51 protein-coding genes and 2 pseudogenes are annotated in these 57671 nt (G+C 62.1%); 27 read left to right on the forward strand and 26 right to left on the reverse strand.

The window, feature by feature from the left end:
- Positions 1-779: sulfotransferase domain-containing protein (locus NANH_RS24945; protein ID WP_036049070.1), on the forward strand; the 779-nt coding region annotated here is incomplete at its 5' end.
- An 83-nt stretch (positions 780-862) separates the two neighbouring features.
- Here NANH_RS24945 and NANH_RS0100435 read toward each other — a convergent pair.
- Genes NANH_RS0100435 through NANH_RS0100450 form a run of 4 tightly spaced genes read right to left on the reverse strand, consistent with a single transcriptional unit; the run spans position 863 to position 5116 of the window.
- A complete protein-coding gene (locus NANH_RS0100435) occupies positions 863-1552 on the reverse strand; it encodes a hypothetical protein (protein WP_027260284.1) in 690 nt (229 codons plus the stop codon).
- A gap of 21 nt (positions 1553-1573) precedes the next feature.
- Positions 1574-2821, reverse strand: a complete 1248-nt coding sequence (locus NANH_RS0100440) for a glycosyltransferase (RefSeq protein WP_027260285.1) — start codon at positions 2819-2821, stop codon at positions 1574-1576.
- Positions 2818-3768, reverse strand: a complete 951-nt coding sequence (locus NANH_RS24950) for a glycosyltransferase (protein WP_051372165.1) — start codon at positions 3766-3768, stop codon at positions 2818-2820. Before NANH_RS24950 ends, NANH_RS0100440 begins: the two co-directional genes overlap by 4 nt.
- The gene (locus tag NANH_RS0100450) at positions 3758-5116 is read right to left on the reverse strand and encodes a hypothetical protein (protein ID WP_139236579.1); all 1359 of its coding nucleotides are present in this window, start codon (positions 5114-5116) and stop codon (positions 3758-3760) included. Before NANH_RS0100450 ends, NANH_RS24950 begins: the two co-directional genes overlap by 11 nt.
- A 331-nt stretch (positions 5117-5447) precedes the next feature.
- Between NANH_RS0100450 and NANH_RS0100455 the strand changes: the two genes are divergently transcribed.
- A complete protein-coding gene (locus NANH_RS0100455; RefSeq protein ID WP_139236581.1) occupies positions 5448-6539 on the forward strand; it encodes a hypothetical protein in 1092 nt (363 codons plus the stop codon).
- Complete coding sequence (locus NANH_RS0100460; RefSeq protein WP_027260288.1) at positions 6539-7591, forward strand: hypothetical protein; 1053 nt, start codon at positions 6539-6541, stop codon at positions 7589-7591. The genes NANH_RS0100455 and NANH_RS0100460 overlap by 1 nt, the downstream gene beginning before the upstream one ends.
- 37 nt (positions 7592-7628) lie before the next feature.
- Here the strand turns inward: NANH_RS0100460 and NANH_RS0100465 are convergent, their stop codons facing one another.
- Positions 7629-8153, reverse strand: a complete 525-nt coding sequence (locus tag NANH_RS0100465; protein WP_027260289.1) for a hypothetical protein — start codon at positions 8151-8153, stop codon at positions 7629-7631.
- A gap of 139 nt (positions 8154-8292) precedes the next feature.
- Between NANH_RS0100465 and fcl the strand changes: the two genes are divergently transcribed.
- On the forward strand, positions 8293-9255 hold the full coding sequence (gene fcl / locus NANH_RS0100470; protein WP_027260290.1) for a GDP-L-fucose synthase: 963 nt from the start codon (positions 8293-8295) through the stop codon (positions 9253-9255).
- 306 nt (positions 9256-9561) lie between these two features.
- Here fcl and NANH_RS29030 read toward each other — a convergent pair whose 3' ends face one another.
- The 6 genes from NANH_RS29030 to NANH_RS24960 all read right to left on the reverse strand — a co-directional run bounded on the left by NANH_RS29030 (position 9562) and on the right by NANH_RS24960 (position 16449).
- A complete protein-coding gene (locus NANH_RS29030; protein ID WP_211237067.1) occupies positions 9562-9702 on the reverse strand; it encodes a hypothetical protein in 141 nt (46 codons plus the stop codon).
- Positions 9703-10321: 619 nt separating this feature from the next.
- Positions 10322-12943, reverse strand: a complete 2622-nt coding sequence (locus NANH_RS27295) for a polysaccharide pyruvyl transferase family protein (RefSeq protein WP_074920748.1) — start codon at positions 12941-12943, stop codon at positions 10322-10324.
- A gap of 178 nt (positions 12944-13121) precedes the next feature.
- Positions 13122-13337: a hypothetical protein gene (locus NANH_RS0100480; protein ID WP_027260291.1), complete on the reverse strand. Its 216-nt coding sequence runs from the start codon at positions 13335-13337 to the stop codon at positions 13122-13124.
- A 68-nt stretch (positions 13338-13405) separates the two neighbouring features.
- Positions 13406-14158 (reverse strand): hypothetical protein, encoded by a 753-nt coding sequence (locus tag NANH_RS0100485; protein WP_027260292.1) that lies wholly within the window; start codon positions 14156-14158, stop codon positions 13406-13408.
- Between the two features lie 204 nt (positions 14159-14362).
- Positions 14363-15016, reverse strand: a complete 654-nt coding sequence (locus tag NANH_RS0100490) for an ABC transporter ATP-binding protein (RefSeq protein ID WP_027260293.1) — start codon at positions 15014-15016, stop codon at positions 14363-14365.
- 101 nt (positions 15017-15117) lie between these two features.
- Positions 15118-16449, reverse strand: coding sequence for a sugar transporter (locus tag NANH_RS24960; RefSeq protein ID WP_074920750.1), 1332 nt, complete (start codon positions 16447-16449; stop codon positions 15118-15120).
- A gap of 88 nt (positions 16450-16537) precedes the next feature.
- On the opposite strand from NANH_RS24960, the gene NANH_RS0100500 reads away from it, so the two are divergent.
- Positions 16538-17389, forward strand: a complete 852-nt coding sequence (locus NANH_RS0100500; protein WP_081710388.1) for an ABC transporter permease — start codon at positions 16538-16540, stop codon at positions 17387-17389.
- Here the strand turns inward: NANH_RS0100500 and NANH_RS24965 are convergent.
- The 3 genes from NANH_RS24965 to NANH_RS0100520 form a co-directional block, all read right to left on the reverse strand.
- Positions 17319-18368, reverse strand: a complete 1050-nt coding sequence (locus NANH_RS24965; protein WP_074920752.1) for a glycosyltransferase — start codon at positions 18366-18368, stop codon at positions 17319-17321. The two genes, NANH_RS0100500 and NANH_RS24965, sit on opposite strands and share 71 nt — an antisense overlap.
- A 324-nt stretch (positions 18369-18692) precedes the next feature.
- Complete coding sequence (locus NANH_RS0100515; protein WP_027260295.1) at positions 18693-19781, reverse strand: ParB/RepB/Spo0J family partition protein; 1089 nt, start codon at positions 19779-19781, stop codon at positions 18693-18695.
- Positions 19782-19794: 13 nt separating this feature from the next.
- Entirely contained in the window at positions 19795-21186 is a 1392-nt protein-coding gene (locus NANH_RS0100520; RefSeq protein WP_027260296.1) for an AAA family ATPase, read from the reverse strand.
- 386 nt (positions 21187-21572) lie between these two features.
- On the opposite strand from NANH_RS0100520, the gene NANH_RS0100525 reads away from it, so the two are divergent.
- From NANH_RS0100525 to rfbA, 5 genes are all read left to right on the forward strand, one after another.
- Complete coding sequence (locus tag NANH_RS0100525; protein ID WP_051372167.1) at positions 21573-22610, forward strand: replication initiator protein A; 1038 nt, start codon at positions 21573-21575, stop codon at positions 22608-22610.
- A gap of 358 nt (positions 22611-22968) precedes the next feature.
- On the forward strand, positions 22969-23523 hold the full coding sequence (gene rfbC / locus NANH_RS0100530; RefSeq protein WP_027260298.1) for a dTDP-4-dehydrorhamnose 3,5-epimerase: 555 nt from the start codon (positions 22969-22971) through the stop codon (positions 23521-23523).
- Between the two features lie 4 nt (positions 23524-23527).
- The gene (gene rfbB / locus NANH_RS0100535) at positions 23528-24565 is read left to right on the forward strand and encodes a dTDP-glucose 4,6-dehydratase (protein WP_027260299.1); all 1038 of its coding nucleotides are present in this window, start codon (positions 23528-23530) and stop codon (positions 24563-24565) included.
- On the forward strand, positions 24562-25407 hold the full coding sequence (gene rfbD, locus NANH_RS0100540; protein ID WP_027260300.1) for a dTDP-4-dehydrorhamnose reductase: 846 nt from the start codon (positions 24562-24564) through the stop codon (positions 25405-25407). Before rfbB ends, rfbD begins: the two co-directional genes overlap by 4 nt.
- A 4-nt stretch (positions 25408-25411) precedes the next feature.
- On the forward strand, positions 25412-26284 hold the full coding sequence (rfbA, locus tag NANH_RS0100545) for a glucose-1-phosphate thymidylyltransferase RfbA (protein ID WP_027260301.1): 873 nt from the start codon (positions 25412-25414) through the stop codon (positions 26282-26284).
- Positions 26285-26319: 35 nt separating this feature from the next.
- Here rfbA and NANH_RS0100550 read toward each other — a convergent pair whose 3' ends face one another.
- A complete protein-coding gene (locus tag NANH_RS0100550; RefSeq protein ID WP_027260302.1) occupies positions 26320-27264 on the reverse strand; it encodes an endonuclease/exonuclease/phosphatase family protein in 945 nt (314 codons plus the stop codon).
- Positions 27265-27312: 48 nt separating this feature from the next.
- Complete coding sequence (locus tag NANH_RS0100555) at positions 27313-28428, reverse strand: polysaccharide biosynthesis/export family protein (RefSeq protein WP_027260303.1); 1116 nt, start codon at positions 28426-28428, stop codon at positions 27313-27315.
- Between the two features lie 94 nt (positions 28429-28522).
- Here NANH_RS0100555 and NANH_RS24970 point away from each other — a divergent pair, with 94 nt between their 5' ends.
- The 6 genes from NANH_RS24970 (at position 28523) to NANH_RS0100585 (ending at position 35578) form a co-directional block, all read left to right on the forward strand.
- On the forward strand, positions 28523-29356 hold the full coding sequence (locus NANH_RS24970) for an NAD-dependent epimerase/dehydratase family protein (protein WP_051372168.1): 834 nt from the start codon (positions 28523-28525) through the stop codon (positions 29354-29356).
- Positions 29353-29967 (forward strand): sugar transferase, encoded by a 615-nt coding sequence (locus NANH_RS0100565; RefSeq protein WP_027260304.1) that lies wholly within the window; start codon positions 29353-29355, stop codon positions 29965-29967. The genes NANH_RS24970 and NANH_RS0100565 overlap by 4 nt, the downstream gene beginning before the upstream one ends.
- Positions 29968-30268: 301 nt before the next feature.
- Positions 30269-32143, forward strand: a complete 1875-nt coding sequence (locus tag NANH_RS0100570) for a polysaccharide biosynthesis protein (RefSeq protein WP_027260305.1) — start codon at positions 30269-30271, stop codon at positions 32141-32143.
- A gap of 90 nt (positions 32144-32233) precedes the next feature.
- Positions 32234-34483 carry a YjbH domain-containing protein gene (locus tag NANH_RS0100575; RefSeq protein WP_245601338.1) on the forward strand — a complete coding sequence of 750 codons (2250 nt, stop codon included), beginning with the start codon at positions 32234-32236 and terminating at the stop codon, positions 34481-34483.
- The gene (locus tag NANH_RS0100580; RefSeq protein ID WP_027260307.1) at positions 34480-35160 is read left to right on the forward strand and encodes a YjbF family lipoprotein; all 681 of its coding nucleotides are present in this window, start codon (positions 34480-34482) and stop codon (positions 35158-35160) included. Before NANH_RS0100575 ends, NANH_RS0100580 begins: the two co-directional genes overlap by 4 nt.
- Positions 35161-35374: 214 nt before the next feature.
- Positions 35375-35578 carry a hypothetical protein gene (locus tag NANH_RS0100585; protein ID WP_027260308.1) on the forward strand — a complete coding sequence of 68 codons (204 nt, stop codon included), beginning with the start codon at positions 35375-35377 and terminating at the stop codon, positions 35576-35578.
- A gap of 366 nt (positions 35579-35944) precedes the next feature.
- On the opposite strand, the gene NANH_RS27680 is transcribed toward NANH_RS0100585, so the two are convergent.
- The 5 genes from NANH_RS27680 to NANH_RS24985 form a co-directional block, all read right to left on the reverse strand.
- A protein-coding gene (locus tag NANH_RS27680) for an IS630 family transposase (RefSeq protein WP_211237068.1) occupies positions 35945-36905 on the reverse strand; the annotation gives its coding sequence in 2 pieces (ribosomal slippage) (positions 35945-36559 and positions 36561-36905; 960 coding nt in all).
- A 236-nt stretch (positions 36906-37141) separates the two neighbouring features.
- Positions 37142-37582, reverse strand: coding sequence for a recombinase family protein (locus NANH_RS24975; RefSeq protein ID WP_245601339.1), 441 nt, complete (start codon positions 37580-37582; stop codon positions 37142-37144).
- Positions 37575-37769 carry a recombinase family protein gene (locus NANH_RS29170; protein ID WP_245601340.1) on the reverse strand — a complete coding sequence of 65 codons (195 nt, stop codon included), beginning with the start codon at positions 37767-37769 and terminating at the stop codon, positions 37575-37577. Before NANH_RS29170 ends, NANH_RS24975 begins: the two co-directional genes overlap by 8 nt.
- A 567-nt stretch (positions 37770-38336) precedes the next feature.
- Entirely contained in the window at positions 38337-39038 is a 702-nt protein-coding gene (locus NANH_RS24980) for an IS110 family RNA-guided transposase (protein WP_051372169.1), read from the reverse strand.
- Positions 39023-39208, reverse strand: a complete 186-nt coding sequence (locus NANH_RS24985) for a hypothetical protein (protein WP_139236694.1) — start codon at positions 39206-39208, stop codon at positions 39023-39025. The genes NANH_RS24980 and NANH_RS24985 overlap by 16 nt, the downstream gene beginning before the upstream one ends.
- A 94-nt stretch (positions 39209-39302) precedes the next feature.
- Here NANH_RS24985 and NANH_RS0100610 point away from each other — a divergent pair.
- Positions 39303-39548: pseudogene (locus NANH_RS0100610) on the forward strand (integrase core domain-containing protein); the annotation flags it as partial.
- Between the two features lie 294 nt (positions 39549-39842).
- On the opposite strand, the gene NANH_RS0100615 reads toward NANH_RS0100610, so the two are convergent.
- A complete protein-coding gene (locus tag NANH_RS0100615; protein WP_036049083.1) occupies positions 39843-40799 on the reverse strand; it encodes an IS5 family transposase in 957 nt (318 codons plus the stop codon).
- A gap of 615 nt (positions 40800-41414) precedes the next feature.
- On the opposite strand from NANH_RS0100615, the gene NANH_RS27300 reads away from it, so the two are divergent.
- The gene (locus NANH_RS27300; RefSeq protein WP_051372171.1) at positions 41415-42752 is read left to right on the forward strand and encodes a DUF2793 domain-containing protein; all 1338 of its coding nucleotides are present in this window, start codon (positions 41415-41417) and stop codon (positions 42750-42752) included.
- A 92-nt stretch (positions 42753-42844) separates the two neighbouring features.
- Here NANH_RS27300 and NANH_RS0100630 read toward each other — a convergent pair whose 3' ends face one another.
- Positions 42845-44266, reverse strand: a complete 1422-nt coding sequence (locus NANH_RS0100630; protein WP_027260314.1) for a mannose-1-phosphate guanylyltransferase/mannose-6-phosphate isomerase — start codon at positions 44264-44266, stop codon at positions 42845-42847.
- Positions 44267-44903: 637 nt separating this feature from the next.
- Between NANH_RS0100630 and NANH_RS27685 the strand changes: the two genes are divergently transcribed.
- The 5 genes from NANH_RS27685 to NANH_RS0100655 all read left to right on the forward strand — a co-directional run bounded on the left by NANH_RS27685 (position 44904) and on the right by NANH_RS0100655 (position 49444).
- On the forward strand, positions 44904-45086 hold the full coding sequence (locus NANH_RS27685; RefSeq protein WP_074920819.1) for an integrase core domain-containing protein: 183 nt from the start codon (positions 44904-44906) through the stop codon (positions 45084-45086).
- A 274-nt stretch (positions 45087-45360) separates the two neighbouring features.
- A complete protein-coding gene (locus NANH_RS24995; protein WP_051372172.1) occupies positions 45361-47190 on the forward strand; it encodes a glycosyltransferase family 2 protein in 1830 nt (609 codons plus the stop codon).
- Positions 47191-47465: 275 nt separating this feature from the next.
- A complete protein-coding gene (locus NANH_RS29740; RefSeq protein WP_367889539.1) occupies positions 47466-47795 on the forward strand; it encodes an IS1096 element passenger TnpR family protein in 330 nt (109 codons plus the stop codon).
- Between the two features lie 34 nt (positions 47796-47829).
- Positions 47830-48978, forward strand: a complete 1149-nt coding sequence (gene glf, locus NANH_RS0100650) for a UDP-galactopyranose mutase (RefSeq protein WP_027260317.1) — start codon at positions 47830-47832, stop codon at positions 48976-48978.
- 37 nt (positions 48979-49015) lie between these two features.
- On the forward strand, positions 49016-49444 hold the full coding sequence (locus NANH_RS0100655; protein ID WP_027260318.1) for a VOC family protein: 429 nt from the start codon (positions 49016-49018) through the stop codon (positions 49442-49444).
- 33 nt (positions 49445-49477) lie between these two features.
- Here NANH_RS0100655 and NANH_RS0100660 read toward each other — a convergent pair whose 3' ends face one another.
- Together NANH_RS0100660 and NANH_RS0100665 are read right to left on the reverse strand one after the other, a co-directional pair.
- Entirely contained in the window at positions 49478-50443 is a 966-nt protein-coding gene (locus NANH_RS0100660; protein ID WP_027260319.1) for a glycosyltransferase family 2 protein, read from the reverse strand.
- A complete protein-coding gene (locus NANH_RS0100665) occupies positions 50440-50940 on the reverse strand; it encodes a hypothetical protein (RefSeq protein WP_027260320.1) in 501 nt (166 codons plus the stop codon). The genes NANH_RS0100660 and NANH_RS0100665 overlap by 4 nt, the downstream gene beginning before the upstream one ends.
- A 300-nt stretch (positions 50941-51240) precedes the next feature.
- On the opposite strand from NANH_RS0100665, the gene NANH_RS27310 reads away from it, so the two are divergent.
- Positions 51241-53322 carry a calcium-binding protein gene (locus tag NANH_RS27310; protein WP_051372173.1) on the forward strand — a complete coding sequence of 694 codons (2082 nt, stop codon included), beginning with the start codon at positions 51241-51243 and terminating at the stop codon, positions 53320-53322.
- A gap of 486 nt (positions 53323-53808) precedes the next feature.
- Here NANH_RS27310 and NANH_RS0100675 read toward each other — a convergent pair whose 3' ends face one another.
- Positions 53809-54834 (reverse strand): IS110 family RNA-guided transposase, encoded by a 1026-nt coding sequence (locus tag NANH_RS0100675; protein WP_027260321.1) that lies wholly within the window; start codon positions 54832-54834, stop codon positions 53809-53811.
- Between the two features lie 89 nt (positions 54835-54923).
- On the opposite strand from NANH_RS0100675, the pseudogene NANH_RS29890 reads away from it, so the two are divergent.
- The 3 genes and pseudogenes from NANH_RS29890 to gmd form a co-directional block, all read left to right on the forward strand.
- A pseudogene (locus NANH_RS29890) lies at positions 54924-55022 on the forward strand (IS481 family transposase); the annotation flags it as partial.
- A 269-nt stretch (positions 55023-55291) separates the two neighbouring features.
- Positions 55292-56395 (forward strand): hypothetical protein, encoded by a 1104-nt coding sequence (locus NANH_RS25010; protein WP_139236577.1) that lies wholly within the window; start codon positions 55292-55294, stop codon positions 56393-56395.
- A 2-nt stretch (positions 56396-56397) separates the two neighbouring features.
- Positions 56398-57519 (forward strand): GDP-mannose 4,6-dehydratase, encoded by a 1122-nt coding sequence (gmd, locus tag NANH_RS0100690; protein WP_027260323.1) that lies wholly within the window; start codon positions 56398-56400, stop codon positions 57517-57519.
- The last annotated feature ends 152 nt before the right edge of the window (positions 57520-57671 follow it).

The raw sequence follows: 57671 nt of genomic DNA on the forward strand, positions 1-57671 counted from the left end.
GCGCGGGGGCGGCCCGCGCAGAAACGGAGAACGGGATGACCGCAGCCAAGAGCCTGCTGGCGCTGTCGATGCACAAGGCCGGCAGTTCCATCACCAACAAGATCCTGACGGATTTCTGTTGCGAAAAGGGCATCGAGATCGACGATATCTCGCAGGGGGTGCTCGCCTCGCCGTTGCCTGAACGCGAGGTGTTCCTGCGGGCGCAATCCGGGATGCATCGCGGCGGGGCCTATTTCGGCATGGCGCGCGGGCCCTACGTGCGCGACATGAAGATCATCCCCGCGCTGCGGATCGTCGTGCAGCTGCGCGATCCGCGCGATTGCATCACCTCGGCCTATTTTTCGTACACCAAGAGCCACCGTCCGCCGGCAGACCCGGAAAAGCTGAAGGAGTTCATGGCGCGGCGGGACGAGTTGAAGATGATGAGCATTGACGAATTTGCCTGCGACCGGGCGCAGAACTATGTCAACCGGATGACGATCCTGGCCGATATCCTGGCCGATCACCCAGAGGCGCTGGTGCTGAAATACGAAGAGATGGTGACCGACACCCCGGCCTGGCTGAACCGGATCGCCGCCTTTCTGGATCAACCGGTGACCGACAGCCTGCGCGACCGGCTGGGCCACAAGATCGACTTTTCCGTGGCCCGCGAAGACGTCAGCAAACACAAGCGCCAGGTCGCGCCGGGCGATCATGCCCGCAAGCTGACACCACAGACGATTGCGGTGCTGAACGCAAAACTGGCCGCGCCGATGGGCCGGCTGGGTTATGGGATCTGATCGGGAAAATCACAAGACAGGCGGTGCGTCCTGATCCTGACCACGGCTGACGGTTTTTCGCCATGCGCGCGCGTGCCTTGTGATCACGGTACAGCCGCAACGCCAGCCGCGGCCCGGGCCAGCACCTCGCGGTACAGGCGCACCGGTTCGGGATTGTCGGCCAGCGCCCGGGTGATCTCGGAGCGCAGGGCGGCCTTGAGTTTCTCACGCTCTGGCGTGGGGCTGGCGACGCGCAGGTTGATATCCGTTCCGTGGCGCTTTGCTTCAGACCGGGCTTTGATTCTGGCCTGTACCTCGGCCGTATCGGCGGCCAGATCCCGGGACCGGGGCAGCGGGGTTTTCAGAACCGTGTTGAGCCGGGTGACGACGGTGTTGAAATCGCCCACCACCTCGTCGAACCGGGCCAGCAGATAGGGGGCTTTGAGATCCAGCAATTCGGTGTGAAAGGCGATATGGCGCTGCAGGCAGACTTCGGTCGGGACGTTTTCCCAGATCTTGTAGGACAGGATCGCATCGGCGGGATCGCGGATCAGCACCAGCATCGGAATGCCGTATCCCGCTGCCAGGCGCAGGTTCAGAACCGAATGGGTGTGATGGCCGATGGCGGGCCGTTTTTGTCCGGCGACCTCGCACAGGACATTGATCATGCCCACGCAATAGGTGTTGGCGCTGCGCGGATAGCCCTCGATCGCCAGGTCGTAGTCCGGACCGCAGACCAGTTTCTGCTCGTGGACTTGCAACAGGTCGGCGCGGATTTCATCGAGGGTCTGCATGGGGGTGCGGTCCTTTTCTGGTCATGGTCCGGGAGCGATCGCGGCGGCGATCTGCAGGAAGTGGTGCGCCACATGTTCGTTGCGGTGGTCGGCGCGGATGCGGGCCCGGGCGTCGGGGTCGGTCCTGTCGTGCCGGGTGGCGGTCGCCAGCAGGGTGTCGGCAAAGGCTGTGGCCTCATAGCGCGGCGCCACGGCACCGATGCCATAGGTGGTGACGAATTCCTGACAGCCGTGGCCGGGGCCGACCACCGGCACGCAGCCATAGGAACAGGCCTCGACCAGGATGTTGGGCCAGTTGTCCTCATACGAACAGCTGAGCAGGATATCGTTTTCGGCAAAGATCTGCACCAGCCTGGCGTGATCGGTGATGCGGCCGTGCAGCACATAGTCCAGCCCGCCGGTTTCCAGCCGATCCTGCAGTGCCTGATCTGCGGTGCCGACCACGTCGATACGCATCCGTTGCGGGGTTGCACCGGCGTCGATGCGCCGTTGCAGCAGATCCAGGCTGTCCAATGCCAGCGGCAGGGCCTTGCGCCGCTCGACCAGGGAATCCGCGATCAGCAGGATCCGGACCTGCCCGTCCGCAGGGTGCGGTGCCGGATCCGGGAGCGGTTCATAGGGGTTGCGCAGCACATGGGCGCGGGCCTCGGGGATCAGGCCGCTGGCGACCGCCCGATCGCGCAGGTAACGGCTGGGGGCGGCGAGATGCACGTTGGGCCGCGCGAAGATGCCGCGTTTGACACGCAGGTTGATGGGGATGAACCGGCTGTCGCACCGCGCGCTGTCGACCTGCGGGCACCCGTGGCAGCCCAGGACCAGCTTGTTGCACTCTGCCGGATAATGGCACCCGCCGGTCATGTAGTGGAAATCGTGCAGCATGAACAGCATGGGCGTGCCGCGCCGTGCCAGCGCATCCAGTTCCGCAAGGCCGAGCAGGAACGAGGCCCAGTGCACGTTGACGATGTCATATCCGGCCAGCAGATCGATCAGCCAGTCGCGGCGATAACCGGGGTATTCCACGGTGAAATGGGTGTTGGTCATCTGCCGGTTGCTCATCGAGCGCGGCGGTGCGACTTCGGGTGGCAGGATGCCGCCCAGCTCGCGGCGGGAGAGGAAATCGGCCTGCACCCCCGGTTGCGTGTTCAGGGCCGTGGCCATGCGATGCGCGGCCAGACCGCCACCACCGCCATCGGCGCTGGACAGCACGGCGATGCGGATGGGGGCGGGGGCCGCAGAGAGGTCGGGGGCCGCAGAGGGATGGGTGATCATCCGACCGCCTTCTGATCCAGATCCAGCAGCATCGCCTTGTTCTTTTCCACCGAGGCGCGCAGGGCTTGCAGCTGTCCGTGCAGGACCGTCTCGTTGGGGGTGGGGCCAGCCTGCGGCGTGGCCGCCTCTTCGGCCCGGTTGAACAGCCCGACCAGGATGTCCAGCGTCTTGCGGGCCTGATCAAAGCCGCCGTGGCGGGCCTGGACCAGCGCCAGTTCGGTGATCGATTCCGCGCGTTTTTCGCGGGTCTTGCAGCCCGGATGATAGACCGAATAGGCGATGTCCAGCGGCAGGTGCCGAAAGGGGAACCGCGCCGCCATGCCCAGGAACAGGTCGGCATCCATCGCATAGTGATGATCCAGCCGCACCGGCCCGGCCGCCTGCCAGGCCGTGCGCGAAAAGAATACGCTGGGCTGGATCAGGTGGTGGCGGGCATAGTCCAGCAGATGATCGAAGGTCAGTTTTTCGGGGCCAAAGCGGAAATGGTTGATCGGGGTGAAATCCAGCTCGGTCATGTAGGCATCGCCCACCACCACCTCGGTGCCCGGATGGTCGCGGAACATGCGGCGCACCGCCACCAATGTGTTGGGCAGGATGATGTCGTCGCCATTGAGCCAGTACAGGATCGGCTGGCCGGCCCGCTCGAACCCCTTGTTGATCGCGTCGGACTGGCCCTTGTCCGGCTCCATCACCACGGTCGCGAACATGTCGCGGTAATGATCGACGATTTGCGGCGTGGCGTCGGTGCTGGCGCCGTCCACCAGGATCAGCTCGACCCCGCTCAGATCCTGGCACAGCAGGCTGCGCAGGGTTTTTTCCAGGAAGGCGGCGGAATTGTAGATCGGAATCACCACCGAAACGCCGGGCAGGCCCGGCTCGGCGCTCTGGACGGTCAGATCGGCCTCCCAGGGGAGGGCGGATTCGGCGCGGATCGGATCAGGCAGCATCGCTGGACCTTTCGACGTGGGGTTGGGCTGGACCCGCAGACTGCAGGCGGGCCTGGGCATGGATCAGGATTTCGGCCAGCAGCCGGCGCTCCTCGTCGGTCTCGCAGCCCTGCACCAGATAATTGTAGATTCGCGGGTTGAAAATGCCGTGCTCGACCAGTTCGGCCCCGAAGATCAGGGCGATTTCGAGCTTTAGCGCCCGGGGGTTTTTCGGGTGCAGCTCCTGCAGATAGCGGATCGTCGCGTTGTGCAGATTGCCGGGCGGATAGGTCTGGGTCAGGGCCGGGCGATCGGGCATCATCGCTTGCAGGTCCAGGCAGTACAGGATGGCCAGCAGGCGTTGGGCAAAGCGCTGGTAGGGATCCGGGTTGATCTCAAGCAGGGCGCGCGCACGGGTCAGATCACAGCCGCCCTCGGCCCGGTCCCGCGCCGCCAGCAGGGCGATCGAGGCGGGCGGGCAGGCCCAGGCCAGTGTCGGGCTGAGCCGGATCAGCCGGTTGGTCAGCGCCTGGGCTTCGGCGTCGGGCAGGCGGGCGGGGGGCGGCGTGAACATCATCGTGCGCACCCGGCGGCTGTGGGCGGCATTGCGCTCGCACTCCCGGTCGATCACGGATTTGAACGCGGCGGCGGCGGCGGTCGGGTCGGGGTCCGCAATCCCGGCCAGGCGGTGCATGTCCGGCAGGTAATGGGCGAATTCGCCCATGTCGCCATAGGTGGTCGGGTGGCTTTCATGCAGCAGCATCCCGCTGTCGCCCAGGCCACCGCCGACCTGCGGCGACAGGATCAGGGCCGCCATCACGTAATCCCAGCCGGGAATGCCGAAACACATGCGCCCGGCACTGGCGCAGCGGTCGATCAGCGCCTGCACGCGCGCCAGCGCGGGGGGCGACAGCACAAAGGCGTCCAGCCCGCCGCGATAGGGGCTTTGGTCGGCAAATCCATAGATCTCGGGGCTGGCGCAATCCTCGCGGGTCAGGGCCACGGCGGGCATATGATCCAGCCAGTACGACAGCCCGTCGGCGCTGCGCATGGCCGGGTAGAGATCGGAATTGACCACCGCCACCGGGCCGCTGTCCGGTCCCGTACCCGGCAGGGCCTGCAGCAGCGGCGCAACCCGGGGCACCGGCTTGCCGTGGATCGCCTGACCGGTCTGTTCGGGGGGCAGCCGCAGGATGTCGGTGGCCTCAAGGCCCATGTCCAGCAGCAGGTCGGCTTCGGCGTCGGTATTGGCGCTGAGGCTGCGCACCCCGAGGGCCTTCCAGGCCTGAAAACAGCGCAGTTGCAGGGGCGCGCGGGAAAACGGGTTCAGTGAGGTGACCACTGTCAGCTCCTGCGTTGTCCGCGCCATGCCTGTCCGCCCTTCCGACCGCGCCTGTCCGTCCGCCCGTAACGGCGGATCGATCCTGTGTATCCCACCCTTAAAAGATGAGTCAGCCAGCATTTACGGCCTGTCCGCCCGGAAAGAAAGAGAGGCCGGGCGATTTGTCCGGGATTGCCTGTTCGATCCCATGGGCCGTTTCCGGTTCGGTGCGGTTTGCCTATGGGGAGCCAATGGGTCGATTGTGTCGTCCGGGGATGCGCTCTAAACAGAGCGCCAGGATCAGAGAAGCAGCAGGTTCCGCACGGCCCCATCCGGGCCGCGACGGCAAGACGAAAGGCGCAGGATGCCCGAAGACAGGATGCCACACCCCCGGACCGTCGTGCTGCATATCGGGCGGCACAAGACCGGCACCAGCAGTATCCAGAACACCCTGCGGCACAATCGTGCGCGGTTGCTGGAGCGCGGGGTGCTGGTGCCCGAATCCCTGCCGTCCAACCTGTCGGGGTTCTTTCTGAATGTCTTTTCCAAGCGGCCGGAAAAGAAACGCCATAATGTTCAGCACGGATTTGACCGGGCGCTGATCCAGGCGCAGGGGCAGCAGATGCTGGACCGGCTGGCGCAGGAGGTGGACGGATTCGCCGGAGACCGCATCGTGCTGTCCGGCGAGAACGCCTGTACCCTCAAACCTGACGAGGTGGCGCAGGTCCGGGACCGGTTTGCGACGATGCTGGCCCCGGCGGGGGGGCAGGTGGATTTCAGGGTGCTGCTCTATACCCGCAACCCGGTCAGCTATGCGTCGAGCGCCATCCAGCAGAACATCAAGAAAAACAATACCTTGCTTGAGGAGTATAAGCGCTTTGTCCTGAGGAATTCGGTGGGATGGTACCAAAGGATCCACGCCGCCTGGGCCGGGGTGTTTGGCGCGGCGGCGGTCGAATTGCGCAGTTTCGAGACCGCCTGCGCCACGCCCGGCGGGCTGATCGGCAATTTTCTGACCGCTAACGGGATTGCCCCCGAGGGGATCGCGCCGCAGCGGGCCAATGACAGCATCGCCGACGAGATCGCCGAATTCCTGTCTTCGCCCCATATGCCGAAACGGCCGCCCGACCAGCGCGGCAGCTGGTCCGCCGGATTCGATCTGAGCGCGGCGGACCAGGACATCCTGTTCGCGATCCGGGGCAGCAAGGGCGGGTTGCTGACGGCATCCGAACAGGCGGGGCTCTGGGAGGCGGTGGCCGGGGACATGCGGTTTCTTGAGCAGGAATTCGGGATTTCCTACCGTTCCGGGGACACCGCCGGACCCGCGCCGTTCGGTGCGGTCTTTGTCGACGATCTGGCGGCGGCCCTGCCGCGGCTGTCGCCGCCGGTCCGCCGGGGCCTGCTGGCCTATCTGCTGGATCGCCCTGCCCCCTGTGATCCGGCGCAAACCCAGCCTGGGGTGGACTCGTGATGCAGATAACACTTCATATCGGAACCGAGAAATCCGGCACCACCACGATCCAGAGGTTTCTCGACATCAACCGCGACCTGCTGCACGCACAGGGGGTCTGGGTTCCGTTGTCGCTGGGCCGGGTTCATCACCGCCGTTTGTCCGCGATCTTTCTGAACCACGGGGTGGTGGACGATTTCTTTCGTCACGAGGGCCTGCAGGATCGCGACGCGCGCATTGCCGCCAAACGCAGCTGGCAGGACGAGTTCGAGGCCGAGATCCAGGCCCGCGGGGCTGAGCATGTGGTGGTGTGCTCGGAACATCTGCAAAGCCGGCTGACCGCACCCGAAGGCATCCGCGCCCTGTTCGATTACCTGAGCCAGCGATTTTCGCGGATCCGGATCATCCTGTATATCCGCGAACCTCTGGCCACGGCGGTTTCGCTGTATTCGACCGCGATCAAGTCGGGGGGCGTGTTGGCGGATGTGCCCGAACCCGGCCATCCCTATTGGAACAATATCGTCAATCATCAAGAGACGATCCGGCGCTGGCAGGCCAACATGCCGTCGGCCGAGCTGGAGCTGCGGCTGTTTCAGAAGGACGATTTCGTGCAGGGCGATCTGCTGAGCGATTTCATCGCCGCCGCCGGGTTGCCTCAGCTCGAGTACAAGCGCCCGCCCCGGGCCAATGAATCGCTGAACCGGGTGGGGATCGAACTGCTGCGCCGGTTCAACGGCGAAGTGCCGGTGTTTCTGCCGGATGGCCGGGTCAATCCGATGCGCGGTGGTATCCTGCCCTTTTTCGAAGAGCATTTCCGCGCCGGTAAATCCTTTTTGCCCCGGGCACAGACGATCGCGGCCTATGAGGCGGCCTTTGCCGAGTCCAACGAATGGGTGCGCAAAACCTTCTTTCCCCAGCGCGCGCAGCTGTTCAAACCCGTGGCCGGCGCCGCGACCGGGGATACGGGACTCAGCCCGCAGGAACTGGACCAGATGGCGGGCCTGACCGCAGAGCTGTGGCGTCAGTGGCGGCGCAAGATGCTGGAAACGCCGAAAAAGCACCCGGTGCCGTAAGCGCGGCGCGCGGTCTTCAGGCGACAGCCGGCAGGCCCTAGCGCATCAGCACCGTTTCCAGCCGGTCGAACCGGACCGAAAAGGCGTCGCCCGAAAAGAACAGGTGGATTTCAGCCCCGTGGCTGTCGCCCATCGCGTCCGGCGGGATCGGGATATGGCTCTGCAACAGATGCGCACCGCCGGACGAGGCCATGTGCTGGGCGGCAAAACTATCGTGAAACTCCGCCGCGCGCAGCAGGCGCAGGCAAGGGCGGATGGCAAAGAACCCGTCCGAGACCACCTGGGCAATCACCCCGACATAACGCCCGTCGCGCAGGGTTTCAAAGTCGATGGCCCAGGACAGCGAAACCCAGGGCGAACGGCCCGCTGTGTCCATGCGCAGCGCGAACCCGGTCTCGGCCGGGGCAAAAGACAGTTCGGCACCGGCATCGGGCTGGCTGGACAGCCAGACCTGAGGCACCAGATCCTGGTGGGGCGCGGCGCGTTCGATGGCTTCGCGGTTGGCCAGGTCGGCCAGCCGGTCGTTTTCGGCCTGAAAGGCCTGGGTCTGCTCGATGCTCATGGCTGACTTCTAGCGAAGCGCCCTGTGCTCGCCAAGGCGTTTTTATCTTGGCGGGCGGGCCGCGCCGGGGCGCGTTGTACAGCCCCCTGTTTCCGGTGTAGGCAGGACGTGCAATGCACGAAAAAAAAGAGCGCGGGCCATGAAGATATACGTTGCCGGACATCGCGGTATGGTCGGGGGGGCAATCTGCCGCCAGCTGGCGCATCGCAAGGATGTCACCCTGCTGACCCGCACCAGCGCCGAGCTGGACCTGACCGATCAGGCGGCGGTGCGCGATTTCATGGCCGCCGAGCGCCCCGACCGGGTGATCCTGGCCGCCGCAAAGGTCGGCGGCATCGTGGCCAACAATACCTATCCGGCGCAGTTCATCTATGAAAACCTGATGATCGAATGCAATGTGATCCATCAGGCCTGGGCCGCCGGGGTCACGCGGTTGCTGCAACTGGGCAGTTCCTGCATCTATCCCAAGCTGGCCGATCAACCGATGGCCGAAGACGTGCTGCTGACCGGTCCGCTCGAACCCACCAACGAACCCTATGCGATTGCCAAGATCGCCGGGATCAAGCTGTGTGAAAGCTATAACCGGCAGTACGGCACCGATTACCGCAGCGTGATGCCGACAAACCTTTATGGGCCGGGCGATAATTTCCACCCCGAGAATTCGCATGTTCTGCCCGCGCTGATCCTGCGGTTTCACAAGGCGGTGCAGGAAGGGGCCGACGAGGTCGCGATCTGGGGCTCGGGCAAGCCGATGCGCGAATTCCTGCATGTGGATGACATGGCCGCGGCCTCGCTGTTCGTGATGGATCTGGATGGCGAAACCTACGCGCGCGAGACCCGGCCGATGCTGAGTCATATCAATGTGGGCAGCGGCACCGACGTGACCATCCGCGAACTGGCACAAACCGTGGCGCGGGTGACCGGGTTTACCGGTCGGCTGGTGTTCGATGCGTCAAAACCCGACGGTGCACCCCGCAAGCTGATGGATGTGTCGCGCCTGGCGCGGCTGGGCTGGAGCGCGACGGTTGGGCTGGAGCAGGGGATCGGCGAGACCTATCAATGGTTTCTGAACCAAGGTGCGGATCGCCTGCGGGCGAAATGACGCCAGACCCATAATGGGCGAGGTGGCGGCGCGAAACGAAGGCCTGCGGTGGCTTCTGCAAACGGGATGTGCAATTGTCAGGCCGGTGCGGTTTGGGCGCTGACCGATATAACACAGCCCATATTTGAGCGGCAATCCTGAAAGCCCAACTCAGTTTTCAAATCACTCATCACGCTCCCCCGCACCTGTCTGGAACTTGAACTGGCCGCCGGCATATTTCGCGAGGTCTGCCCTGAACATCCCGACGCAGCGCCTGCAGCTCGCCCTTTGTTGGTGCGTAGCTGTCTCCGGTAAAGACTCCCCGGTTCAGGTCGAGACCGCAACACCCTGCCCGCGCGCCTCACGTTCCAACTCACGCCGGGCCTCCTGACCAAGCCGCACCGTCACCTTGCCTGCGCGGCGGGCTTTGGTTGGCCTTTGCTCCGGTACGTCCGCATCACCCGACACTGTTTCGATCACCTGCGCAGAAACTAGGAAGACGACAGGCCGTGCTCCACCGCAACCGCTTCAAAGCGGGTCTTGCTGGCGGGCAAACACGGGATTGGATGAGGTCTGATTTCTGAGTCATAGTCAATTTTGTGCTACAATGCTGGCGCTTCGCCTATCCTGCATTATTACCTTCCTCTATCTAATATGTGCTCCGGGAGCACATTTCTCCCTATCGCAGACCGCAGACCGCAGACCGAAGGGGACGTCCATTCGCAGGCTTGTGTATTCTTGAAAGGGTAAAACAGGATCAGTTACCCACCCCCCCATCGCTCCGATATTTGGCATCTCCGCTCTGGGGATGGTAAGACCACGTGTCTTTTTTCGGCGGCAGGTGCATGATGCATCAGTCTGTATTCTGATCGCATGGCGGCAGATGTATCGACTGCAGCTATGGCCTGAAGCAGGAGTTCATCACGCCGCACTGCCCCCAGCAGAACGGGATGGCCGAGAGGGTGATCCGGACGCTCAAAGGGTAATCCCCCCCGTTTTTAACGGAGTTCAATTGTAGAACTTACGCAGCCTCAGTATGTGAACCCCTATCTCAAGCGGCAGAAAACCGATGCTGCGGACGCTGAAGTCAAGCTTTAGTCTCGGTATGCTGGACCAACACCTCATCCACGGGAATGCGTTTCGATTGCGGTGTCAGGACTGTCGGATCGACATGACCCACGGCGACGAAGGCGATGAATATCTCGTTTTCAGGAATACCCAAAATCCTGCGGATCGTCTGTTCACGCTCCGCATTCATCGCGGTATTGAGGCTGCAGGATCCCAGACCTAACTGTTCGAGGCCCAGCAGCAACGTCATCATGAAGAGACCGCCGTCGATGAAGGGCTGATTGCGTTCAGCCGCGAATAGGAATGCCGACAGATCACAGGTGACCAGAAGCAGTTTTGGAGGCATCTTGTAGCCGCTGAAACCGCCTTGCAAATCAAGCGCGGCCTTGATGCGAGAGGCATCCTCGAACAGATGCACGCGGGCTCCCTGCCTATTGCAAACCGAAGGTGCCTGCATGGCAATCTGCACAGCGCGCCGGATATCCTCATTGTGGACCGGGGCGGAGGTGAACTCGCGAACGCTTCGCCTGCCATAGACCACATCCAGGAAATTCCGATCCTGGTTGGTTTCGACCTTCGCTTCACGCACTGAGCCCGCAGCCAGAACGCCTCCATCCGTGTCATCGGCCTTTGTGATCAGGCTCTGGGCTGAGGCATTGAAAAGTCTCCAGAACTCGGACACGTCGACGTTCAGGCTTTTGTGACGCTCGAAGTAGACCCGCATTACCGATGCAGCGGCCCTGAAAAACGGGTCCTCCACCCCGCGCCCCATCGCGATCCAGCCGTTCATCTCCTTGGCCAAACCCGGAACTGCGATTTTGCCAAACCCCGCTCGGAAGTCGGAGCGGCTGAGGCCCTTTTCAATGGCATGGGCGTGAAACATCAGCCGCGCGCGGGCGCCAATGATGTCGCGTGATACGGTGCTTTGGGCATGTGCCTTGACGAAGCGTTCGTTGTCCTTCAGGGCCAAATCCAGAGCTACTTCAGCGTGGCCCGGAGCCTTTTTTACGGGCTTTATGGCGGCAACCGGAATCTCCTGTACCGCAATCCTTTCAACCTCAGCACCGGCGTGCTCACCTGTAAAGTGAACGGCACCCAACATGAATTGGGTAAAACCTTCCTCTGGGACGATGAATTCAACCGTATCGGTGCGCGATACATTTTTACGCCCCTTGATCGCGACGGTTCCGATGACACGGAACTTCCCGGTTTCCTCGTTCCTGATGTGCAGATTGATCGCGTTCCCCGTAGTACGCACCGTCCATTTAATCTTCATCCTGTAGGCCGCCTGCTTCAGAAGCGGAAAGGGAAGATCGCACCAGACCAAATTTCCTCGGATCGCGTCACTTGGCGCAACCGTAAGTTCGGTGGCGTTCTTTTTCGAGGTGATGCGCCAAGCCGCATTGTTGGCGCTAAATTTGGGCCGATCCACAAGGTCGCTGTCGTCTTCGTGGATCCTGTCTTTTGATAACCCCCAAGACTGGCGCTTTTCCTTGATACCACCAAGGAAGCCGAGCGGTCCTGATTGCGCAGACTGCCCCGACAGCGCAGCTTTCAACCAATGCAGCGATTTCTTGCGTTCGGTTTCAATATACTTATTCGCCTTCGTGAAATCGATGTCGAACGAAACATTTTGGTTTTCGTGGATATTTTCGACGCTGTCGGTCTCGTATACGCGGCGGCTGTCGCCAAAGCCCAGCGAGTTCATCAGATTCTTGAACCGGTCCACGCCGCGCTTGGTGTTGTAGATGGATGAGAACGGTTTTTTGAAGATCGCTGCAAAGATAGAACCGTGGAAGCTGTCGGTGATAACATAGCGAGCCTGTTTGTAGGCATGGAGAAAGTTCTCGGGTGAATCTTCGGCCAGGATCTCGAACCGATCATCGTTGTAGAGCTGCGAGACCAGATCTCGATCGCCATCGGGGTTCGGGATGATGACGATTTTCTTCAGCCCCAGCTTGTCCGCTGTCGCCAAGGCAACAGTTTTCTTTTCGGGTGATGGGTCAAGGAAAAATACCGCAAGATAATCCCCTGAAACCTTGGTCGTCGCCTGTTCGGCAAGCGCCTCATAATCTGTCCTTGGCAACAGGAAGACCGGGTCCACCACCAATGTTGCTTTGACGTCGAATACATCCTTGGCGGTATTCACCGCATAGCCTTCGCGAACGGAAATAGCGTCAAATTTCTTCAGGTTTTCGGTGTGTTTTTCGATGAATTCCGGTTTGAACTTTCCGATGCCTCTGTTGCCGAAGGACGTGCCATAGGCGACCCGTCTGTTTTCAGGGCTGACAAAATCGAGGAACAGATCGTCGTTCACGCGCCCGATAAGAGGGTTCCACAGTTGGTCACTTCCGACGACAAACGTCTCGGCCTGCTCGTTCAGAAGTGGCGTCTTGGAATAATGTTCCTGCTTGGTAAAGTTGTAACCAACGCGCTTGGCGAATTTCATCGACAGGATGTCATCGGGCCATGCAACGCGATAGCCGTTGTAGCCCAAGGGTTCATGCACCATCAGAACGCTATAGCCAAGATTTTCTATGGCCCTGTTGAGCCCATAATAGGTCAGGATGGAGCCGTAGTTTTTTCCATACCACCATCCCAAAATACCAACGTCGTATTTGTTTTTCCTCTGAGCAGTCATATTCGGTATCCTTACCTGTATGGTGACTTCGGTTATCGACAGGCTCCGTTTGGCTGATGTCGCTGAGTTGTTATTCTCGTAAGGTGCAGGGGCAATCTACCGTGCCGACCGGCTTCTCCGGCCCGGGTCATGGTTAAACTTCCTGACTTTGGGCCTTCCGATCATCCGTCCAAGTTCCTTAGGCATGCCAATCCGGCGTTCGCCTGAACAGGTGGCGCGTGCTGATAATCGCCTTCACCTCTTGGCAGACATCAGGATTGTCAGACGGACAGTCGCGCCAGACAGTTCCGAAATCGGCGCGAACAAGCTCGCAGACGCGCCACACCTTCGCAGTCGGAAGCCCGGCCTTAATCAGCCCGCCGATTTCCATCTCCACAAAACGACGCTTTCGCATCTGTTCACTCCTTCAAAGGTTGAGCAAATTCTACATCAAAGTGAGGGAAATTTCGGGGAAGACAACCACTAAAGGGCACTTCTCTCTGAGACCAAGGATAGGGGCGGACCAGAAGGCTGACCTTGCCGGTCAGGGTAAAATTTCTCGGTCAGGAACTGCTCCTTTTCTAAGATGCGCTGCATCAATTCGCCAGGGACCGCCGCATCTTTTCTGGCCTTGGACACATTGACCCGTTCTGGGCTATCAAGGAATGATCTTACCGCATCCTGGTGAAAGAATTCGGGGACAGTTTCCGTGGCAAACTGGTAGAGGCCCACGTTCAGTTCCTCTTGGCGAAAGATGTGATGCGCAATGTTGTGCCGGGACCAGATATCAATGAGGTCGTCATGGGATTTCGCCCCGAGTAGCGTTTTAGTGGGGTATTGCAGTGTGATACGCATGGCACGGTACGACATTATGCCGATCCCTAGATGCGCAAACCGGCCATACTGCTCTTGAAAAATCGGTGCATTCGCCTCATCCAGAACAAATTCCAACCAGCGCGGAAAGCTTTCATATAGATCAAGCAGCCCTCTCTTTCTGAGGGATGTATACGTGCTTCCCCGCTTATCCCGTCCATACTGAAAGAGGCTGATGTATAGACTAACAGGTTTGCGGACCGTTGAAAAATACACTGCATCGTCACGGTAACTGGCCGTGATCGGGCGATGTTTAGCGGATTTTATATGCTCCAGCGCACAGCAGCTCTTCAGAAACAGCGAGACATAAGTGCTTCCTGTTTTCTGATTGTCAAGAAAGACTAAACGACCGTAGTCATACATCTGTGCCTCCGTCTCTTCGGTGCGAGTACGTGGCACAGATGCCCAATAAGGGCAAGTCGTAGTGGGCTTGCCACACAAAGGTCACGGCTGCTCAGTCCATTTCAGGCAGCCCTTCTTGACACTCCCCCGAGGGCAGCAAGATCATCCAGTTCACGGATCAGCTTTTCACGTGAACGGCCTGTACAACGGTTCCGATCAGACCCGTTAGCCCATGATCGCCTGATGCATCGCGATGGCCTCGTCCAGATCGTCGAAATACTGCATCTGGCCGTTTTCCAGCACGATGCCGGAGTCGCAGAATGCGCGCAGCTCGCTCATGCTGTGGCTGACCATGATGGCGCTGCAATATTGCATCCGGTCGGCAAAGACCGCGCGGCTCTTGCGTTTGAACGCCGCGTCGCCGACGGCGGTGACCTCGTCCACCAGATAGGTGTCGAAATGGATCCCCATCGAGGCGCCAAAGGTCAGCCGCGAGCGCATGCCTGACGAATAGCTGCGCACCGGCATGTAAAAGGATTTTCCCAGCTCGGCAAAATCCTCGACAAAGGCCATCAGTTCCTGGGTGTCCACACCATAGATCCGGGCGATGAAACGCACGTTCTGCGCGCCGGTCAACTCGCCGTGGAACGAGCCGCCAAATCCCACCGGCCATGAAATCGTGCCATCGCTGACGATGCGCCCGCTGTCCGCGCGCATGGTGCCGGCGATGATCTGCAACAGGGTCGACTTGCCCGCCCCGTTACGCCCCAGCAGCGCCAGCGACCGCCCCGTGGGCAGGGTCAGGTTCAGATTGTCGATCACCACCCTGCGCTCGCCCTTGATGCGAAAGCTTTTTGTCAGGTTCTCGAACCTAATCACCGGCGTTCACCTCTGGCGAACGCCGCGTGCCGACAGGGTATTCGCAACGCGAATATCCCGAAAGGCCATCGGCAGATCGTTGCGCCCCCTGCCCCATGGCCCTAACTGCGGTCCCGAATGGAATAGAACACCAGCGCCAGGATCGACCAGAGCAGCACCAGGAACAGCGCCGCCAGCGCCGTCAGCACCACGCGGCGGGGGTATTGGGCCTCGGTGGCCAGGGTCGGCTTGATATAGGTCGCCAGATACCGGCTTTGCCGGGCCGCATCGTCGCGCGCCACCTCCAGCGCCGTCAGCGCGGCGCGATAGGTCTGTTCGGCATATTCGCGATCCACCGACAGGCTTTCGAATTCCGCGATCAGCGTCGGGTAATCCTCGCCCACGGCACCGGTGTCGGTGTTGTCGCTGGTAAAGGTCGCCCGCTCGATCCCGATGCGGTCGCGGATCACGTCGATGCGCTGCTGCGCCTTGGTCAGCCGCGGATCGGTTTCACTGGTGGTGCCACGCAGCAGGTCGAATTCGATCAGCGCTTCGGCCAGCTGTTGCTGCAGATTGTTCATCACCCCCATGCGGCCCTGGATGTCGGCCTCGGGATCGACGATCTTGGTGCGGGTGCGGAACCGGGTCAGCGCCTCGCGCGCCTCCTTGAGCCGCACCACCGCCTGATCCAGATCGGCACGGGCATAGCCCATGGCATCCTCGCGCGCCTGGGTGTTCAGCGCATTGATCCGGTCCTGGCTTTCGCGCACGATCTCGCGGGTGATGGCGCGGGCCATCTCGGGGTCAAAGGCCAGCGCCTGCACCTCGATCAGCCCGGTGCCGGAATCATAGGAAACCCCGAGCACCCGCTGCCAGTACCAGACCAGATCCTCGAGCGTCGCATCCGGCCACAGCGCAAAGGCCCAGTCGCCGGGCCAGGGCTGTGCGTAATGGTCCGCCAGATCCAGCCGCTGATCCAGCACCGCGACCATTTCCTGGCTCTGGATGAAGGCGTACAGGATATCGCTGTCGGACGCGGTGTTGCCGCCGGCGAACTGCGTCAGCCCGCCCAACAGTTCGGTCGCGCCGCCGCTTTCCTGGCTGCGCACGGTGAACCCGGCGGTCGAGGCATACTGATCATTGGCAAAGGTCGCGAGATACAGGATCACCGCCGCCAGCGGCAGCAGCACCAGCAGCACAAAGCTGCTCAGCAGACCCCAGTGCCGCCGGTGCATCCGGGCCGGGCCGGCGATCGGCTGAACCTGCACCACAGCCGGTTTCGGGCTCGGCTTGGGCTTCGGCTTGGGCTTGGGCTTGGGCTTGGGAGCGGCCCGCGGCCCGGGAATGCGGCCCAGTTTACCTGCGGGCCCCGGTTTTGCCCCCGGCCCCGGCGTCCGTGCCGGTGCGTGTCCTGATTTTGGACTCGATTTCGGAGCCCCGGTTTTCTGGTTCATGCCGCCCGTCCCGGCGCAAAGCCGTTTGAAACTCTTTCGGATTTCTTACATAGTCAGGACTGCAAACGCCAGTATCAGACCGGTTTTCATGTCACTTCATCCATCCGCTCCTGACACGGCCCTGTCACCCGAGACGGGGTCCGAACCAAGGCCCGCCCTTTCGCCGGCACCACCCCGGCGGTTTGCATCGCTGCGGGTAATCCTGGCGCTGATCCTGCGCGAGATGTCGACCCGCTATGGCCGCACGCCCGGCGGCTATGTCTGGGGTGTCCTCGAACCGCTGGCGGCGATCCTGTTTCTCAGTATCGGCTTTTCGCTGGTCATGCGCAGCCCGGCCCTGGGCACCAGTTTTCTGCTGTTTTACGCCACCGGCTATCTGCCGTTCAGTCTGTATCAGACGCTGTCGGCCATGATCGGGGCCTCGATCCGGTTCTCCAAGCCGCTGCTGCGATACCCCGCCGTCACCTGGCTGGACGCGGTGCTGGCCCGGTTCCTGCTGAACAGCCTGACCGGCGTGTTGGTCGCGGTGATCCTGCTGACCGGTATCCTGGCGATGATCGAGCACCGCACCCAGCTGGACCTGCCGCCGATGGTGCTGGCGATGGTCCTGGCCATGGGGCTGGGGCTGGGCGTCGGGGTGATCAACTGCGCGATCAGCGGACTTTATCCGATCTGGGAAATGATCTGGTCGATCCTGACCCGACCGCTGTTTCTGGCCTCGGGGATCTTCTTTCTGTATGGCAGCCTGCCGCCGCTGGCCCAGAATCTGCTGTGGTACAACCCGCTGATCCATATCGTCGGGCTGATGCGCACCGGGTTCTATCCCACCTACGACGCGCCCTATGTCAACGTGGCCTATGTGCTGGGCGTCAGCCTGGGGCTTCTGGCGATGGGGCTTTTGCTGCTGGGGCGCTATCACCGCGAGATCCTGAACCGTTAGGCGGCACCCCGGCCAGCGCCAGGACAGCCGCGTGATCGCCCCCGGTGCGCCCGGCCAGCCCGTCGCGCACCGCCTGCCCCAGCAAGCGCAGGAACACCACCCGGTCGCCGCCGTGATGGCGCACCTTGGACAGCCATTTCGGCAGCACCACCATCATCACAGGCCAGAACATCCGGCCCGCCGCCAGCCGGTACAGCAACAGCAGGTTGCGGTGATAGTAATACACTTTCCACAGCGGGCGGAAGCGGCCGCGCTGGCCCTGAAAGGTGGAACAGTCATGCTCAAACCGCAGGCTGGGTTCGAACCCGATGCGCCCGCCGGCCTTGCGCAGCGCCAGGGTAAACAGCCCGTCATCGCCATAGACGAACAGCCGCCCGTCGGGATAGCCGATGCGCGCGATTGCGGCGCGCGACACGAACAGGCCGACAAAGCTGGCCACGTCCACCGCCATGCCGGGACCGTCGTAATCCGCCGGGGTGACGTGAAAGCCGCCGCGCCCGCCGCCCAGCAGGGTGCGGCGGAACTCGCGCCCGTGCCAGAACGGATTACGCGACGGGCGGTTCATCTCGCAGATCTCGCCATCGGGAAAATAGACCGCCGCCGCCACCGCCTCCCAGCCGCGATCGGGCAGAGCGTGAAAGGCCGCCAGCGCACCGGGCAGGGGGCGGGCATCGTCATCCATCACCACCATCCAGTCCGGGTCGAACCGGGCGCTGGCCTGACGCATCCCGGCCTCGAACCCGCCGGCCCCGCCCAGGTTGCTGTCCTGGGTCAGCACATGCAGGCGCCCGTCGCCCTGCGCCGCCAGCCAGTCGCCTGTGCCGTCGGTGCTGGCATTGTCCACCACCAGCACCGCGGTCAGATCGGCGGCGGGTTCGTTCAGCAGCCGCCGGACGGTCGCGCGCAGCTTGTCCAGGCGGTTGTGGGTCACCACCACCGCCACCAGCCGCTGCCGTTCCCGATCCTGCTGTGCAGCCACGTTTTACCCTCTTGCCTGCCCGCTCGCCTGCCCACTCGCCTGCGTTGTCCGCGGCTAATCCACAAATCCACTGCCGTGTCAAATCACGACCCATGACAGCCGCAGGTTGATCTCCATCGCATTGTTTGTTTTCAATAGGTTACAGGAATTTGTTTCGCACGCGAAACAATCCGGTTTTTGAATGCGTTACCTTTGAACGGGAGACCGATGCCCCCCGGATCGGCAAATATCGGCGATATCCATCCAATCGCATTGTTTATTTTCAAGAACTTACAGAGATTTGTTTCGCGCGCGAAACAATCCATTTTTGGAATACGTGCCGGATCAGCGGGTTTTCAGCCAAATCTGCAAGGCGGCGAACAGATCGGCATCGACACCGCCGCCGGTCAGCTCGATACGCCCGGCCTCGGCATCGAACCGGGCCGCCACACGGTTCTGCATTAACCGCCGGGCCACCGACTCGGGATCCGGCCCGGTAATCCGGGGCTGCATCGAGGGCGGGGCCGGGACGGTCGGGGACGGGACGGGTGGGGCGTCAGGCGGCGGCGCATCTTCGGCAGATCCCTGCTGCGGCCCTGTCCAGCTGTGCAATGCCTCCCAGAGGATCTGCAGCTCGGTCTCGGCATCCCGGTCGACATCGTCGCGCAGCCGCAGCCGCAGCGCGGTGGCGAAACGGTGGTCTTCCAGCGCCCGGGCCAGACCCAGACCCAGCTTTTCCGGGATCTGCGCCGGATGGTTCAACAGCCTGTCCAGCGGTTCGACCAGGGTCAGAAAGCTGCCGATCTTGGAGCGCCGCGAGCGGCTGACCGAGCCGAACAACCCGCGCAGGGCGGCGCGCGGGGTGGGATAGATGCCGCGATGCACCGCCTGCAACGCGATGCGGCCCTTTTCATACAGGCTGAGCGCGGCGCGGATCTCGTTTTCCTCGACCATGGCGACATAGGCGCCCTGAACATCCGCCGGGGTGATGACGCGGGCCTGCACCGTGGCAAACCGGGCCTCGCCGGTGCGCGCCTGCAGACGGCGCAGCGCGGTCAGCCGTCGCCAGCCGGAAATCAGCCCGTGGGTCTTGCCGTTCTTGGGTTCGGGCAGGGCGACCACCTCGATCGGGGTCTGCTGGCCGCGCGCCTCAAGCGAAGCCAGCAGCGCCGCCATCTCGTCGGGGTCAAACCCCATGCGGTCGCGCACCAGATGGGTCTCGTCGATGCTGTCCAGGGCCAGCGTCTCGATCATCCGGCCTTCGGCGCGCGCCCGGCCCAGGGTGTCGGACAGTTCGGCCAGGGCCGCGCTGGCGCTGGCGTCGCCCGCGACCTGGGCAATCGGCGGGGCCCCCAGCGGCCCCCGCGACGGGGCCGGGGGGTTAGATTGCAGATATCCCGGCTGCGCCGGAGTCAGTCGTTTGCGTTTGGCCATTCTGTCCCCCTGTTCACGGCAGCGTCGCGCCCGCACCGGCGCGCTCCTGACGCCGCCAGATGCCCAGAAGCAGCCGTTTGAAGGCGGCATAGGTGGCATCGAATGTCTCGCGGCCCCGGGCATAGGTCTCGCGGTTGAAATCGCGGTAATCCGCTTCGTAGATGCCTGACACCTGCTCGCCGGCCTGACCGATCAGGGCGGTGAAATCCTGGCGGTGCGGCGACAGGGTCTGGCCCAGATAGGCCTGCATCAGCGACGACAGCTCGCCCTGCTGGGCGGCGTCATAACGGGTGATCACGGCGCGCACCGCATCCCATTCAAACGCCATCTCGGGACGGCCCAGGGCGCGGGCGGCGATGTTCTCGCTGTCTTCGATCGACTGAAAGGTGGAATGCAGCATGTCGAAGAACCGGCCCGTGCTGTCGAATTCCAGGAACGACGCCCCCAGCGGCACCAGCAGGATATCCGCCGCCGCCAGCCCGTTGATGGTCAGATAGCCAAGCGCGGGCGGGGTGTCGATGAACACCAGATCGTAATCGGCCAGCACCCCGTCGGCCTCAAGCCGGTCGGTCAGCGCATCCCACAGCTTCCAGCCGCGCGCCGCCATCCGCCAGACCGGAATCTGGAATTCGGCCCAGTACAGGTTCAGCTGGGCCCCGATCAGGTCGATATTGGGCCAGTGGGTTTTCTGAATCACATCCCCAGCGGTCATTTGCATCGCGGCGCTGAGGCTGTCATCCAGCGGCTGTGGCGCCTCGCCCCGGTCCATGCGACGCTGGTTGTCGGCCCGCAGATGTTCGCCGTAATGGCGCGCCAGCAGCGGGAAGGCCGTCTGCCATTCGTCCTCGACCCGGCCGGCGAAAATCGAGGTCATGCTGCCCTGGCTGTCCAGATCGATCACCAGCACCCGATAGCCGTCCAGCGCGGCGGACATCGCCAGATGCGCCGCGGTGCTGGTTTTGCCCACGCCGCCCTTGAAGTTGGCCACCGCCACCAGTTTCGCGGGCAGGCCCGGCGGTCGATAGGGCAGATAATTCTTGGCTTTCGATCCCTGCGCCCCAAAGAACCCGCGCAGGGTCAGAACCTCGTCCAGGGTAAACCATTTGGCGCCGCCTTCGGTTTCGGACTGGCCCTGGGGCAGCTCGGGATGCTGTTTCAGCACACGCCGGAAATGCGCCTGTGCCACCGGGATCAGGTAACGGGTGATTTCCCAGGTCGAGAACAGGCGCAACTGTTTGCCGCCGGTCTCGTTCAGCCCCCGGCTGGCCAGATCGGCACGGCCCTGTGCACAGGCACTGGCGATGCGGGCAAAATCCCCGGTGTCAGAGGGTGGGTCCAGATCGGCCAGCGCCGCATCGGGATCGATGTTGAAATAGGGCGGGAGCCCCGCCGTGTCCCTGGCCATGAATTCTGCTCGATGTGCTGTGTTTTCGCAAGCGTACCATGAAACGTCTGACATGGAAGAAAAACCGTCACAAAATCGGATTTTTCTAAGCAATAGGACGAGATCAGGGTGTCACGGGGCGGATCAACCGGGGTTGGCGGTTTTTTTTAGGTGTTAGAATCGTGTTATTTAAATGTTACGGCATTTTATGGGACCCCGCAAACTCTTGTAGAAAAACGATTTTAGTGGGATTCGTGGGGTTTGAGTGACTCTGAACCCCCGAAATACCGACTCTGAAGCCACGTTCAAGCGATTCCGAACCCCCGTTTGCAGCGGTTGCCGCCTTCTGTGGATAACTCTACGGTGGGTGTCATCGAAACCACGATAAAACGAGTCGGATACCGACCATGGGCAGTGCAGGCGAAACGGGGGCTCTGGCAGGGCCAGGCAGGGGTGTGGACGGGCTGTTGCCGGATCGGCACCGGCAGGGCGATTTCTTTCTCTGCGATTTTTTCGATGCGATCCCCAAGGACGATATCGCCAGCATGGAGCACCCGCTGTTCTCGCTGGCAACGCGGCCGGACCGGCGCATCCTGGACTATACCCATAACGGCACCCGTATCACGGTGACTCCAAGCGTGCGCGGGCTGGCGACGATCCATGACAAGGACATCCTGATCTTCTGCATCAGCCAGTTGATGGCGGCGCTTAATGCCGGGCGCGCGGTCAGCCGCACGTTGCAGCTGAAGGCGCACGATCTGCTGGTGGCGACCAACCGCGAGACCAGTGGCGATGCATACCGACGGCTGCGCGATGCGTTCGAGCGGCTGGCAGGCACGCGGATCACCACCAATATCGTTACCGGCGAGATCGAGACCACCGCCGGGTTCGGTCTGATCGAGAGCTGGGAGATCGTGCGCAAGAGCCGCGGCGGGCGCATGGTCAGCGTCAGCGTGACACTGAGCGACTGGCTGTTTCGCGCCGTTCTGAGCAAATCGGTGCTGACCCTGAGCCGGGATTATTTTCGGCTGCGCAAGCCGCTGGAGCGGCGGATCTATGAATTGGCGCGCAAGCATTGCGGCCGCCAACAGGTCTGGACCGTCTCGGTGGACACGCTGCTCAAGAAATCCGGCTCCGCCAGCCCGCGCCGGGTGTTCCGGGCGATGCTGCGCGACATGATCAAGGCCGGGCATCTGCCGGATTACGATATGAGCGAGGCCCCCGGCGATCTGATCCGCTTCAGCCTGCAGGGGCAGATGGTAGAGATCTCTCCGCCTGTGGTGAGCGCGGCGGCGCATGATGCGGCGCGCGCGCTGATGCCGGGCATGGATGTGCATGCGCTCGAGGCCGAATGGCGCGGGGTCTGGGCCCGCACCGGGGCACAGCGGCTGCGCAGCGCCGATGCCGCCTTTGTCGGCTGGATCCGCAAGCGGGCGGGCGGGTAGGGGGCGCTGCCCCCTCCGGCGAAAATCGCAGATTTCCTCCGTTCACCCCCGGAGTATTTTTTGCAAGAGGAAGCGGGAATTCGTTAACCTTGCCGGTGCAAGATGGGGCTGCGGTACAGGCGGGAGCGCCGATGGCCGTGCAAGGGGAAGAATGAGATTCTTCTTCGGGGGGATACGCAGGCGTCCCCCTATTTCCTCTTGCAAAAAATACTCCGGGGGAGTCGCGCGCCAGCGCGGCGGGGGCAGCGCCCCCGGATTGACCAGAGGGGAAATGCGTGCCCCGGATGCAGACAGTGGGTGACGCCTGTGGGCATCGTTGCTAAACCCGGCGCAGGATTGAAGTAAGGGTACAGGGTTGATGCAGATCGAGAAGACGGCGTTGTCGGGTGTGCTGATCCTGACCCCGGCGCGGCATGGCGATGCGCGCGGATTTTTCGCCGAGAGCTGGAACCGGCGGCGGCTGGCCGAGTGTGGCATCGATCTGGATTTCGTGCAGGACAACCATTCGCTGTCGGGTGCGGTGAACACCCTGCGGGGGCTGCATTTTCAGGCCCCGCCCCATGCCCAGGCCAAGCTGGTGCGCTGTGGCCGGGGGCGGCTCTATGATGTGGCGGTGGATATCCGCAAGGGCAGCCCCACTTACGGGCACTGGGTGGGGGCCGATCTGAGTGCGGCGAACGGGCGGCAGATGCTGGTGCCTGCCGGATTCCTGCATGGTTTTGTCACCCGCGAGCCGAATACAGAGATTCTTTACAAATGCAGTGACTATTATGCGCCCGAGTGTGACGGCGCGGTGCATTGGGACAGTTGCGGCATCGATTGGGATTTGAGCGCTGCGCCGCTGTTGTCGCCCAAGGATGCCGGCGCGGTGCCGCTGGCGGATTTCGACAGCCCGTTTGTGTGGGAAGGATGAGACGATGAAGCTTCTTGTAACGGGCGGGGCCGGTTTCATCGGCTCGGCGGTGGTGCGTCTGGCGATGGGGCAGGGGCATCAGGTGGTGAACCTGGATGCGCTGACCTATGCCGCCTGTCTGGACAATGTCGCCCCGGTGGCGGATCTGCCGGGTTACAGCTTTGTGCAGGCCGATATCCGCGACCGCGCCGTGCTGGATACGGTGTTTGCCGAGCATGCGCCCGATGCGGTGATGCATCTGGCCGCCGAAAGCCATGTCGACCGGTCCATCGACGGCCCGGGCGATTTCATCGACACCAATATCACCGGCACCTACAACATGCTGGAAGCCGCACGCGCCCATTGGCTGCAGGCGGGCCGCCCCAAAGCGTTCCGGTTTCACCATATCTCGACCGACGAGGTGTTTGGATCTCTGGGGGCGACCGGCCAGTTCACCGAAGATACGCCCTACGATCCGCGCAGCCCCTATTCGGCGTCCAAGGCGGCCAGCGATCATCTGGTGCGGGCCTGGCACGAGACCTATGGGCTGCCGGTGGTGCTGAGCAATTGCAGCAATAATTACGGCCCCTATCATTTTCCCGAAAAGCTGGTGCCGGTGGTGATCCTGAACGCGCTGGCGGGCCAGCCGATCCCGGTTTACGGCGCGGGGGAAAATGTGCGCGACTGGCTGTATGTCGAGGATCACGCCGATGCGCTGCTGACCGTTTTGCAGCGGGGCGCGGTGGGGCGCAGCTATAATATCGGTGGCGAGAACGAGGCCCGCAACATCGATCTGGTGCGCAAGATCTGCGCCCTGCTGGATGAAAAACGCCCCAAACCTACGCCTTATGGCGATCAGATCGCATTTGTCACCGACCGCCCCGGCCACGATGCGCGCTATGCGATCGATCCGACCCGCATCGCCACCGAACTGGGCTGGCGGCCCAGCGTGACGCTGGATCAGGGGCTGGAGCGGACGGTGCAGTGGTATCTGGACAATGAACCCTGGTGGCGCGCGCTGCAGACCCGCGATGGGGTCGGTCAGCGGCTTGGCACCGGATGATCCTGGTTTTCGGCAAAACCGGGCAGGTGGCGCGGGAACTGGCGTTGCATTCGGGGTTGACCTGCCTGGATCGGGCGGCGGCGGATCTGTCGGATCCCTCCGCTTGTGCCGCCGCGATCCGGCTGCGCCGACCCCGCGCGGTGATCAATGCCGCCGCCTATACGGCGGTTGATGCCGCCGAGGAACACGAAGCCGAGGCCACCGCGATCAATGGCGACGCCCCTGGCGCGATGGCGGCGGAATGTGCCGCCCTGGGCATCCCCTTTGTGACCCTTTCGACCGATTACGTGTTTGATGGCGGGGGCGAAACCCCGTGGAGGCCCGGCGATGCGCCCGGCCCGCTGGGAGCCTATGGGCGGTCCAAGCTGGCCGGGGAGCGGGCGGTGGCCGCGGCGGGCGGGGTCTGGGCGGTGCTGCGCACCAGCTGGGTGGTGTCGGCCCATGGCAACAATTTTGTGCGCACCATGCTGCGGCTGGGGGCCGAGCGGGATGAATTGCGCGTGGTGGCGGATCAGATCGGCGGCCCGACCCCGGCGCGCGATATTGCAACGGCCTGTTTGCGGATGGTTCAGGGGCTGGAAACCGCACCCGAGCGGGCCGGGGTGTATCATTTCGCCGGCAGCCCCGATGTCAGCTGGGCCGGTTTTGCCCGCGCGATCATGGCGCAGGCAGGGTTGGACTGCAGGATCCACGACATCCCCAGCGCCGAATATCCGACCCCGGCGGCCCGCCCGGCCAATTCGCGGCTGGATTGCCGCGGGTTCACCGCCGCCTTTGGCATGGAGCGGCCCGACTGGCGCGCCGGGCTGGGTGAGATTTTGAACGCGTTGAAGGAAGGTTGATCACATGAGCACACGCAAGGGCATCATTCTGGCCGGGGGCAGCGGCACGCGGCTGTATCCGATCACCATGGGCGTTTCCAAGCAGCTGCTGCCGATCTATGACAAGCCGATGATCTATTACCCGCTGTCGGTGCTGATGCTGGCGGGGGTTCGCGAGATCCTGATCATCACCACGCCGCAGGATGCCGACCAGTTCCAGCGCACCCTGGGCGATGGCGGCCAATGGGGCGTATCGCTGAGCTATGTGGTGCAGCCCAGCCCCGACGGGCTGGCGCAGGCCTATATTCTGGCCGAAGAGTTTCTGGACGGGGCGCCGTCGGCGATGGTGCTGGGCGACAACATCTTTTTCGGCCACGGCTTGCCCAATCTGATGGCGCGGGCCGATGCGCAGGATGCGGGCGGCACGGTGTTCGGCTATCACGTGGCCGATCCGGAACGCTATGGCGTGGTGGCGTTTGACGACAGTGGTGCGGTGCGCGAGATCATCGAGAAACCGGAGGTGCCGCCGTCCAACTATGCGGTGACCGGGCTGTATTTCCTGGATGGCACCGCCCCGGTGCGGGCGCGGCAGGTGGTGCCGTCGCCGCGTGGCGAGCTGGAGATCACCAGCCTGCTGGGCCTGTATCTGGCCGAAGGCGCATTACGGGTCGAGACCATGGGGCGCGGCTATGCCTGGCTGGACACCGGCACCCATGGCAGTCTGCTGGACGCGGGCAATTTTGTGCGCACGCTGGAGGAACGTCAGGGGCTGCAGGCCGGCTGCCCCGAAGAGATCGCCTATCAGCAGGGCTGGATCAGCCGCGACGAGCTGGCCGCGCGGGCGGCGATGTTCGCCAAGAATTCCTATGGCGCCTATCTGGCCGGGCTGTTGAAATAGGGCGCCGCGGGCGCGGAACGCCCCGGCCCTGCGGATCAGGGCAGGGCGATATCGGCGACAATCCCGCGATGGTTCGAGTTCAGCCCGGCGCCAAAGGCGCGGGCGTTCACCACGCGGGCCCCTTCGTGCACCAGCACATGGTCGATCGGCACCCCCAGCGGTCCGAACGCGGCGGGCCAGGTCGGGACCGGGATGCGCAGGGTCCGCATGCCGGTGCGGTTCAGCAGGTCCTGCATCGGCTGGCTCCAGGGCGCGGCGTTGAAGTCGCCCACCGCGATCACCGGGCCGGGCAGCCAGTCGTATTGCGATTTCAGCCGCGCCAGTTCGACCTCGGACAGCCCCACCAGCCAGGGTTTCATCAGGTGGCTGGCGGCGAGGAAAAACCGCTTGCCGGATGCGGTGTCCAGTTCGGCCACAGCATAGCGGTTTTCCCAGGCCGGGTTCAGGGACAGGCGCCAGAAGCGCCGCGGTTGGCGCCGGGTCGCCACCAGCAGGCTGCAGGTTTCAAACGTGCAGGGCGAGACAAAATCGAACTGTTCCCGCAGCCGTTTCAGCGCCGGATAGATCGCCTCGGGCTCGGCGATGGTCACGACATCGGGATCCTGCTCCAGGATGGCGCTGACGATGCGGTCGCCCCAGGCGGCGTTCTCGCCCAGGGCATTGAAGAACAGCACCCGCAGATCCACCGGCCGATCCGGTACCGCGGGCAGGCTGAGACGGGCATGATCGCGCACCAGAAGCCCGCCGCAGACCAGCGCCGCAATCGCCAGCACCCCGCCCAGGCGGCGTAGCCCCAACAGCATCGTCACCAGCGCACAGATCAGGGTCAGGACCAGAAACCAGGGGGCCAGGCTGTCCAGCATCCGCGCCATCGCCCCGAAGGGCGTTGTCGTGGGGATGAGCCGGGGCAGGGTGCCAAACGCAAGGCCCGCCGCCGCCGCCAGGGCCAGCGCGCCTGCACTGTTTGCTTTCAGGGACATGCCAGATCTTTCCGGTTCAGGGCCGGTTCAGGGCCGGAGCCGCCTTTCTTAAATCGCCCCGGCCCGGCTGAAGACGCCGAAGAAGTTACCGATGACGTTGCTGACGGTCAGGGCGTCGTTGATCGGGGATTCGGTGGCCATCACCAGATCCTCGGGGTTGATCTGAAAGCGGCGGGCGGAAAACAGACCGTCCGCGGTGGTCAGATCCAGTGTGAACACCACCCGGGACTGGCGCGGGCCGCGCACCCCGGCGCGGGTGGCCGAGGCGGGGTATTCGCGCAGGATCAGCAGCCCCTTGGGGTCGGCCTTGGCGTCCTGAAAGCCGCCCATGATCGCCACCGCGTCCATCGCCGACACATCGTCCTTGGTAAAGAGATGCAGATCTTCGGTGCCGGTGGCGCCGAAGGACAGGAAATAGCGCTCATCCTCTTCCAGGAACACCCGGTCGCCGCCGCGCAGCAGCGTGTCCAGACGCGGATTGTTCAGAAGCCGGTCCACCGAGGTGCCATAGATCGACCCGCCGCGCATCAGCCGGATCTGCGGGTTGTTCAGGTTCGAGCTGATGCCGCCGCCGGCCGAAATCAGCCCCAGCACCGAATAGTTGCGATCCGGCATCGGATAGGTGCCGGGTTGCAGCACGCCGCTGACCAGATCGACCGAATTGTTGCGCCCCTCGCTCATTGCCAGTTGCACCTGGGCCGAGGGCACGATGGATTCGAATGCGGTCTGCACCTCTTCGCGGGCCAGATCCGGGGTCAGGCCGATGACGCTGACCTTGCCCACATAGGGCAGGAAGATGTCGCCGTTGGACGCGACCTTCATGTCGGCCAGTTCGATGTCTTTCTGTTCGGTCGTGGTCAGCAGCGAGTTGTCGGAACTGTCCCAGATCCGGATGTTCAGGCTGTCGCCGGGCTGAATGATCTGGCTGCGCGCGCCCTGGCTGGCGGAAATCCAGCCCAGCCGTTCCTGTTTGCCGGTGGCAGGCCAGTGCGCCACGGTGGGCAGAAAGGCGCGGGTCACCGGGTAGAGCGCAAATTCGGCGGTGGCCTCGTCGGCCTCTTTCAGGATCTCCTCGCTCGCCGGGGCCCCGCCGGGCAGGCGGCCGCAATTGCCAAGGCCAAAAAGCAGACTCGTCAGCACGAGGGGCAGAAGAAGGGTGCGCATGGGCAGGGGGCCTGTATCGGTTGGTATTGGGGTGGGCGATTTTCGGCCCGCAAGATACTGTTACAAGGGATCGGGTCAACAGCACAGGGGTCGTATGCAGTTTCCCAAGGTTCTGGTTCTGGGTGCAACAGGTCGCATCGGCGCGATCCTGCGCAGATGCTGGCCGCAGGATGGGCCCAGGTGGCAAAGTCGCGCGCCGCAGGGCGGGCCGGGCTGGTGTGTGCTGGACCCGCTGGGGGATCCGGCGGCGCTGGCGCGGGCGGCGCGCGGTTGTGATGCGGTCCTGTGTCTGGCGGGGGGGGTGCCGGGCCGGGGGCGGCTGGCGGACAACGCCCCGCTGGCCCGGGCGGCGGTGCGCGCCGGGGCGGAAACCGGGGCACGGGTGTTGCTGGCCTCGTCCGCCGCCGTTTACGGCGCGGCAGGTGGTGTGCTGCGCGAAGACGCCGTGCCGGTCCCGGTGTCGGAGTATGGTGCCGCCAAGGTGGCGATGGAGCGCCGGGGTGCCGCGCTGGCGGCAGAGCTGGGCGTGCCGGTCACCGCGTTGCGCATCGGCAATGTGGCCGGGGTGGATGCGATTCTGGGCGGCTGGCGGCCGGGGTTCCGGCTGGACCGGTTTGGCGACGGGCGCACGCCCCGGCGCAGCTATGTCGGCCCGGCCACCCTGGCGCGGGTGCTGGGCGATCTGCTGGCTGTGCCCGACCTGCCCGGGGTGCTGAACATCGCGGTTCCGGGCGTGGTGGAGATGGGGGCGCTGCTGGCGGCGGCGGATCTGGGCTGGACGCCGCGCACGCCAGACGATAGCGCCATCCCCGAGGTGCGCCTGTGCACCGAAACCCTGCAACGATTCACCGCCTTCACACCGGCCGAGAGCACGGCGGCGGAGATGGTGGCGCAATGGCGCGCGCTGGAGGCGATGGAGACCGGATGACCTGGCGCAAGCGCATTTTCGATCTGTTTTTTGTCAGCCTGCTGATCGTGATCCTGGGTCCGGTGCTGATCGGGCTGCTGCTGTGGCTGCTGTGGAAGGAAGGCCGCCCGCTGTTCTATGTCGCCGAGCGGATGAAAGGCGTGGACCGGCCCTTTGCCCTGTGGAAACTGCGCACGATGACGGTGGTGGACAGCGATTCCGGCGTGTCGGGTGGCGACAAGCAGGCCCGGATCACCCCCACGGGGGCCTGGCTGCGGGCCCGGCGGCTGGATGAATTTCCGCAGCTGTGGAACATCCTGAAGGGCGATCTGAGCTTTGTCGGGCCGCGCCCGCCGCTGCGCCAATACGTCGAGGCCGACCCCGAGCTGTACCGCGCGGTGCTGAAATCGCGCCCCGGCGTGACCGGGCTGGCCAGCATCACCTATCACCGGCACGAGGCCGCGCTGCTGGCGCGCTGCGCCACCCCCGAGGAGACCGACGCGGTCTATCGGCGCATCTGCGTGCCGGCCAAGGCGCGGCTGGACCTGATCTATCAGCGCCACCAGAGCATGTGTTACGATTTCGACCTGGTGTTCCAGACCATTGGCAACCTGTTTCGGCGGCGCGGCTGAGGCTGCGCCGCCGAAACAAAGGCTGGGGCTGGGTGTCGCGCAGCCTTCTGGACGCAGGTGGCATTAGCAAAAACCCAATGTGACGTTGCCGATTTGGTGCGGGCAGTGGTTTTGCGGGCACCGCCGTCAACAGCGCCGGAAAAATCAGCGGTTCATCGCCAAGAGGGGTTCACTTCGCTGTACATTTGCGCCAATGCAACCCAGTCTGTCGGGGACGGCCCGGGGCGTCGGATGCGTAGCGCGCGTTCATAGGGTCGCAGACGGCCGCACCGGACAACAGGGCCGTGGGGACAGTGACAGAATGTTGAACTTGATCCGCTCACTGACGCGCAAGCAGAAGGCCTGGGTGTTTCTGGCGCTCGATCTTGCGCTGATCCCGGTTGCGCTGCTGTTCACCTATGCGGTGCAGACCCTGCCGGCCTCGCCGGTCGAGAGCCTGTTGCAAAGCTTGCCGGTGCTGCCCTATCTGCTGGCCATCGCCGCCGGGTTGTCGATCTGGCTGGGACTGTCGAATATCCAGCTCAAGGAGTTCGAGGGCCATGCGGTGCGGCTGACCGCGGTTCTGGCGGTGGGGCTGACCGGAGCGGCGGCGATGCTGGCCGCCTTTGCGGGGCTGAACCAGCCACCGGGCACCCATGTGATCTTCGGTCTGAGCTATTTCACGTTTGTGGTCGCCAACCGGGCGGTGCTGTATCAGGTCGTGACCGCGATTTACCGCCGCGCCGCGCCGCGCTGCCGGGTGCTGATCTATGGCGCCGGCACCACCGGCACCCAGCTGGCCTCGGCGCTGCGCGCGCATGAGGACATCGATCCCGTCGCCTTTGTCGATGACAACGTATCGCTGCAGGGCATGCGGCTGATGGGGTTGCCGGTGTTTCCCCCGGCGCGCATTGCCGAACTGGTGGCCCAACGCCAGATCGACCGGGTGCTGTTGGCGATGCCCAGCCTGAGCCAGCCGAAACAGGCGCAGATCGCCCGGCGCCTGCAAAAGATGAAGCTGGAGGTTCAGGCGCTGCCCAGTTTCGCGCAATTGATCGGCGAAGAGGCGCTGATCGACAAGCTGACTCCGGTGGCGCCACAGAATTTCCTGGGCCGCGAGGCCCGCGCGCAGGGGCTGGGCGATGCCTGCGACAGCTATAGCGGACGCACGGTGCTGGTGTCCGGCGCCGGAGGGTCGATCGGCTCGGAACTGTGCCGCCAGGTGCTGACCTGCCAGCCGGTGCGGGTGGTGCTGTACGAGCTGAGCGAACTGGCGCTGTATACCGTGCATCAGGAGCTGATGCAGTTGACCGAGGGCACCGGGATCGACCTGGTGCCGGTGCTGGGCTCGGTCACCGATCCGCGCCAGGTCAGGAAGGTGCTGCAGGAGCACGGGGTGCAGGTGGTGCTGCATGCCGCGGCCTATAAACACGTGCCGCTGGTCGAGGCCAATCCCCTGGCCGGGCTGGCCAACAACGTCTTTGGCACCCAGACCCTGGCGCGCGAAGCCGCCGAGGTCGGGGTCGAACGGTTCATCCTGATTTCCAGCGACAAGGCGGTGCGTCCGGCCAATGTGATGGGGGCGTCCAAGCGGTTGGCGGAACTGGTGGTCCAGGATCTGGCGACGCGCCATTCAAGGACGATCTTTACCATGGTGCGGTTCGGCAATGTGCTGGGATCCAGCGGGTCGGTGGTGCCGCTGTTTCAGGACCAGATCAGCCGGGGCGGGCCGGTGACCGTGACCGATATCAACGTCAAACGGTTCTTCATGACCATTCGCGAGGCGGTGCAGCTGGTGCTGACCGCCGGGGCCGAGGCCCGTGGCGGCGAGGTGTTCGTGCTGGATATGGGCACGCCGGTGCCGATCATGAAGCTGGCCCGTCAGGTGATTGAAAGCACCGGGTACACGGTGCGCGATGCGGACAATCCCGAGGGCGATATCGAAATCGAGCTTGTCGGGCTGCGTCCCGGCGAGAAGCTGGAGGAGGAACTGACCCTGTGCTCTGAGCTGATCGGCACCCGATACCAGAAGATTTTCTGCGCCCGCGAGGAGTATCTCAGCGAGATCGAGGTCGCCGGGGTGCTGCGCGGATTGCGTCAGGCGCTGGTGGCCAGCGATGCCGAGGCCGCCCGCGCGGTCATCACCCGCTGGGTCGAGGGCTATAGCCCAAACGCGCCCGGACGCAAGAGCTCGTGATGGTGGGGCAGGTCATTGCCCCCATGGCCCGCTTTGTGGTCTAAGCGGGCCAGAGGCCCGGCAGGCAAAACAGGCAAAAGGCGATCCCCCGTGTTCTTTCACGCGTTCTTTCCCGTGCATAAAAATGTGCTGTTCCGACGGCTGGTCCGGGTGTCGGCCCGCCCCTTGGCCCGACGGGCCGGCGCTGGTCTGGCGGCGCTGGTCCTGCTGGGCGGAACCGGGGCGGCCCAGGATGGTCCGGCGGCCGCCGCGGAACCGCTTGTGGTGCCGCTGCCGCCGCCCAGTCTGAACTTCTACGGCTCGCCGGGCATCATCGATATGCCCAGTGCCGAGATGTTGCCGGACGGGCAGTTCACCACCGGCATTTCCACCTTTGGCGGTCAGACCCGGTACAACCTGACCTTTCAGGCCACCCCGTGGATGTCGGCCAGCTTTCGCTATAACAGCATCCAGGACTGGAACATGGGTGGCTTTAACACCTATTACGACCGCAGTTTCGACGTGCGGTTCCGGTTGCTGCAAGAGGGGCTGTACCGGCCCGAAATCACCTTGGGGCTGCAGGATTTTGTCGGCACCGGCATCTATGCCGGAGAATATGTCGTTGCCACCAAGACCTTTGCCACGCCGTCCTGGGGCGCGCGCGGGGGGGCGCGGCGGGACGGCCAGCTGAAGCTGACCGCCGGCATCGGCTGGGGGCGGTTGGGGTCCTATGGCAGCATCGGGTCCAGCGGGTCCCGCCCGACCTATGACCCCAACAGCGAAGGCGGCGAGCCGGCCTATGATCAGTGGTTTCGCGGACCCTATGCCCCCTTTGCCGGGATCGAGTGGCGGCCGAATGAAAAGCTGGGTCTGAAGCTGGAATATTCCAGCGACGATTATGTCACCGAGACCCAGGACGCCTCGGTCTTTGACAGGAAATCGCCGTTCAACTTTGGCGTCGAATATCAGGTCAGTCAGCGCACCCGTCTGGGGGCCTATTACATGTATGGCAGCGAGGTCGGGGTGAATCTGCAGGTGCAGCTGAACCCGAAGGCACCCGTCACCCCGATGCGTGCCAAAGCGCCACAACCGGTGCCGCAGCGCCCGCCGCGCAGCGCCAATCCGGCGGTCTGGGATACCGGCTGGGCCACGAGCGAAAGTGTCAAGTTGCAGCTGCGCGACCTGCTGGACCCGGAACTGCGGGCCGACGGGCTGGTGCTGGAAAGCTTGACGCTGGGGGCCGACAGTGCCGAACTGCGGTTCCGCAACCTGCAATACATGTCCTATGCCAACGCGGTGGGCCGGGCGGCGCGGGCGATGAGCCGGGTGATGCCCGCCTCGGTCGAGACTTTCCGGCTGGTGCCGCTGTCGGGCGGCATGGCGCTGTCGGCCACCACGGTGCGCCGCTCTGACCTCGAGGCGCTGGAATTCGACGGCAACGCCACCGACGCGCTGCTGGCGGTCACCGCCTTTACGGACGCGCCCGCGCAGACCGGCACGGCGATCCCGGCAAGCGATCTCTATCCCGACGCCAGCTGGTCGCTGGCCCCCTATTTCAGCCCGTCCTATTTCGACCCCGATCAGCCGTTCCGTCTTGATGTCGGGGTGGCGCTGCGCGGCAGCTATCAGCCCGCGCCGGGCTGGATCATCTCGGGCAACATCCGCCAGCGCATCGCCGGCAACGTCAAGGGCGGGCCGGCCTCGAATTCAAAGCTGCCCCATGTGCGCACGGATCAGGTGGAATATGCGCAATATGACACCACGCTGAACAATCTGTTTGTCGCCAAACAATGGCGTCCCGGGCGCAATCTCTATGCCCGCGCCACCGCCGGCTATCTGGAAACCATGTATGGCGGGGTGTCGGGCGAAGTGCTGTGGAAACCGGTTGCCAGCCCGCTGGCGCTGGGGGTCGAGGCGAATTACGTGGTCAAGCGCGACTTCGACCAGCTGTTCGGATTTCAGGAGTATGACGTGTTCACCGGCCATGCCACGGCCTATTACGAATTCGGCGGCGGCTTCATGGGCCAGGTCGGGGTCGGCCGCTATCTGGCGGGCGATGTCGGGGCCACGGTCCGCCTGGAGCGCCGGTTCGACAATGGCTGGGTGGTGGGGGCCTTTGCCACCAAGACCAACGTTTCGGCCGAGGAATTCGGCGAAGGTTCGTTTGACAAGGGCATCATGTTCCGGATCCCGGTCGGCTGGTTCCTGGGCAAGCCCAGCCGCCAGGCGTTCGGCACCACCATCCGCCCGGTGCAGCGCGATGGCGGGCAGATGGTGAGTGTTCCCGGACGGCTGTACGGCCAGGTGCGCACGGCGCATCGTGCGGCTCTGAAAGAGCAATGGGCGAGGGTGTGGGAATGATCGGCTGTCTGGTTCGGTTGCGGGGGCTGGCCCTGCTGGCCCTGCTGGCCGCCTGCAGCGGTGGCACCGATGCGCCAACGCTGCAATTGCAGGTGATCGATGCCGCCCGCGCGTCGATCGCGGCCCGGAGCGCGCCGGCGCCCGAGCGTCCGCCGCTGACCCGGGCGGTGCTGGACACGCTGGACGGGGCCTTTCTGGAGATCACCCGCGAACGCGAGGATCTGACCGCCTTTCTGTATCCCAGCCTGCAACGGCGCGACGGATCGGCGGGCGAGATCGTCGTCTGGCGCACCGAGACCGACGAGACCGTGACCCTGCGCGGCGGGGTGCTGATTGCCACCCGCGGGCTGGGCGGCGACGTACTGTCCACCGAGGTGCAACTGGGCGCCGGCGGACTGGGCCCGGCCTCGGGGCAACGGGTGCTGCATGTGGCGGACAAGGACAACAAGCAGTTGACGCTGCCGCTGGCCTGCGACGTTGTCGACCTGGGCGCGGCCACGATCGAGATCATTGGCTGGACCCTGCCGACGCGCCACCTGCAGGAACGCTGTGAAGGCGGCGGTGGCACGGTGGTCAACGACTATTGGGTGGATCCGGGCAACGGGCCGATCTGGCAATCGCGGCAATGGGCCGGGCCGCATATCGGCTATCTGCGGCTGCGTCAGGTGACAAGATAGAGCAGACATGGCGCATCGCCCGTCTCAGCCCTGGGTTGAAACAGGCGGCGTCCGGTCCCGGTACCGCCCAATCTTTCCGCACGCCTTTGGCGCGGTGTAATAAAAGGGCGACAATACGCTGCCGACCGGTCTAGACGATTGAAACGCTGCGCAAACTGCGGTACGTATCGACCAAGTGAAATATCCAAGACGCAACCAGTAAGGGTTCTGATCCATGAAAAAATTCGCCGCAGCACTGATTCTCTCCACCGTGGCCCTGACGTCGACCATGGCACCGGCCCGCGCACAGTCGCTTCCCGGTGCTCTGGGTGGGTCGCTGACAACCGCCAGCGCCATCGCGATTGGCGCGTTTGTGGTATTTGCCGCCGTCATCATTGCCGACGATGACGATGCCAACGTCAGCACCACATCCCGCTAAGCGGACAGGTTCCGACAACAGGATTACGTACCAGGCCTTTGGGGGCCTGGTTTTTTGCGCTTATACCATACCATCAAGTTCTGATGGCGCGGACATCCCCTGATCTCTGATCTGCTGAATTTTGGAGATGAAAACCATCAGGAGGTTAAGGACTGTTGGCGTTCGACGTGAAGTTGCTCTGCAAGCCACGTGGCTAGCTTCAGTGGCGTCGTCGTGTTTTTCCTGGTTTATCAAATAACATTTGATCAGAGCGTCGGCAGAAGCAGGCACCCTGAACAACGCGTTGCGAGCGCTGGAGGAAATAAGTCAGCGTCTTCAAAACGGTGTTGCAAGTTTGTGGACGACGGATATTAAAGCGTTTTGCATTTAATTTGAGGCATATCCGGCAGCTTTGAGGAAGTTCCAGCACTCTTGCGGGTCGAACAGATTGCAGATGTCTCCGAGCGCCTGGAACAAGGTGTCAAAGGTTCTGGCACCGATGCGTCGCAGGTGGGCCTTGAGTTTCGAGAAGGCCATCTCGATGGGATTGAGATCGGGGCTGTATGCGGGCAGGAACAAGAACCAGCAGCCGCGCTCTCTCAGGGCTTGTGCCGCGCGTGGGCTTTTGTGGGTGGACAGGTTGTCGAGGATGACAACGGTCCCCGGATCAAGCGCCGGGGCCAATTGCGTCTCGATATAGGTGTCGAAAGCAGGTCCGTTCATCGCGCCCTTGATCACCCAGGGCGCGATCAGGGCATCCTGCGTCAGCCCGGCGATAAAGGTCTGCGTGCCCCATTTGCCAAAAGGTGCCGCGCCATAGAGCCGCTCACCGACAGGGGCTCGTCCGCGCAGCCGCGTGAGGTTCGTCTTGACCGCCGTCTCGTCGATAAAGACCAGCCTGTGCGGCTCCTGGCGCATGCGGGGCTGGCGGCGCTTGATCCAATCACGGCGGGCCTGGCGCAGCGCCGGTCGGTCACGTTCCGCCGCGATCAGTCCTTTTTTTATATGACAGTCCGGCGCGTTCGAGCGCGCGATGCAGCGAAGAGAGCTGCACCTCCACGCCATGTGTCTCGGCCAGGGCGGCGGCCAATTCCTTGAGTGTGATGTCCGGTTCGGCCTGCACGATCTCCAGCAGAAAATCCCGGTGCGGGGCGAGTTTGCCGAATTGACCGGCAGGGCGGCCTTGCGGCTTGGGAACCGTCGTGCCGTGTTCACGATGCTCCGCTGCCAGTCGCACCGCCGTGGCCGCGCTCACGCCGAACAGCCGCCCAGCTGAACGCGCCGAGTTGCCCGCAGCGACATAGGCGCAAATCCGTTCCCGAAGGTCCAAAGAGTAAGGTTTGCCCATGATCCACCTCCAAACAGAAGTGAATCAGACAAAGGTGCACCTGTGAATCCCAATTCGATTCAAATCAAACGCAAACTGCTTTAGATGGTCTGATAAATAGACGGTTTTGGCGTGCGAAGCCGCCATTGGAGAGCGCACAAATAGACTGACTATAAAATGGTCGATTTGGAGACGCTCATGAAATGTGCCGGAGATATTCTTGGCTATGCGTGGGTTGTCTAATTGCGGCTCATCGGTCAAGTGCTGCTTTCATCCTTCCCGGCATTTTCAAGCAGATCATGGCCTGCCGACTTCACAGACCCGTCTGCATGCAGGTAGTGGTATAGGGTTGAGGGCCTGATCTCTCCCAACTCCTTGCATATTTCCGGAATGGATCTGGTGCTATCTGCCATGAGGTGCTTTGCGGAACGCAACTTGTCGGCGGTCATGATCCTGGGGCGCCCGCCTTTGCGGCCCCTTGCACGGGCAGCGACCAGCCCTTCGTTCACCCTCTGGCGGATGATGTTGCGCTCCATTTCAGAAAAAGCAGCCTGAACCTGCAGGAAAGCGCGCCCTGTCGGGGTTGTCGTGTCCATCGGTGCATTCAGCGCCCGGAATGCGACTCCCCGTGTGGCCAGCTGGTCGATGAGAGTGATCAGCTCACCCGCAAGCCGCCCGAGCCGGTCGAAATCAAGCACGACAAGCACGTCGTCCTTGCGCAAAAAAACCCAGACAGGCCGAAAGACCGGGGCGCTCGGCTTTCGCGCCGGAGGCACGATCCTCGAATATCCGCTCGCATCCGGCCGCGTTGAGGGCATCAAGCTGGCGGTCGAGCACCTGTGCGCCCTCAATGGTCGAAATCCGTGCGTAGCCGATCAGTCCCATTGCAGTATCCTTCGAAGAGATCGCGATAAACCTATTTCCGCCTGATGTTTTCGGCAATTGATTTATATGGGTTTTTCGTAGGCCGTCGATCACAGATATCATGCCTCGGCCTGACCCCGCAGCATGTCACGACAAACATGTGTTTTTCGCAGTCTCAGATATCGGTAGCAAGGCGATGCTGCCGTGTGTCGAATGCGGTGTGCGTGGCCAGGGTCAGGGTTGTCTTCGCGGTCAGTCGTAACACTGCCGCATCATGATGTTCGAGACGGCCCCGTTATGTCTCCAAGCGCAATTCGACGTTGGCCGATTACCGCGCGCATCCGGTGGACGCACCCGCAGCCTGACGGCAGCGGATTTCTTTGCAGCCCCTACATCGCAAGCCCCGTCTTCTTGCGACAGGTCATGCTGGTACAGCCCCGTCTGTTTCGAATGGCCGCCCACTTTGCCACATCCCATGCAAAATCACCGCCAGCTTGCGCGCGACTGCCACGTTCGCCCGCTTGAACCCGATGCGTTCGCGCAGTTTCAGGCCCCAACAACGGAGTGCGCTGTCGGTCTTCGAGCGGGTCAGGAGATGGGCGGCTGCTCATACAGGTAGGATCGCAACAGCTTGTCCCCCTGCCTGGATATCCTGCCTTGTTGGTTAATCGCGTTCGACTGGTAGCGTCTTGGGGGCAATCCGATCCAGGCTGCAGCCGTGCGCCCGGACTTGAATGTCGCCGGGTCCCCAATGGCGCCCACATAGCCCACCGCCGTCAGAAAACCGATCCCGGGCACCGTCATCAGCAGTTGGTAGCGTGGGTCCTCGCGCACGATCCGACGAATGGCGCTCTCGTGGCGCGCCACCTGCGCCCGTCCTGCCCGCCAAGCCTTCAGCAAAGGCCCGATGATCACTTCGAGATCGGCGCGTCTGGTAAGATGGCCAATCACCCGTCTTTCGAAAATCTTTGCTCCACCATTCCTAGAACCTGCAGGAAGGGAAATCCCAAACGTGCGGAGAGCCCCGCGGATCGCATTGGCAAGATCGAGCACACAACGAAGCATGATTGCACGGACCCGCAATAGCGTCCGCTTGCGCATGTCTTCCCAACTCTTGACCCGGACTTCACGATAGAGACCTGTCCGAAGCAGATGCGCGAGACCCTTTGCATCGTTGGCATCCGTTTTGTTGATGCTGATGGAAAGGGCTGCGTGTGCCTGACGCGCATCCATGCACACCATCGGGAATCCCCGATCCGTCAACTCATCCAGAGCTAGGTCGCCCAGCATCCGGTTTCCAGCCCAACCAAGGTGAGGTCTTTTGAATACGGCGACAAGGCCATCGCCAGGGCCTCTGGATCGGTCGGTGCCTTCCCGCGCCAAAGACGTGCTCCCTTCTCATCCACGATATGAATCGACGTGCTCCCTTTCGACACATCCAAAGCAGCAAATGCAGTCATGACTTCCTCCTGTGAAAATTGCAGGATCGCAGAATGCACCAAACGTCCGAAATTGCGCGCCCGCGATTACGTCATGTCTCAACCGCAGACCAGGACCAATGGCCAGGTCGAACGAATGAACCGCACCATCAAGGAGGCGACCGTCAAACGCTTCCACTACGAAAACCACGACCAGTTGCGCAAGCACCTCGCTGACTTCATGGCAGCCTACAACTTCGCCCGCCGACTCAAGACCCTCGGCGGGCTCACGCCATACGAATACATCTGCAAGATATGGACTTCAGAGCCAGATCGATTCATCTTAAATCCGATCCACCAAATGCCGGGACTGAACACCTAGCGTGGTTCTACGAATAAACCTTCCGATGGGACTATGGCGTCTAACTGAAGAATCTTTTGATCAATGTGACATATTTCTTGAAAACAAGTTTGAGCGATATTCAACAACGCAAGCTCAACATGCCCGCAACCCGGGTATTGGTCTCCACTTAGGGAACGTCTGATCAACCGGTTCGGCTGCGCCGAGATTTTGGCTTGATGGTCTGGCAAGGCGTGAGACAGGTTGTTTGCGGCCGGTCAAGCGGCTTCAGGGCTGCCATTTCGGCGTTTTGGCGTATTCTGGGCGGACTCATCCTCATGCCATCAGCCTCCGTCGCACCAGAAACAGGTTCCCGAGTGCGAACAGCGTGAAGAGCTGGGCGCGGTTCTTGGCGAGGCCCCGGTAGCGGGTTTTCACGTGGGCAAACTGGCGCTTCACGATCCGGAACGGATGCTCGACTTTGGCTCTCACCATCGCGATCACCCGGTTGATCCGTTCGTCGAGGGAATGCAGCTTGCCACCCTTGGGCGCCTTGCGCATGACGCCCCAGAACTTGCCCGGTCCCGTGAACGCCGCCTCGCGCTCGGCGCTGACATAGCCCTTGTCGGCCCAGACCGAAGTTTCCTCGCCGTGCAGCAGGTCGTCCCAGACCTGGCTGTCGTGCAGTCTGGCGGTCGAGGTGTCCAGGCTGTGAACAACGCCGCTGTCCGCATCGACGCCGATGTGGGCTTTCATACCGAAATACCAGTCATTTCCCTTCTTCGTGGACGACATCTCGGGGTCGCGTGCACCCGCCTTGTTCTTCGTCGAGGACGGCGCGTCGATGATGGTCGCATCGACCAAAGTCCCCGAGCGCAGGGTGATCCCCTTGTCTGCCAGATGCGCGCTCACCTCCGCGAAAATCGCCTCAGTCAGCCCATGCCGTTCGAGCAGGTGGCGAAAGTTGAGGATCGTAGTCTCATCCGGAATGCGGTCGTCACCCAGCTCGATCCCGGCAAAGCGGCGCATCGCATCGCTGTCATACAGCGTCTCTTCTGCCATCGGGTCGCTCAGGGCATACCAATTCTGGAGGAAATAGACCCGCAGCATCATCTCCAGCGGCATCGGCGGGCGACCGCCCTTGGAGCCGACTTTCGGGTAGTGCGGAGCGATCAGCGCCAGCATGCGGCCCCAGGGCACCACCTCATCCATCTCCGCCAGAAACTGTTCCCGCCGCGTCACCTTCTTCTTCATCACATCGCGAAGACCGGGAAAAACAGGTTGCTTTGGCATCGGAACGGCTCCTTGGCGGGTTGCCTCAAGTCTACCAGATCACGCCAGAAGCGGCAGGTTTTTCAGATGTTCCTTAGTTTACAAGATATTACCTGTACCAGAGAAGAGAATATATATTTTCTTGGGTATCTGTTCTCCTCCCAAGCAACGATTTCGTCGGAAACACGCTCAGCAATCGATATACACGTTTCCACGGTTAACCCATGCTTCGCCTCGAGAGATCTGCATACTCGAAAGTGAAACACATCAAGGGTCGTGTACATATGCAGAAACCGTGCCCGCCCGATGTCAATAGCACCACTTTTCGGCAGATAACCAAGATTTTCATAATACCCCGTCTTATGGCGCTCAAGATTTGCAATGCAGAGCACTTCTTGCTCAGTCAAGTACATGTTCTGAAATTCCTTGTTTTTTAAAATATCCAATGCAAGACTTTAAAAACATTTAAGTTTTTCGAAAACTTGGCGAAAAATTTCTACGAAACCCTGACGCTCGACCTGCACCTGCGCGTCGTAGGTATAAACGGGAGATAAACGGCACGCACGCCGGGTTAGGCCGGTTTCAAGCCCGAATGCTGCAGGGTGCGCCGGTTCCGTTCCAGCACAGGAGATCCGGATGCCGGACACTTCCCCGATCCTCGCCCTGCCCTTTCTGATGCCCAGCCAGGCGCAGAAACACGTGACCCACAACGAGGCGCTGCGGCGGCTGGACATCCTGGTGCAGCTGCGTGTTACCGCCTTCGATGCCACCACCCCACCTTCCGATCCGGCCGAGGGCGAGGCCCATGCCCTGGGGGCCAACCCGGTGGCGGCCTGGGCCGGACGCGCACGGGAACTGGCCGTCTGGCTGGACGGGGTCTGGCATTTCCTGGCCCCACAGGAGGGATGGCGCGCCTGGGGTCTGACCGAGCGGCAATTGCGGGTCTGGACCGGCAGCGAATGGATCGTCCCCCCCAGCAACGCCGACAACCTGCCCGGGCTGGGCGTCGGCACGGTGTCGGATACCAACAACCGGCTGTCGGTCCGCTCGGAGGCGACGCTTCTCAGCCATGAAGGCAGCGATCATCGGCTCAAGATCAACAAGGCGGCGGCGGCCGACACGGCCTCGGTGCTGTTTCAGTCGGACTGGACGGGTCATGCCGAGATGGGCCTGGCCGGAAACACCGATTTTGCGATCAAGCTGTCAGAAGATGGTGCCACCTGGACCGAAGCCTTGCGCTTTGATGCGGCCAGCTGCAGGGCGCAGGGTGCCGCGGTCCAGGCCGGACCCCAGGACGCCACCCAGGGACGCTTGATGGTGGTGGGCGGTTTTGGCCTGGGTACGCAGGCGGCACCGGTCCTGAACGATCTGGATGCCACCGACAGCCCGTCCGGTTTTTATCGCCTGACGGCGGCGACCCTGAACCGGCCCGCCGGGGCCGGCGACGGGGTGGTCTGCATCCAGCGCCATGACAGCGGTGTCTTCGCGCAGCAGATGACGCTGGAGACGGGCGAGACCCGGCAGCGTTTCTACAGCGGCGGCAGCTTTACCGGCTGGTCCACGCAATATGGCAGCGGCACTCTGCTGGGAGAGGTCAGCCAGGCAGGCGGGAGCCCCACGGGAGCGGTGATCGAACGCGGTTCAAATGCCGCCGGAGATTATACGCGCTTTGCCGATGGCACCCAGATCTGCAGCCGGACGGTGCGGCAGACCGGGCGGGATCTGACCAACGGGTATGGGGCGCTGTACCGCTCGGGGAACCTGCTGGCCGGGGAGACCGAACTGCCCATGTCCTTTGTCAGCACCCCGGTTTTCACCGCCTCGGTCCGGGTCGACAATTCCGCGACCATGTTCGCATGGGGTGGAACCGGCAGCACCGACACCCTGCCGCCGATCCTGTTCGGAGTGTCGCCGTTTGCCATCACCAATCGGGACATCACCGCCGACATTCTGGTCACGGGGCGCTGGTTCTGATCTCGGACCGTTCGGCAGACAGGGTGCGTATCGGTCCCCGATGATACCCCTATATCGACGGAGGCGGCGATGGCCGTCTCCGTCCAGACGCTTTAGCTGCGCGCATAGACATCTTCATAGCGGATGATGTCATCCTCGCCCAGATAACTGCCGGTCTGCACCTCGATCAGCACCATCGGCACCTTGCCGGGGTTCTCCATCCGGTGCACCGCGCCCAGCGGAATATAGACCGACTGGTTCTCGCTCACCAGTTTCACCGCACCGTCCACCGTCACCCTGGCGGTGCCCTCGACCACGATCCAGTGTTCCGAGCGGTGGTGGTGGCTTTGCAGGCTCAGCGCGGCACCGGGATGCACCACGATGCGCTTGACCTGAAAGCGCTCACCGATCACCAGACTTTCGAACCAGCCCCAGGGGCGGTGATCCTTGGGAAAGCTTTCGGCCTGCTTGGCCTGCTTGGCCTTCAGCGCCGCCACCGCCAGCTTCACATCCTGTGCGCGGCTCACATCCGCCACCAGAACCGCGTCCGGCATTGCCACGGCGATGATGTTGCGCAGCCCGATTCCGACCACTTCCAGCGCGTCATCCTCGCTGCGCAGCAATGTGTCGTCGCAATCCAGCGCCGTGGCATTGCCCGCCGTCGCCACACCACGCTCATCCGGGCCGGTTTCGCGCCAGACCGCATCCCAGCCGCCCAGGTCGGACCAGCCGGCGGCATAGGGCACCACGCTCAGGTTGTCGGCCCGCTCCATCACCGCATAGTCGATGGAAATGTCATCCACCTGCGCCCAGGGTTCGGGGGCCAGCCGCAAAAACCCCAGATCGGGCTGGCCCTGATCGACCGCCGCCTGCACCGGGTCCACCAGGTCGGGCGCATGGGCGCGAAAGGCCGCGATGATGGTTGCGACCGAAAACAGGAAGATCCCGGCATTCCACAAATAATTGCCCGCCGTCAGCATTTCGGCGGCACGCGCCGCGTCGGGTTTCTCGACAAAGCGGTTCAGGGCCAGCGGACGGGCGGCAAAATCACCCGGATCCTCGGCCAGTTCCAGATAGCCATAACCGGTTTCCGCATGGGTCGGCTTGATCCCGAACGTCACCAGCTGCCCGGCCCGCGCCGCCGGAACCCCGGCCAGCACGGCGGCGCGAAAGGCGGCCGCATCCGGCACCACATGATCAGAGGGCGCCACCAGCATCAGCGCCTCCGGGTCGGATTTTTGCAGCCACAAGGCCGCCGCCAGCACGGCGGGCGCAGTGTTGCGACCCGCAGGCTCGATCAGGATCGCCGCCGGGTCCACCCCGACCTCGGCCAGCTGTTCGGTGACGATGAAACGGAAATCGGAATTGGTCAGCACCATCGGCGCGGCGAAATCCGGCCCCGACAGACGCGCGGCACTGGCCTGAAACAGGGTGCTGTCGCCGATCAGCGCGGCAAACTGCTTGGGATAGCTTTTGCGCGACAGGGGCCACAACCGGGTGCCGGAGCCGCCACACAGAAGAACGGGGGTAATCATGCGGATCAGACTCCTGTTATCTGGGACAGAACGCCCCTGCATATCTTCTGAATTGGGTCTTCGTTTCAACCCGCTATTTCCCGCAGGACGTGTTGGTTTTTGCGCCACAGCCCTGCCAGCTGATAGAAATGCCGACCCTACCCGGGCTGCTTTGCACCGTGAATCCGCACTTTTCCGCGCCATTCTCGCCCGGCCAGCGTTCTTGACCTCCAAAGCCTTGCCACCCCGCCGCTGGCGCATTTAGGCTGCGCCTGCAAACTCCATGACTTGGATAGATCAAGGTAATACCGTTTCACTTGCAACTGGCTGGTGGTTTCGATGGCATCATCGGTCAGTTTAAGGCCGAAGTCATAAACTCGCTCGGGCCATGGAAATCCATGGGCCAGGTCACATGTGAGACCCTGCAATGGGGAAGCTGGTACAACACCGAGCGGCTACGCGGCGCCATTGGCCACCCGCCGCCCAAAGAAGCGGGGAACGCATTCTACCCGATGCATGAATACCCTAGTACTCTTAAAAACGCCGCTTAAGACTTGAATAAGAAAGCCTCTCGGAAACCCGAGGCGGTTCAGCGCTTGTTCGGAGCTACGCCCTCAAACAGAAGTTCATAGCGCCACACTACCCGTAACAGAACGGCATGATCGAGCGAGTGATCCGCACCTTGAAGGAGCAATTCGTTCATCGTCAGCGCTTCGAAAGCATCCAATACAAGATCCGCGCAATCGGTGACTGGATCAACTTCTGCAATCACAAACACAAACGCCCGCATCAGGTGCTGGACATGAAAACGCCTGCTGAGGCATATGCAATAACAGCTTGATCTGAGCAGATTCAGATGAGGCATAACAAGATTGCATTCAACACTCGGTTACCTGAACCCCAACCAGTTAAGGAAAGGAACCCCGCGCCCTGGCCAAAACACGCTGCCTTCGAGGGCCAGCCTCAGGGAGGCACTTCAAAATTTACCGCTTTTCTGTCTGCTTGCAGTCCGGATATCTCAACCCTCGTAAGCAACGTACGCGCCGACAATCCGTGATACCTACTTTCACAGGCCTGTACGTAGTAACTTGAAAACTCTCATACCCGGAACCGTCATGTCTAAAACCAGTTTTTTCGTGCTGCAAGGTCTCGCATGGCCTGATCATCTGATCTCCTCCGAACGCGATCTGTTTTTCAAACTAAGCGACGGAGCGGCATTTTCCCAAGAACGTCATGAGATAGTATGCCCTCGCCAAGCGCTGGCACGGTTCGACACTTACGCTAATCTGTTCAATATCGGAAAGTGGCGTCGACACTGCGATCTGCGCGATCTCTCCCTGTCATTGACAGGCGATGGTGAGTTCGAACTGGTGATCTTTCTTGTTTCCCCAGAACGGTCTTGGGGACGCGTTTATAATGACATCGTCACCCTACAGCCTGGCGAGGATTTTGTTGCCGATATTCAAAATATCCCCAACTTTCCCGACACAGGACTGCTATTTTTTGAGCTACGCAGTCTTTCAACTCGAGGCGTGATTCAGGATGCGTCTTGGCAGACACGGCAGCCCCCGGTACGTACGCCAGAACTCATGCTTTCCATCACGACCTTCCGCCGAGAAGCTGCCGTCCAAGAGGCGGTGGCGCGGTTCGAGGCATTCCTTAAAACGACCCCCCACTCTCGGCACATCCATCTGACCGTAGTCGATAACGGCAACAGTGCAAAAATCACCAACACGCAGCATGTTACTGTATTGCCGAATGAGAATTTAGGCGGTTCCGGCGGGTTCGCGCGAGGACTGCTTGAGGCGAAGCACCGTGAGGCGAGCCATTGCCTGTTCATGGATGATGATGCTGCGGTCCAAATGATAGCGATCGACCGCACTTGGATTTTTTTAGCCTATGCGACAGACAGTAAAACTGCTGTTGCCGGTGCGGTTGCCAACTCCCAACACAAATGGAAAGTCTGGGAAAATGGTGCGCTTTTCGACCATGTTTGTCAGCCACAGCAAATGGATGTGGACCTGCGTGACGCTTCACAGCTCTTTGCAATGGAATTCGCCAGCACCCAGGAAAAACCGCGCAATTTCTATGCTGGATGGTGGTATTTTGCTTTTCCCGTCGCACATGTTAAAAATATGCCATTCCCATTTTTCGTACGTGGCGACGATGTCAGTTTCAGCCTGGCAAACGAATTTCGAATTGTTACCTTGCCTGGGGTAATGTCCTTTCAGGATGAAGATTTCTCAACAAAAGAGTCTCCCCTTACCGTCTATCTCGACCTGCGCAGCCATCTGGCCCACCACCTTTCTTTGCCTGAGATGGAGATCGGTCGGAAAGGGATACTGAAAATCATGGCGAGGTTCTGGATGCGCAGCTTTCTGGCCTGTCATTATGAAACGCTGGAAGCTGTTCATCTGGCCCATCGTGATGTTCTTGCTGGCCCTGAGTTCTTCCGCGAAAATGCCGATCTCTCCACCCGGCGCAAGGAAATTGGAGACCTGACTAGGATAGAACGCCCGAAAACGTTCCAGGATACGAATGCGTTAAAAGCACGTTCACGGGCCTGGATTCCTGCGTCTCGCCTTTTGCCACGGTTCATGATGAAGGTAACCCTTAACGGTCACCTGCTCCCCGGTTTTAGGTATGTTTCCAACAGGATCGTATTGCCAGATCAAAAGCGAGGGCAGATACGTCCGATATGGGGTGCTTCGGAAATCTCATACATCTCGGCAGACGGCGCGCGCAGCTATACGGTCCATCACCACAAGGGGAAAGCCTGGCAGACGACCAAGGCCATTTTAGGAGATATGCTCCAAATGTGGCGCGGTTATGAGGCTACGCAAGAAAAATGGCGCAAAGGATACGATAGCTTGACGGCCCAGAGTTTCTGGGAAAACCGTCTCAATGTATCCCCGGGCGGCGAGGCAGATACACGAGAGGGATAGCGACCCGGGCGGTATCGGCAACCAACCTGCGCTGTGCTCCCCGCCAATGATGCCAGTCGCGCCACCTGGTTCGCAGAAACCCGCTCACCCTGATTACGTAGGAGAGTGTTGCTAAGTACGGGGCAATTGGATTTCGGCTGTGATGTTACCAATGGTTTTGGATGTCAGAAGTTCCAGAATTTTGTCAGTTGAAAGTCCGTCTTTTGGGGATCAGCCCGATGATGAACTGGCGGCGAGTTCTGGTGTCAGCATCGACTGCGTGAGTTCACGGTATTATTCAGGTGGCGATGGACTGGGAGAGCATTTATCTGTTTCTCTTTGACATCCACGCGGTGCGATACGGGTCATTTGAACTGCATGCCTCCAATCCGGATGTTTCACTGCAGGAATTTGAATTCCGCGACAACGAGCGGTTTTTTTATGTCTATGACATGGGGGATCACTGGGAGCACGAGACCCGTGTTGAAGCGATTAACCATGGACCCTGTCGCTGTCTGTCCAAGCTTGTCGGATCCCTGTTTCATTTTAATTTTAATCGTGAGAGGGCCTTCATGAAGATATTGCCATTGAGGTCGGGTCGGGTTTTGCCGTTAAAGGCCACATGAACGATCAGGCCGGGCCAGAAGGGGCAAAGACAGCATGAATATTCTCTGTGTGGGCGCGGGGCTTTCGGGCGCGGTGATCGGGCGGCATCTGGCCGAGGCGGGGCACGCGATCACCGTCGTGGACAGCCGCGGCCACGTCGGCGGCAATTGCCATACCCAGCGCGATGCCGACACCGGCGTCATGGTGCATGTCTACGGGCCGCATATCTTTCACACCGATGACGCCGAGGTCTGGGACTATGTGAACCGGTTTGCCGCGTTTCTGCCCTATAAGAACCGGGTCAAGGCGACCACCGGCGGCGCGGTCTATTCGCTGCCGGTGAACCTGCACACGATCAACCAGTTCTTTGGCAAGACCCTGCGCCCGGACGAGGCGCACGCTTTCATCACCGGCGAGCAGGCCGACACCAGCATCGAGGATCCGCAGACCTTTGAAGAGCAGGCGATGCGTTTTGTCGGCAAGGATCTCTACGAGGCGTTCTTCAAGGGCTACACGATGAAGCAATGGGGCTGTCACCCCAGCGCGCTGCCCGCCAGCATCCTCAAACGCCTGCCGGTGCGGTTCAACTATGACGACAATTATTTCTTTCACCGCTTTCAGGGCATGCCCGAGCAGGGCTATACCGCGATGATCGAAGCGATCCTGGATCATCCGGGCATTGCCGTTCGGCTGAACACGGTGTTTGAGCGCGCCCAGGCCGAGGCCTATGACCATGTGTTCTATTCCGGCCCGCTGGATGGCTGGTTCGACTTTGAACTGGGGCGGCTGGGCTACCGCACACTGGATTTCGAGCGTTTCACCTATGACGGCGATTACCAGGGCTGCGCGGTGATGAATTACGGCGAGGTCGAGGTGCCTTATACCCGCATCACCGAGCACAAGCATTTCGCGCCGTGGGAAGAGCACGCCGGGTCGGTGTGTTACCGCGAGTTCTCGCGCGCGGCCGAGCCTGAGGACATCCCCTATTACCCGATCCGGCAGGTGGCGGAAAAGGCGCTGTTGTCCGATTACGTGGCCCGCGCCGAACAGGCACAGGGGGTCAGCTTTGTCGGACGCCTTGGCACCTATCGCTATCTGGACATGGATGTGACCATCCGCGAGGCGCTGGACGCGGCGCGCGCCTTTGCCGCCCATGCGCAGGACGGCACAAAGCCACCGGCCTTTTTCACCGCGCCGCTTTAGAGCGTTTGCGCCCCCATCGTCCGTCATGGAGAAGAGAATGAGCACCCAGCCCATCCGCCCCTTTCACCTGGCCTTTCCGGTCGACGATCTCGAGGCCGCGCGCGGTTTTTACACCGGGCTTCTGGGCTGCGGCGAGGGGCGCAGCTCGGAGGCCTGGATCGATTTCGATTTCTTCGGCCATCAGATCGTGGCGCATCTGGCCCCCGAAGAGCTGGGCGAAACCGCAACCAGCGCGGTGGACGGCCACGGCGTGCCCTGCCGCCATTTCGGCCTGGTGATGGATATGGACGACTGGCAGCAGACCGCGGACCGGCTGACCGAGGCGGGGGTCGCGTTCGTGATCGCGCCCTATGTGCGTTTCAAGGGCGAACCGGGCGAGCAGGCGACGATGTTCTTCAACGATCCGGCCGGCAATGCCATCGAGCTCAAGGCCTTCCGCGACATGGATCAACTGTTCGCCAAATAACCGCCGGCCGCCCCCCGGCTGGATCGGGCTGCATCAGGGCGGGTCCGCCTGTAACAGGGCCGCGATATCGGCCCGCAATCCGGGGCGGGTGTCGTCGATCGCGCTGCGCAGCGCCGGGTTGGCGGGGGCGTTCAGAAAGGCCTGCGCCCGATCCGCGAAACCGGGGCGCAGCTCGGGGTGCAGGTGGTCGTGAATCCAGCCCAGCAGCCCGACGGTAAAGCGGGCAAAGGGCAGGGGGTCAACGCCGGTTGTCGATATCTCGTCGGCGATCGCCGTCAGCGGCTCGAACACCCGCAAGCGGTCGGGCCCCAGCGCATTGGTCAGCCGGTTGCCGCCGGGGGTGACGAAATGGATCGCCGCGATACGGTCGCTGGCCAGGATCCGGCGGGCATTCAGAAAGCTGCGCCAGTGCAGCTCGATATCTTCGTGCACCGGGATCCGGGAACAGCGGATGCCATGATCGCGCAGAAAACCGGTGCGGTAGATCTTGTTCCAGGGATAGTTGGCGGTCTGCACCAGCTGCGCCGCGGCTGCGGGTCCGACCGGGGTCAGCGCGCCGATATCGCTGCCGGCGGCGCGCCACAGGGCGCGGTCGTGGGGATCGGGCCCCCAGTAATTTTCCTGTTCGCTGCGGCTGTCGTGATGGCGGAAGATGCAGAAATCGAAATCCTGCCCCTCCAGATCGGCCAGCAGCAGCGGCAGTTCGCGGGTCGGCAGGTCGTCCGCATCCAGATACAGCAGATAGTCGGTCTGCACCTGCGCCAGCGCGGCATTGCGCGCGGCACCGGCCCCCAGGGCGCTGTCATGGCGCAGCAGGGTCAGACGCTCGGGCGGCAGCCCGGCGGCGGCGCAGAGATCGCCCTGTTGCAGGGGCTGCTCCGAGCCGTCGTCCACCACCACGATGCGGGTTGCGCATCTCAGTTCGCCCAGCAGGGCCAGCAGCGGGTCGCGGTCATTGTGCACCGGGATCGCGACGGTCAGATCCAGCGCCGCGCTCATGCGGTGAACACCCGCAGGTCATGCAGGTGCCAGCACAGGCTGACGGTGGGCAGGAACAGCACCAGCTCGCGCCAGGGGGCCAGCGGCGGCACCCGGCGCCGGGTCGGCAGGTGCAGCGCATCCACATGCGCCACCGGGTCGGTGCGGGTCAGGATGTGGCGGTCAAAGAAGGCGTCGGAAAATCCGCCCTCCGGCCCCCCCGAGCGCAGGCAGGGGTGGATGACATGGGCCTGGGGCGCAACCCCGGTGCAGGCGAAGCCGAAATAGGTCAGCGGGGTCAGATCGGGCAGATCCAGCGTCAGGTGCAGCGCGATCCAGTCGCCGCGCCCCGCCGTGGCGATGTCCAGCTCCAGCAGCCGCCCGGCGGGCGAGCGCCAGCTGCCGCGCGCGCCCAGGGCAGGGTCGGCCAGCAGGGCAAGACCGGGCGCGAATTCTGTCCGGTCGGTGATCTCGCCGACGATGAGGTCGTCGCGCAGCGCGGCAAGGGCAGGGGACATGGCTGGAGGCCTGGGTTGCTGTCAGTTGTCTCTAGGTGGACCATGACATGGGCATCGTCCAGAATTTTCCCGTTGGGGTTCCGTCCGGAACGATATCTCCTCCCGGATGTTGAGAGCTCATTTAAACGCAGGGAGTTACTGGCCGTGAGAGCGGCCAGTAACCCAATTTGTTTGAGAAATTGGGGGAAAATGCAGTTAAAATGGAGTGAGATATACACCCTCGCGCCACATTTATCTCCCAATCTTACCACGCTGCTAAGGCCAATTCATCTTAAGTTGATCTTTGGGTGATGCAGGAAAATGGTGGCTTCGGGAAAATTCGCTGTCGAAAATCAGGCGGAGATCAAATCCAGTGTGATCGTTGCCGAGGATCATTTCGGATCCAATGTGGTCACGAGCTACGATGAAGATTTCTCAAACGCCGAATCTCTCATGAGTTCGCTTACGCAAGAGATCGGCATCCAGACGCTTCGCTATCCCGGTGGTGCCGTGACTGAGTTGCTGTTCGACATGACAGACCCAAACGCAACGGTGTCCCATGTCAATCCGGAAGAAGCCCTCCTGCCAATGGATGCGTTCTTTCAGGAGGCGGCGGCCAAGGACATGGACGTATCCATGGTCTTGCCGACCCGGATGGCTTTCGGGGAAAATGCTGCGGACGCGATGATCGATGGCTCCTATGGCCAGAGAGAAGACATCGATCCAGGGTACTTGGAAAATCTGCTGGCGTTCGTGGTAACGGTTGTTGAGGAGGCCAAAAAATACGGCGTGACCCTGGCCGGCTTTGAACTCGGAAACGAATTCTGGGCCAGCGGACAAATGACCGCAGCGGAATATGGTCGCGTGGTGGGAGGCGTAACCCCAGCGCTACAAGAAAAATTGGCGGCGCTTGGCGAGCCGGATGTTGATGTCATCGTCCAGACCCATTCCTCTGCATCGCGCCTGTATTCCCCAAAGGACGACATCACGGTCTATGTCGGGACCAAGCACGGCATGTCCTGGGCCTTCACAGAAGGAGATATCCAGAAACAATATGGCGGTGTGCCGCCCGACGGTTGGGTAAAAACCACCGTGGCGGGTCAAGGTACGGCCTATAAGCAGTTGTTCCAGATGGCGGAGGAAATCAACAAGTTCGCCGATGCGCCGGATGCGATTGATGGGCTTGTGCAGCACTATTATCAAAGCTCGGGCTTTGCAGGCGTGGATCAGAGCCATGATTTCTTCTTTTCACAGTTTGGTAGGTTGGAGGAGATTCTCGATCGCTCGGAAACCGCCGAACCGATGGAATTCCATGTCTCGGAATGGAACACGAATGCACGAAATGCCGAGCAGAACAGAGGTTCGCAACATGCCTCAATGATGGTCGAAAACTTTTTCGAAATCGTCACTAACGGCATCCAGTCCGCTCATATTTGGCCGCTCACCTTCGATACCACACAGGCGATAACCCTGCTTTCCACGGACGGAAATACAGTGACGCTGTCTGGCGAAATGTTTCGACTGATGTCTGATAGCTTGGTTGGCCTGACCCCGGTTCTGGATTGGGCAGAAGAGGGGATACTTGACGTTCATGGTTTCGCAGACGAACATCGTAGCGTGTTCTTCGTTTCGGAAAGAAGCGGTTCCGACCAAGAGAACCTTTCTCTGACCTTTTCCGATTTGCCCTTGCCAGAGCACTTCTTCGTCACGGGAACTGAATTGTGGGACAATGGTGCGGGCGGTGCGGACCCACGCGCGAAGGCCGCTGTTCTGTACACGGACGGGAAGACCGGGTCATTTGGTTCCCTGGATTTCGACATACATGCGTGGGCAAATCTCAGGATTGAAATAACTGAAGTCGGGTCGACGGCAGACCATGTCGTTGGTCGTGGTGGTGATGACACCATCATGGGCTTTGGCGGTGATGATATCCTTGAGGGCGGCACTGGCAACGACCGCATCTATGGCGGGAGTCACGACGATACACTCTATGGCGGCGACGGCAATGATCGCGTCTGGGGCGGCTGGGGGCGGGACAAGGTCTATCTGGGCAATGGGGATGATGTGTTTTTTGACCGTGCGCAGGGCGGCTTTGCGGGCGTGGATACGGTGTTCGGCGGCAACGGCAACGACACCTTTCACGATGGCGGCGGCAATGACGTATACCATGGCGAGGCCGGTGCGGATCTGTTTGTCTTTTCATCCGGACACGGCAGTGACACGATCACCGATTTCACTCCGGGCCAGGACAACATCCGGCTCGATATCCCTGATCTGGAACTAGCCGACCTTGTGATCATGGCCAAGGATCAGGGGACATTAATTGACACTGGGGAGGGCACAGTATTCCTGACCGGTCTGGATCCGACGGATATTATGGTCGACAGCTTCTTGTTCTTGTAGTTGTGAAGCAAAGCTCCGCGGTTCCTAGGTGTTTGATACCACGGTTTGATGGTGCGATCCTTTCGCAGGAATAGAAGGAAGCCATATGGGATAAGTTCGTCACGGGAGCGCCACGCACTGTTCCCCAGCAGGCGATTTGCAAGACAAATCTGCCGGGAGGGCACGTACGCCGTCAGAGCTGCAATACAGCGATCCACTGCCCGGCAGGGCATTGCGCAGCAATGTCCCGTGTATGGACGCCCCCGGGGTTGCAAGCGGCTTCTTTGACTTTGGCAACAGCACTGCGGTCGAGTTCCTTCGTGTATCCGGCCTCTGGTTGCGACCTTCAACGTCGCGGGCCCTCATGGTGAGTTCGAGGAACAGGTCCAAAACGAGAGGCCGTAGTATAAGCTACTCGGGACATTACTGGTTTTCCCATTCCTGATCTCGTCGACGCTTTGCCATGACCTCCGTTCAGAACCACCGCACCCCAGCCTGCCTTCGCACTCAGGCGTTGGCAGGGGTCTCGTAGACGCCGCCATGAACCATGATCGCCCATGCCATCCGCGCCATCTTGTTTGCCAGCGCAACTGCAACCAGCATTTTAGGTTTGCGAGCCAACATACGGGCCAGCCACGACCCATCTGGCGCGCCGCCGCGCTTTTGTGCGGCTTGGATCGCGGACATGGCACCGATGATCAGCAAACGCCGCAGGTCGCGCTGACCCATTTTTGATATCTTGCCCAGCCTTGTTTTACCGCCCGTAGAATGCTGGCGTGGTGCCAGCCCGACCCAGGCTGCGAAGTCGCGCCCCTTGCTGAACATTTCTGGCGGTGCAGCCAGCACGGCAATCGATACCGCCGTCACCGGGCCGATCCCCGGCATGGTCATCAATCTGCGTGCAACATCATTGTGCTGGGCAACCTGGCGGAGCTGTCGTGTCAGAGCATCAATGCGATCGCCTAGCCCGGCGATGAGATCGAAGAATATCTGGCAAAGGCCGATGACTTCAGGTGGCAAGTGGTCTGCATTCTCAGCCACAGCTCTTTCCAATCGAGGCAGATGCTGAGGGCCTTTCGGCGCGACAATTCCATGCTCAGCCAAATGCCCGCGCAATGCGTTGATTGTCTGGGTGCGTTGCCCGGTCAACAGGTCGCGGGTCTTGAGTACCATCGACTGCCCTTGCTGCTCGGTGGTCTTGGCCGCCACAAAACGCATGGTCGGCCGCGACGCTGCTTCAGCGATAGCTTCGGCATCATTCGCATCGTTCTTTTGCCGCTTCACATAGGGTTTGACGTATTGCGGGGCGATCAGCCTGACATCGTGACCAAGTCTGGAAAGCTCCCGGCTCCAGTGATGCGCCCCCGCGCAAGCTTCCAAAGCGATGATGCAGGGCTCAACCTGATCAAAAAACTCCAACACACGACCGCGCGGCAGCGCCTTGCTAAAAACCTTCGATCCGTCTTTGGCGCAGCCATGTGCGTGAAACGAATTCTTGGCAATATCCAATCCTACAATGCTAACCTTTTTCATGGGCGCTTCCTCCTAGTAGCACGTTTCGACACCGCTACCTTGGCACAACGATGCCGTGAGGGGGCGTCCACACCATCAAGAGGGGCACTTCGCTCGCGCAGCTGAGCAAGGAGTTGGGCATCAATCCCAAAACCGTCGCGAAGTGGCGTAAGCGTGCGACGGTCGAAGATTTGAAGACCGCCGCTTCTGCCACCCTCAGCTTCAACCGGTGCACCTCGACCTGCCGGCAGACCTCGGCCAGAAAATTGTCGTAAACTCGGGGCCGGTGTCGTGTTTGTTGTGAAAGGCGCAGTTTCACATACACGCCCAATGTGAGGAACCCCAAGCCCTCCCGAATATTGAAAGGGCGGAACGGATGGGGCCGGAAAGGGTAAGCCAGTCCTGACTGACCGAGCCGAAGTTTCCAATCAGACGCAAACTACCCTAAACCGACCCTGAAATGAGACAGGCAACGGCAATGATCAGGGTCTTCATGGCCGGGTGCGATATCAACCGGTCGCCATTGAGTTATCGCGCTCTGGCCCCGCTGTTTGAGGGGGCCGTCGAACGGGTCGCGCGCCCCGAACAGGCGGATCTCTATCTGTTCACCCGCGGTCTGGGGATCAGGGATGCGCCGCGCGATCTGGTGATGGACTGGCGCGCGCGCCGCCGCCCCGTGGTGCTGTTGTCGGAAGAACCGTTCTGGGACACCACCTGCACCCGCCGCCCGCTGGAGCGCGATATCGTCATCGACACCGCGTTTGGCGCCCTGCCGGTGGTGCAGCTCAATCATCACACCTCGGCGATTTTCCGCTTTGCGCGCATTCCCTATTACCTGCTGACCAACAACCGTTTCGTGAATGCCTATCGCTGGCGCTTTGCGCGCAACGCGGCCCGTGGGGCAGGGCACTGGAAACGCGCCTTTGCCGACAGGGCGGTGGATCTGACGTTCATGTTCGAGCGCCGCATGGGCGCGCCGTATGACGGGCGCTGGCCGGCAGGGGACACCATTGCGCTGTGCGACTGGCGCAGCCGGATGGCGCTGGCCTGCGACACCGGCGCGGTCGAGCGGCTGGGGCAGAGCTGGCAGGGCGGGATCAGCCGGTTTCAGCTGAACAACTGGCATTTCGACAAGCTGATGCGGCTGGACGATCACTGTCGCAGCATGGGGGCGATCGAGAACACCCATCAGCCCGGATATCTGACGGAAAAGCTGTTTGATGCCTTTGCCTGCGGGGCGCGGCCGCTGTATGTCGCCGGCCCCGGGCATCGGGTGCACGATCTGGGCCTGCCGCCGGCCGCGTGGCTGAACCTGTATGGGCTGAGCCCGCAAGAGGCCGCGGCCCGTGCCGCCGTGCCGTTTGTGGACGACGGGTTCCGCGATGCCTATCACGCGGCACAGGTGCGGCTGGCGGCGCTGTTTGGCGACACCGGGGCGCTGCTGGCCGAGCGCACCCGCCTGCGGGCGGCGCTGCTGGCCGAGTTGCAGGGCGTTCTGGACCGGGCGGCGGCCCTGCCGGGGGGCGATCCGTCTTGTGACCCAGGGCAATCCGCCGTATCGAAGGGCACCAGCACGAGGTGAGCATGAGCAAGACGGCATTGATTACCGGGGTCACCGGGCAGGACGGATCCTATCTGGCGGAATTCCTGCTGGACAAGGGCTATGAGGTGCATGGGATCAAGCGCCGGGCATCGTCCTTCAACACCCAGCGGGTGGATCATATCTATGAGGATCCGCATGTGGACCACGCCCGGTTCCAGCTGCATTACGGCGATCTGAGCGACACCTCGAACCTGACCCGGATCATCCAGCAGGTGCAGCCCGACGAGGTCTATAACCTGGGCGCGCAGAGCCATGTGGCGGTCAGCTTTGAGTCGCCCGAATACACCGCCGATGTGGATGCCATCGGCACATTGCGTCTGCTGGAAGCGATCCGTTTTCTCGGGCTGGAGAAAAAGACCCGGTTCTATCAGGCCTCGACCTCGGAACTGTATGGCCTGGTGCAGGAGACCCCGCAGACCGAGACCACGCCGTTTCATCCGCGCAGCCCCTATGCGGTGGCCAAGATGTATGCCTATTGGATCACGGTGAACTACCGCGAGGCTTACGGCATGTATGCCTGCAACGGCATCCTGTTCAACCACGAGAGCCCGCGCCGGGGCGAAACATTCGTCACCCGCAAGATCACCCGCGGTCTGGCCAATATCGCGCAGGGCTTGGAGCCGTGCCTGTATATGGGCAACATCGACAGCCTGCGCGACTGGGGTCATGCCAAGGATTATGTGCGCATGCAGTGGATGATGCTGCAACAGGCGCGTGCAGAGGATTTCGTTATCGCCACCGGCAAGCAATACAGCGTGCGCGAGTTCATCACCTGGTCGGCGGCCGAGCTGGGGATTTCGCTGCACTTTGAAGGCAACGCCACCGACGAGGTGGCCATTGTCGATGCGATCAAGGGCGGGGCCGCCCCGGCCCTGGCCCCCGGCGATGTGATCATGCGCATCGATCCGCGGTATTTCCGCCCGGCCGAGGTGGAAACCCTGCTGGGCGATCCGGCCAAGGCCAAGGCGCGGCTGGGCTGGGTGCCCGAGATCACCGCGCAACAGATGTGCGCCGAGATGGTGGCCCAGGACCTGGATGCGGCGCGGCGCACGGCGCTGCTGCGCAGCCATGGCTATGCGGTGGCGCATTCGGTCGAAAGCTGAGCCCGGGTCACACAGGAAGACGGAGACAACCGGATGGTGGCGGAACAGGACATGATGCAGCTTGCTTATCTCAACCTGTCCAGGCTGAAGGACGGGCTGTGCCGGGACTGGCTCGGGGCGGTGCTGGGCAATGCGGTGCGGCTCTGGCAGGC

Origin of the sequence: Sedimentitalea nanhaiensis DSM 24252 (assembly GCF_000473225.1) — a bacterium.
In the GTDB taxonomy this organism is placed as follows: Bacteria; Pseudomonadota; Alphaproteobacteria; order Rhodobacterales; family Rhodobacteraceae; genus Sedimentitalea; species Sedimentitalea nanhaiensis.

Coding starts and splice junctions, on each gene's coding strand:
- NANH_RS0100435 (WP_027260284.1), bottom strand. CDS start 1,552: ATGCAGACCCTCGATGAAATCCGCGCCGACCTGTTGCAAGTCCACGAG.
- NANH_RS0100440 (WP_027260285.1), bottom strand. CDS start 2,821: ATGATCACCCATCCCTCTGCGGCCCCCGACCTCTCTGCGGCCCCCGCC.
- NANH_RS24950 (WP_051372165.1), bottom strand. CDS start 3,768: ATGCTGCCTGATCCGATCCGCGCCGAATCCGCCCTCCCCTGGGAGGCC.
- NANH_RS0100450 (WP_139236579.1), bottom strand. CDS start 5,116: ATGGCGCGGACAACGCAGGAGCTGACAGTGGTCACCTCACTGAACCCG.
- NANH_RS0100455 (WP_139236581.1), top strand. CDS start 5,448: ATGCCACACCCCCGGACCGTCGTGCTGCATATCGGGCGGCACAAGACC.
- NANH_RS0100460 (WP_027260288.1), top strand. CDS start 6,539: ATGCAGATAACACTTCATATCGGAACCGAGAAATCCGGCACCACCACG.
- NANH_RS0100465 (WP_027260289.1), bottom strand. CDS start 8,153: ATGAGCATCGAGCAGACCCAGGCCTTTCAGGCCGAAAACGACCGGCTG.
- fcl (WP_027260290.1), top strand. CDS start 8,293: ATGAAGATATACGTTGCCGGACATCGCGGTATGGTCGGGGGGGCAATC.
- NANH_RS27295 (WP_074920748.1), bottom strand. CDS start 12,943: ATGACTGCTCAGAGGAAAAACAAATACGACGTTGGTATTTTGGGATGG.
- NANH_RS0100480 (WP_027260291.1), bottom strand. CDS start 13,337: ATGCGAAAGCGTCGTTTTGTGGAGATGGAAATCGGCGGGCTGATTAAG.
- NANH_RS0100485 (WP_027260292.1), bottom strand. CDS start 14,158: ATGTATGACTACGGTCGTTTAGTCTTTCTTGACAATCAGAAAACAGGA.
- NANH_RS24960 (WP_074920750.1), bottom strand. CDS start 16,449: ATGAACCAGAAAACCGGGGCTCCGAAATCGAGTCCAAAATCAGGACAC.
- NANH_RS0100500 (WP_081710388.1), top strand. CDS start 16,538: ATGTCACTTCATCCATCCGCTCCTGACACGGCCCTGTCACCCGAGACG.
- NANH_RS0100515 (WP_027260295.1), bottom strand. CDS start 19,781: ATGGCCAAACGCAAACGACTGACTCCGGCGCAGCCGGGATATCTGCAA.
- NANH_RS0100520 (WP_027260296.1), bottom strand. CDS start 21,186: ATGGCCAGGGACACGGCGGGGCTCCCGCCCTATTTCAACATCGATCCC.
- NANH_RS0100525 (WP_051372167.1), top strand. CDS start 21,573: ATGGGCAGTGCAGGCGAAACGGGGGCTCTGGCAGGGCCAGGCAGGGGT.
- rfbC (WP_027260298.1), top strand. CDS start 22,969: ATGCAGATCGAGAAGACGGCGTTGTCGGGTGTGCTGATCCTGACCCCG.
- rfbB (WP_027260299.1), top strand. CDS start 23,528: ATGAAGCTTCTTGTAACGGGCGGGGCCGGTTTCATCGGCTCGGCGGTG.
- rfbD (WP_027260300.1), top strand. CDS start 24,562: ATGATCCTGGTTTTCGGCAAAACCGGGCAGGTGGCGCGGGAACTGGCG.
- rfbA (WP_027260301.1), top strand. CDS start 25,412: ATGAGCACACGCAAGGGCATCATTCTGGCCGGGGGCAGCGGCACGCGG.
- NANH_RS0100550 (WP_027260302.1), bottom strand. CDS start 27,264: ATGTCCCTGAAAGCAAACAGTGCAGGCGCGCTGGCCCTGGCGGCGGCG.
- NANH_RS0100555 (WP_027260303.1), bottom strand. CDS start 28,428: ATGCGCACCCTTCTTCTGCCCCTCGTGCTGACGAGTCTGCTTTTTGGC.
- NANH_RS24970 (WP_051372168.1), top strand. CDS start 28,523: ATGCAGTTTCCCAAGGTTCTGGTTCTGGGTGCAACAGGTCGCATCGGC.
- NANH_RS0100565 (WP_027260304.1), top strand. CDS start 29,353: ATGACCTGGCGCAAGCGCATTTTCGATCTGTTTTTTGTCAGCCTGCTG.
- NANH_RS0100570 (WP_027260305.1), top strand. CDS start 30,269: ATGTTGAACTTGATCCGCTCACTGACGCGCAAGCAGAAGGCCTGGGTG.
- NANH_RS0100580 (WP_027260307.1), top strand. CDS start 34,480: ATGATCGGCTGTCTGGTTCGGTTGCGGGGGCTGGCCCTGCTGGCCCTG.
- NANH_RS0100585 (WP_027260308.1), top strand. CDS start 35,375: ATGAAAAAATTCGCCGCAGCACTGATTCTCTCCACCGTGGCCCTGACG.
- NANH_RS29170 (WP_245601340.1), bottom strand. CDS start 37,769: ATGGGACTGATCGGCTACGCACGGATTTCGACCATTGAGGGCGCACAG.
- NANH_RS24980 (WP_051372169.1), bottom strand. CDS start 39,038: ATGCTGGGCGACCTAGCTCTGGATGAGTTGACGGATCGGGGATTCCCG.
- NANH_RS24985 (WP_139236694.1), bottom strand. CDS start 39,208: ATGACTGCATTTGCTGCTTTGGATGTGTCGAAAGGGAGCACGTCGATT.
- NANH_RS0100615 (WP_036049083.1), bottom strand. CDS start 40,799: ATGCCAAAGCAACCTGTTTTTCCCGGTCTTCGCGATGTGATGAAGAAG.
- NANH_RS27300 (WP_051372171.1), top strand. CDS start 41,415: ATGCCGGACACTTCCCCGATCCTCGCCCTGCCCTTTCTGATGCCCAGC.
- NANH_RS0100630 (WP_027260314.1), bottom strand. CDS start 44,266: ATGATTACCCCCGTTCTTCTGTGTGGCGGCTCCGGCACCCGGTTGTGG.
- NANH_RS27685 (WP_074920819.1), top strand. CDS start 44,904: ATGATCGAGCGAGTGATCCGCACCTTGAAGGAGCAATTCGTTCATCGT.
- NANH_RS24995 (WP_051372172.1), top strand. CDS start 45,361: ATGTCTAAAACCAGTTTTTTCGTGCTGCAAGGTCTCGCATGGCCTGAT.
- glf (WP_027260317.1), top strand. CDS start 47,830: ATGAATATTCTCTGTGTGGGCGCGGGGCTTTCGGGCGCGGTGATCGGG.
- NANH_RS0100655 (WP_027260318.1), top strand. CDS start 49,016: ATGAGCACCCAGCCCATCCGCCCCTTTCACCTGGCCTTTCCGGTCGAC.
- NANH_RS0100660 (WP_027260319.1), bottom strand. CDS start 50,443: ATGAGCGCGGCGCTGGATCTGACCGTCGCGATCCCGGTGCACAATGAC.
- NANH_RS0100665 (WP_027260320.1), bottom strand. CDS start 50,940: ATGTCCCCTGCCCTTGCCGCGCTGCGCGACGACCTCATCGTCGGCGAG.
- NANH_RS27310 (WP_051372173.1), top strand. CDS start 51,241: ATGGTGGCTTCGGGAAAATTCGCTGTCGAAAATCAGGCGGAGATCAAA.
- NANH_RS0100675 (WP_027260321.1), bottom strand. CDS start 54,834: ATGAAAAAGGTTAGCATTGTAGGATTGGATATTGCCAAGAATTCGTTT.
- NANH_RS25010 (WP_139236577.1), top strand. CDS start 55,292: ATGATCAGGGTCTTCATGGCCGGGTGCGATATCAACCGGTCGCCATTG.
- gmd (WP_027260323.1), top strand. CDS start 56,398: ATGAGCAAGACGGCATTGATTACCGGGGTCACCGGGCAGGACGGATCC.